Origin of the sequence: Streptomyces sp. V3I8 (assembly GCF_030817535.1) — a bacterium.
Lineage (GTDB): Bacteria > Actinomycetota > Actinomycetes > Streptomycetales > Streptomycetaceae > Streptomyces.
The window spans coordinates 6,506,638-6,562,886 of record NZ_JAUSZL010000002.1 but is presented as its reverse complement, the minus strand read 5'-3'; the positions used below and the strand labels follow the sequence as shown (position 1 = coordinate 6,562,886).

Sequence of the window (56,249 nt, the reverse complement as noted above, 5' to 3'; positions counted from 1 at the left end):
GCGGAACGGGAACGGGTCGTCGTCGTGAAGCGCGTGATCCGCAAGCGGGTCGGGGCCCCGGTCGCCGCCGAGTGCTACGTCGACAACAGCCCGCCGCCCCCGCCCCGTGAGGCCGTCGCCCCCGCCGGCATCCGTGACCGCGGCGCGGGCCGTCCCACCAAGCGCGACCGCCGCGAGCTGGAACGTCTGCGCGGATTCGGCTCGCCCGACGCCGACGGCCCGAAAGCTCCCTGAAAACCGCTCCGGGCTCCGGGCTCCGGGCCCGGCATCAGGGTCAGGACTGTCGGCGGCGGACGACCCTCACCAGCTCCGCGGCCTGTCCCCGCCGCGCCCAGGCGATCAGTGCGAGCGGCACGATCAGGATGAGCGGAGTCGCCGCGTACTCCCCGTCGAACACGGCGACCTGTGTGATGAAGGCGCCCACCATCAGCGCGCTCAGCGACACGGCCGCCACGGAGGCCAGGAGGGGGATCACCAGCGCTACGCCGCCGAGCAGTTCGAGGAGTCCGATGGTGTACATCCCCGCGCTGCCCCAGCCGATCGTGTCGAACGACTCGACGGCCGAGGGGTGCGCGACGAGCTTGGGCACCGCGCTCGCGCCCACGAAGAAGAGCGCGAGCAGCACCTGCAGCCCCTTCAGGGCGAGGCGTGCGCGACGGCCACGAGCGGTCGTGGACTCGGCGACGAGGGGAGCGGTGGTCTCGGACATGGGGGTCTCCTCCGTGAAGCGAAGCGGCTTGCGTTGCTGTCACAGAGGTAGACCGGGCCGCGCGACAGAACTCATCGCCCGACGAGGTGCTCTCACGCCTCCACCGGCACCGCCCGCACCCAGGTCCGGTCCTCCGTCAGGTACGTGTCGACCGCCAGCCCCGCCTCCGCCAGCGCCTCCTCGAACCGCTCCTCGGTGAGCGGCCGGGCGAGGAAGGTCTGCGTCCACGCGGCGTCCGGGAACTCGTACTCCGCCCGGACGGAGTTGACCCCGTCCCCGACCGGCTCGGCGGACACCATGCGTACCGTGAACCCGCTCGGGTCGACCCGTTCACGCGGCAGGTCGGTGTGGTAGTCCTCGCCCTCCCGCTGGATCAGCACACAGCCGCCGTCCGCGACATGGTTGCGGCACACGTCCAGCATGCCGCGCCGGACCCCGGTGTCGCCCGCGTGCACGAGGAACGACCCGAGCATCACCACGTCGAACCTCTCCCCCAGGTCGAGCGTCTCGATGGCGCCGCGTACCGTGCGCGCCCCGCGTACCCGTTCGAGCATCTCGGCGGACTCGTCCACGGCCGTCACCGTGAAGCCCCGTTCCAGGAGCGGGTGGGTCACCCGCCCCACACCGCAGCCCAGTTCGAGGATGTGCGCCCCGGCCGGCACGGCGGAAGCGATGATGTCCGGCTCGTCGCGGACGGGCAGCCGCGCGTACAGCTCCACCGCGCAGCCGTCCGGCGTGATGGCGCCGGGTCCCGTGCCTTCGTACCCCTCACGCATCTCGATCGTCATACCGGCCCAACGGCCCGCGACCGCCGCACCGTTCCCCGACCCGCCGACCCGTTCGTCGACGCACTCGTGCGGCACCGCCGGATCGAGCAGGACGTCGGGCAGCGCGACCGCGCCGGGAAGCGTCGCCTGCGCGCGGGGTCCGCCTCCGGCCGCCAGGTCCCTCAGCCATCCGGCGAGCCCGGCGTCCGCCGGCCGGCGCCCGGTGGACCGATGCTCAGAAGATGCTCAGGAGTCGAAGCGCGCCGCGGCCAGGTACTCGGGCTGCGGGTCCAGCGCCGCGGCCAGCCGGAAGTGTCGCTTGGCCTGGGCGGGCTGCCCGGAGCGCTCGTAGGTGCGGGCCAGCGCGAAGTGCGCGAAGGCGTTGTCCGGTTCGCGCTCCAGCACGATGGTGAACTCGAGCTCGGCGGGTCGCAGTTGCGCCGCCGCGAAGAAGGCACGCGCCCGCAGCAGCCGGGCCGCCGTGTTCTCCGGGTAGGCGGCGATGACGTTGTCGAGCAGCTTCACCGCGCCCCTGGGGTCCCGCGCGGCGAGCAGCTGCTCGGCGGCACGGAAGTCGATGACATGCGTCTCCGGAGTACGTCCGGCGAATCCGCTGGTCTCGGGCACGGCAAAATCCTTCCCTCGCTGGAGGGGATCAACGCCTCGGAGCCACCCGCTATTCCGAGGCCGCCCGCGCCCGCCGGGTCAGCTCCGCCCACACGTCCCGTACCCGCTGCCGCAGCGCCTCCAGGGGGACGTCGTTGTCGATCACGATGTCCGCGATCTCCAGGCGCCTTTCGCGGGTGGCCTGCGCGGCCATCCTGGCCCGCGCGTCCTCCTCGGTCATGCCGCGCAGCCGGACGAGCCGGTCGAGCTGGGTCCGCGGGCTCACGTCGACCACGATCACGAGGTCGTACAGTTTCGCGAGGCCGTTCTCCGCGAGCAGGGGCACGTCGTGCACCACGACGGAGTCCGCCGGGGCGGCCTCTTCGAGCGCGCGGGAGCGGGCACCCACCAGGGGGTGCACGATCGAGTTCAGCACGGCCAGCCTGTCGGCGTCCGAGAAGACGATGCCGCCGAGCTTCGGCCGGTCCAGCGTGCCGTCCGCGGTGAGCACGTCCTCGCCGAAGGCGTCGACGACCGCCGCCAGTCCGGGTGTGCCCGGTGCGACGACCTCCCGCGCGATCCTGTCGGCGTCGATCAGTACGGCACCGTGCCCCACGAGCAGCCCCGACACCTCGCTCTTGCCGGCCCCGATCCCACCGGTCAGCCCCACCTTCACCATGCCCAGCAGCATAGGCCCCGCGGCCGGGAGCGCCCCGTCGGGGGCGCGGGGAACTGCGCGCTCACCTCCACGCACCCGCGGCCGGTGAACAGCCCCTCCCGCGAAGCGGCACCGCTCGGCTCGCCCAAGAGAGCGGGCTAGGCATCACCCTCACGCTCGGCGAGGAACTTCTCGAACTCCATCCCGATCTCGTCCGCGGACGGGATGTCGACCGGTTCGGCGAGCATGTTCCCCCGCGTCTCGGCACCCGCGGCGGCATCGTACTGATGCTCGAGTCCCTGTACGAGCGCGACGAGTTCCTCGTCGCCCTCCTGGATCTGCCGGTCGATCTCGGTCTGCGTGCGGTGCGCCTCGGTGCGCAGCCCGTGCGCGATGCCCGGCAGCACGAGACCGGTCGCGGCCGTGATCGACTCCATGACCGTCAGCGCCGCGTCCGGGTACGGGGACCGGGCGATGTAGTGCGGTACGTGCGCGGCGACACCCAGGACGTCGTGTCCGGCCTGCATGAGGCGGTACTCGACCAACGACTCGGCGCTGCCCGGGACCTGCGCCTCGTCGAAGGGGCTGCGGTGGCCGGGGACGAGGTCCGTCCGGTTGCCGTGCGGGGTCAGGCCCACGGGCCTGGTGTGCGGGACGCCCATGGGGATGCCGTGGAAGTTCACGGACAGCCGTACGCCGAGGCGCTCCACGATCTGCTGGACGGCCGCGGCGAAGCGCTCCCACTCCACGTCCGGTTCGGGCCCGGAGAGCAGCAGGAAGGGCGCGCCGGTGGCGTCCTGGACGAGCCGCACGTCCAGCGTGGGCTCCTCGTAGTCCTCCCAGCGGTCCCGCTTGAACGTCAGCAGCGGGCGGCGGGCACGGTAGTCCACGAGCCGGTCGTGGTCGAAGCGGGCCACGACCTGGTGGGGCAGCGAGTCGAGCAGACGGTCGACGATCTGGTCGCCGGTCTCGCCCGCGTCGATGTACCCGTCGAAGTGGTAGAGCATGACAAGACCGGCCGACTCCTGGGCCAGCGCCACGTCCACGACGGCCAGGCCCTTCGGCTCCCATGCGTACAAACCCTGTGGATCAAGCACTGTGACCGCTCCTCCTCGTGTTCGTCATCGACAACACAGGTCAGGACACGGGCATTCCCGCTCACCACCGGATCACCGCCGAGTCACCGCGAAACGCATGGCGGACCCGTACGGCGGAACGCACCGCGGGCCCGCACCCAGGAAGGGTGCGGGCCCGCGGTTACCAGCTGCTACCGCTGGCGGTGAGCCGTCAGCTCTGGCCGCCGGCGAGCTTCTCGCGCAGAGCCGCCAGGGCCTCGTCCGACGCCAGGGCGCCGGAGTTGTCGTCCGACTCCGAGGAGTACGAACCGCCGCCACCGCCGCCACCGCTGGAGGCGGCCGGAGCCGCACCCGGGGTGGTGACACCCTCGGCCTCGGCCTGGGCGTCCGCCTCGCGGGACTTGATGACCTGAGCCTGGTGCTGCTCGAAGCGCGTCTGCGCCTCGGCGTACTGGTTCTCCCACACCTCGCGCTGGGACTCGTAGCCCTCGAGCCAGTCGTTGGTCTCGGGGTCGAAGCCCTCGGGGTAGATGTAGTTGCCCTGGTCGTCGTACGACGCGGCCATGCCGTACAGCGTCGGGTCGAACTCGACCGAGGCCGGGTCCGAACCGAAGGACTCGTTGGCCTGCTTCAGCGAGAGGCTGATGCGACGGCGCTCGAGGTCGATGTCGATGACCTTGACGAAGATCTCGTCGTTGACCTGGACGACCTGCTCCGGGATCTCCACGTGGCGCTCGGCCAGCTCGGAGATGTGGACCAGACCCTCGATGCCCTCGTCCACGCGGACGAACGCGCCGAACGGAACCAGCTTCGTGACCTTGCCGGGCACGACCTGGCCGATCTGGTGCGTGCGGGCGAACTGCTGCCACGGGTCTTCCTGCGTCGCCTTCAGCGACAGGGAGACACGCTCGCGGTCCATGTCGACGTCGAGGACCTCGACGGTGACTTCCTGGCCGACCTCGACAACCTCGGACGGGTGGTCGATGTGCTTCCAGGAGAGCTCCGAGACGTGCACCAGACCGTCGACGCCACCCAGGTCCACGAAGGCACCGAAGTTGACGATCGAGGAGACGACGCCGGAACGGACCTGACCCTTCTGGAGGGTGGTGAGGAACGTCTGGCGGACCTCGGACTGGGTCTGCTCCAGCCAGGCACGGCGGGACAGGACCACGTTGTTGCGGTTCTTGTCCAGCTCGATGATCTTGGCCTCGAGCTCCTTGCCCACGTAGGGCTGGAGGTCGCGGACACGGCGCATCTCGACGAGGGAGGCCGGCAGGAAGCCACGGAGGCCGATGTCGAGGATGAGTCCACCCTTGACGACCTCGATGACGGTGCCGGTGACGATGCCGTCCTCTTCCTTGATCTTCTCGATGGTGCCCCAGGCGCGCTCGTACTGGGCGCGCTTCTTCGAGAGGATCAGGCGGCCTTCCTTGTCCTCCTTCTGGAGAACAAGGGCTTCGATCTCGTCGCCGACCTTGACGACCTCGTTGGGGTCGACGTCGTGCTTGATCGAGAGCTCGCGGCTCGGGATGACACCTTCGGTCTTGTAACCGATGTCGAGCAGGACCTCGTCCCGGTCGACCTTCACGATGACGCCGTCGACGATGTCGCCGTCGTTGAAGTACTTGATCGTCTCGTCGATCGCGGCGAGGAAGGCTTCCTCGTTACCGATGTCGTTGACCGCTACCTGCGGCGTGGTAGAGGTGGTCTCGGTGCTGCTCGTCATGTGGGAAAGGGCTCCGGTACGGACAGTGAGTCGTAGGTACTGCTTACGCCGGGAGCCCGTTTCGCTCTGTAGAAGGCCGGACAGCCAAGGAAGCGCCAGATCCGGATGGTGTCCTGTCACGAACACCGCCGGTGGCGCCTCGACAACCGAGGGGTCATACATACAGATGCGAGCGCAGCCTGCTACGTCTGAGGAGCGCAGGCCCGCAGCGCAACTTGTAGCATACGGGGGCAGCCGAGCAGGGTCAATGCGCGAAGGCGCACACCCGGGGCGGATCCCCGCATACCCGGCACAGGACCCTCTCGGCGGCAGCCGCACATCGGGCAACGCCACGGGTCCACGAGCTCGTGCGGACCCGGCGGCGCCCCTTTCGTGACCGCCGCCGGGACGGTGCGCACGGAAGGGTCCGCAGATTAATACGAGGGAGCCGATCATCCAAGAGTCCGAACAGGCCAGGCCGCAGCGGTCCGCGCCGGAGCAGTCCGAGGAGTACGAGCCCGAGGCGACCCGGCGGGAGGCGGGGGGCTCCGAGAGCTCCCGGGCCAATCGTGGCTGGTGGGACCGGAACGCGGACGACTACCAGGTCGAGCACGGCACCTTCCTCGGCGACGACCGCTTCGTGTGGTGCCCGGAGGGCCTCGACGAGATCGAGGCCGAGCTGCTGGGCCCGCTGGAGGAGCTGAAGGGCAAGGACGTCCTGGAGATCGGCGCGGGGGCCGCCCAGTGCTCGCGCTGGCTGGCCGCCCAGGGGGCCCGTCCGGTCGCCCTGGACCTCTCGCACCGGCAGCTCCAGCACGCCCTGCGGATCGGCGCCGACAGCGTGCGGCTCGTGGAGGCGGACGCCACGGCGCTGCCCTTCGCGGACGGCTCCTTCGACCTGGCGTGCTCCGCGTACGGGGCGCTGCCGTTCGTCGCCGAACCGGTGCGGGTCATCGAGGAGGTGCACCGGGTGCTGCGGCCGGGCGGCCGGTTCGTCTTCTCCGTCACGCACCCGGTGCGCTGGGCCTTCCCCGACGAGCCGGGGCCCGAGGGGCTGAGCGTGGCCGCCTCCTACTTCGACCGCACGCCGTACGTCGAGCAGGACGAGGCGGGCGACGCGGTGTACGTCGAGCACCACAGGACGGTGGGCGACCGCGTCCGGGACGTCGTGGCCGGCGGCTTCCGCCTGGTCGACCTGGTCGAGCCGGAGTGGCCCGCCTGGAACACCCAGGAGTGGGGCGGCTGGTCGCCCCTGCGCGGAAACCTGATCCCGGGCACGGCGATCTTCGTGTGCGAGCGGAGCGGGACGGGGGCACCTTCGGCCGGAGGCCGGGGGAGAGACTGAGCGGGTGAGCCGTACCGAGCATGTGATCACGTGATCCGTCACGACGCCCTGGACCTGCTGCCCGTACGCGGTGCGCTGCCCCGGCTGGGCGACGCCCTGGAGGAGCACGGCGCCGCCGTGCTCGTCGCGCCGCCCGGCACGGGCAAGACGACCCTGGTGCCGCTGGTGCTCGCCGGGCTGGTCGGCGAGGGGCCCCCGCGCCGGGTCGTGGTGGCCGAGCCGCGGCGGATCGCGGCGCGGGCGGCCGCGCGGCGGATGGCGTGGCTGCTCGGCGAGAAGGCCGGGGAGAGCGTCGGGTACACCGTGCGCGGCGAGCGGGTCGTCGGGCCACGCACGCGCGTGGAGGTCGTCACGACCGGGGTGCTGCTGCAGCGGCTGCAGCGCGACCAGGAGCTGGCCGGTGTCGACGCGGTCGTGCTCGACGAGTGCCACGAGCGGCACCTGGACGCGGACACGGCGGCGGCGTTCCTGCTGGACGTGCGCGCCGCCCTGCGTCCCGAACTGCGACTGGTGGCCGCGTCGGCGACGACCGACGCCCAGGGGTGGGCACGGCTGCTCGGCGACGTGCCGGTGGTCGAGGCGGCGGGCGTCTCCCACCCGGTCGACGTGGTGTGGGCGCCTCCCCTGCGCCCGGTGCGGCCGCCCCACGGGATGCGGGTGGATCCGGTGCTGCTGACCCATGTGGCGTCGGTGGTGCGGCGGGCGCTGTCCGAGCGCGACGGGGACGTGCTGTGCTTCCTGCCCGGGGTCGGGGAGATCGCGCGGGTCGCCGGACAGCTCGGCGGGACCGGCGACGTCGAGGTGCTCCAGGTGCACGGCCGGGCGCCGGCGGCCGTGCAGGACGCGGTGCTGTCCGGCGGTACGCGGCGGCGGGTGGTCCTGGCGACGTCGGTGGCCGAGTCCTCGCTGACGGTCCCGGGAGTGCGGGTGGTCGTGGACTGCGGGCTGGCGCGCGAACCGCGGGTGGACCACGCGCGGGGTCTGAGCGCCCTCGCGACCGTACGGGCCTCGCAGGCGGCCGGACGGCAGCGGGCCGGGCGGGCGGGGCGCGAGGCCCCGGGTGCGGTGTACCGGTGCTGGACGGAGGCGGAGGACGTCCGGCTGGCGCGTTTCCCGGCTCCGGAGATCAAGGTGGCCGACCTGACGGCGTTCGCCCTGCAGGCGGCCTGCTGGGGTGATCCCGACGCCTCGGGGCTGGCGCTGCTGGACCCCCCGCCGTCAGGCGCCATGGCCGCCGCCCGGGAAGTCCTGGAGGCCGTCGGCGCGGTCGCCCCCGGCGGGCGGGCCACCGACCGGGGAGTGCGGATGTCGCGGCTCGGGCTGCATCCGCGGCTCGGGCGTGCGCTGCTGGACGCGGGGGCGGCCGTGGGGGCCGACCGGGCAGCGGAGGTGGTCGCCCTGCTGAGCGAGGAGCCGCCGCGGGAGTACGGGGACGACCTCGCGTCGGCGTTGCGGGGGGCCCGGCGCGGGGGTGACGCCTACGCCGGGCGGTGGCGGACGGAGGTGCGGCGGCTGCGGGCCGCGGGGCGGACCGCGGGACGGGCTGCGCCCGGCGCGTCGGAGGGGTCGGTGGACGGGCGCGGGTCCGTCGTGGCCGGGCCCGCGGTTCCCCGCGTCCCTGACGCGGTGGCGGCGCTCGGTGACGACCGGGTTGTGGGGCTCGTCGCCGCTCTCGCTTTTCCGGAGCGGGTCGCCCGGAAGCAGGGGGGGTCCTTCCTCATGGTGTCCGGGACCCGGGCCGAGGCCGGTGAGGGCAGTGGGCTGCGGGATGCCGAGTGGGTCGCCGTCGCGGTCGCCGACCGGCCGCTCGGGGCGGGGCACGCGCGCGTGCGGCTCGGGGCCGTCGTCGACGAGGGGATCGCGCGCGAGGCCGCGGGGGCCCTGTACGGCGAGGCCGACGAGGTCCGCTGGGACGGCGGGGACGTCGTGGCACGGCGGGTCCGGCGGCTGGGCGCCGTGGAGTTGACGGTACGGCCGCTGCGCACACCCGGCCCCGGCCTCGTACGGGCCGCGCTCCTCGACGGGCTGGCGCAGGAGGGGTTCGGCCTGCTGCGCTGGTCGCGGGAGGCCGGGGTGCTGCGGCAGCGGCTGGCCTTTCTGCACCACCGGGTCGGGTCCCCCTGGCCCGACGTGTCGGACGACGCGCTGCACGCGCGCGTGGACGAGTGGCTCGAACCGGAGCTGGGCCGCGCGCGACGGCGGGCCGACCTGGCGCGCATCGAGGCCGGCCAGGCGCTGAACCGGCTGCTGCCGTGGGCGTCCGGGGACGCGGCCCGGTTCGACGAGCTGGCGCCGGAGCGGATCGAGGTGCCGAGCGGGTCCCGGATCAGGATCGACTACGCGGATCCCGAGCGGCCGGTGCTCGCGGTGAAGCTCCAGGAGATGTTCGGGGCACAGGAGTCACCGGTGGTCGCCGGGGTGCCCGTGCAGGTGCACCTGCTGTCACCGGCGGGGCGTCCGGCCGCCGTCACCTCGGACCTCGCGTCGTTCTGGGGGGACGGCTACCGGGGCGTACGGGCGGAACTGCGCGGGCGGTACCCGAAGCATCCCTGGCCGGAGGACCCGGCGGCCGCGCGGCCGACCCGGCACACGAACGCGCGCCTCAGGCGCTGAGCGGCTCGGGCGCACGGGGCTCGGCGGGTGCCGGGTCGCCGGGCCGGCGGCCGCGGGCTTCCAGGTACAGGGACAGCGCCAGGAGTCCGACGCCGAGGACGAGGAAGCCCCAGGGCAGGTACGAGGTCATCATCAGCAGCAGGAGGCGCTGGGACCTGACCAGGTCGACCGTGTGCCGGATGTAGTCCTCGCGCATCTTCACGTGCCCGGAGAAGGCGGTCACCTTGTCGCGGTCGCCCAGGAGGGTGCCGCCGCGCAGCTCCTCCCGGTGGATCTCCTCCCCGTAGACGGGTGCGCCGGTGACGGGTTCGACCCAGAATTTGCGGACGGTGGTGTACCAGCGGGTCGTGCCCGTCTTCGCGACCGACTCCGCGGTGACGCCCTCGACGGGCAGGGTCTTCGGGAGGGGCACCTTCGTCCAGGGGACGGTCTGCTCGAAGTAGTAGACCTCCACGCCCCGGAAGTCCCGGGTGCCCTCGTAGTGGATGGGTGCGGTGAGGCGGGCCTGCGCGTCGAAGTACTCGTAGTCCCTCTTCTCCGTACGGAAGGGCCACTTGAACTCGATGCCCCCGCGCCTGACGGGGTCGCCGTCGACCGTCTCGCCGGTGGCGTGGACGGGTTCCTGGGTGTGCGCGTCGAAGATGTACCGCTCGGGGAAACTCGAGACCGTCTCGCCGTCGGGGCCCTGGACGTAGGAGAGGCCGTCCCAGACGACCACGTCGCGGTTCGCGCTGCGCTCGATCCTGCGGGACGCCTCGACGTCGCCCCTGAGGGTCTGCACGACGGTGATCCTGCCGACCTTCTCGGCGGTCATCGTGCCGTAGTCGAGGAGGGTCGCGTCGTCCGCCTCCAGGACCATGTCCTGGTACTGGCCGGCGGGGACCTTGGCCAGGCGGGGATAGGCGTACCAGCGCAGCAGCGGGGACAGGGCCGCGAAGAACACGGCGAGGGCGAGCAGGATCAGGCTGGCCTTGCGGCGCATCTCGACGGCCCTCCCTGTGCGTTGGGGCGTGCGTCACGGGTGTGCGTCATGCGGGTGCGGTCGCGCGGGTGCGTCACGGATGGCTGGGGACGGTGGTGAGCAGCGGTTCGGGTGACGTCTCGCCCTCGGGAGAGCCCAGGGCGGTGAGCGTGAGGACCAGCGCGACGGCCAGGGCGAGACCGGTCGCGGCGGCGATCAGGGCACGCATACGGGCCTCCCGACGGACGGAGCTGACACCTCGTCAGTTACGGCACCGTAGCAACGGGCGGGCGGGATGAGAACACGTCGCGCACACAACGGCGGCGCCCCCTCGCCGAAGGAGCGAGGGGGCGCCGCCGGTGCGTCCGCCGGGTTACGAGGCGGCCGCGGCCACCTTCAGCTCGACGGTCAGGGTCGCGCCGCCGGTCGTCGTGATGCGCAGCAGGTACGTGCCGGCCGCGCCGTCCGCGTACAGCTTGGGAAGCCGGAGCAGGCCGCCCTCACCGGTCTCGAGGCCCGCGAGGGTGCGTACCGCCTTGCCGTCCGCGTCCTCGAAGTACGGGCCCTTGTCGTTCTCGGTCGCGTCGTCCGCCGCCTTGACGAGCGTGGCCGTCGCGGCGACACCGGCCGCGGCGGCGCCCTTGTAGGTGGCCTTCACCTCGACCTGGTCCGCGAACGCGCCGCCCGGGACGCAGGTCAGCGCGGTGTCCGTGGTGCGGGTGAGTCCGTCGGCCTGGCGGGCGGTGACGGTCGCCGCGTAGTCGAGACCGGGGACGGTGCGGCCGACGACGGCCGCGCGGACCGTGAACCCGCCGGTCTTCTCGCCCGCCTGGAGCGCGGGCGCGGTCGCCACCCCGGAGCTGTTCGTGACGACGGTCGCGACACTCTCGCCGCCGGCGAAGGTCGTGCCGGTACCACCGGTGACGGTGAACCGGACGCGGACCTTCCCGACGGCCTTGCCGGCCTTCGTCTCGGCACGGGCGCTGATCTTCTCGGCGAAGGTGTCGCCCGCGGTCGCGGTGAGCTTGCCGGTGCCCGCGTCCTCCAGGTGGTCCACCGTCTCGGTGGGGGTGGGAGCCGGGGACGCCGGAGGCGTGGTGGGGGGCGGGGTGGTGGCGGGCGGAGTCGTGGCGGGCGGCTTCGGTTCGGGGCTCGTGGAGCCGCCGCCGCCCGGGGTGTGGCTGCTGGGCGGTGTCGAGGCCGGCGGGGTCTGCGGGGTCCGCGGGGTGGTGACCGTCCCGCCGTTGCCGGTGCCGGTGCTGCCGTCGCTGCGGCCGGAGGGCAGCGTGCCCGTGCCGTCCGGGACCTCGTGGGTGCCCTTGCGGTAGTACTCCACCCACGACAGGACCGTGTTCAGGTAGTCCGTCGAGTTGTTGTAGCTGAGGATGGCGCGCCGGAGGTCGCCGCTGTCGGACAGGTCCCAGCCGAACCGGCACAGGTAGTGCCCGGCCGCGAGGGCCGCGTCGTAGACGTTGTTCGGGTCCTTCCTGCCGTCACCGTTGCCGTCGCGGCCCGACCACTCCCAGGTGGAGGGGATGAACTGCATCGGGCCGACGGCGCGGTCGTGCGTGGTGTCGCCGTCGTACGCGCCGCCGTCGGTGTCGGTGATCCGCGCGAAGCCGATGCCGTTGAGAACCGGGCCGAGGATCGGACTGGTCGTGGTGCCGTTCGCGTCGACGCGGCCGCCGCGGGCGTGCCCGGACTCGACCTTGCCGATGGCCGCGAGGAGCTGCCAGGGGAGCTTGCACCCGGGCTTGGACCCGGCCAGCGACGCCTCGGCCTTCTTGTAGGCGTCCAGGACGGTCGCGGGTATGCCCGCCTCGGCATCGCCCGCGGCGCCGGGGCCGCCACTGCTCGCGCTCGGCAACGGCGTCGGGGTGTTGAGCGGCGGCAGGTCGGTGTAGTAGGGCGAGTTGCCGGTCGCGCTGTCGCCGGTCTTCGCGTCGGGCGAGGGCTGCGAGTTGGCGCTCTCTCTGCCCTGGGTGGTGTCCGTGACGCCCGGTGCCTGGGATGCGGACAGTGCCGCGACCGCGAGCGCGGCCACAGCGGTCGTCGCCGCTCCCTTGACGACCCGCCTGCCGAATTGCGCCGCCATTGCGTGAACCCCTCCCGTGGGCGATCGCCCGTTGCCCCGCGCCTTCTCCTGCTGTCCGGTGCCGTGCCGCCGTCCGGTGCCGTGCGGCCGCACTCCCCAGTACGACGACCCAGGCGACCCTACGACAACTTCCTCCGCCCCAACACCTGTTCGTACCCGGTCTTCACCGGTTGGCCATATCCCGTTTGTCCTGCCCGGGCCGCTCCCCGGCATGCCGGGGAGCCGGGAACCGTTTCTCCGCGCCGGACGTCAGGATCAAAGGATGACAGGACCGCCCGGCGAACAGCCGGAGTCGCCGGGTCCGGTCAACGCCGCTCAACACCGTTCAACGCCGTTCGCAGGGGGCCCCGTTGCCGTTCACCCTCAGCCATGCCGCGGCCGTCCTGCCCGCGGTGCGCGCGGACGGGTCCGGACGCGGCCGCCTGGTCCCGGCCGTGCTGGTCGCCGGTTCGTTCGCGCCCGACATGACCTATTACGCGGCGAGTGTACTGCCGCGGGCCATGGAGTTCGGAGGGTTCACGCACTCCCTCCCCGGGGTGTTCACGTTCGACGTCCTGGTCGCCTGGGCGCTCGTGGGCGCCTGGCTGGTGCTGCGCGAACCGCTGGTGGCGCTGCTGCCGCGGAGCCGGCAGGGACGGATCGGTGCCCTCCTGCGCTGCGGTGCGCCGCGCGCCCGCGTCCGCCCGGCGCTCGCCCTGTGGTGGTACGTGTCCGCGGTGCTGGGTGGGCTGACCCATGTCGGGTGGGACGCGTTCACGCACCCCGACCGGTGGGGGATGCGGATCTTCCCCGTCCTGGGGCAGGACGTCGCGGGGTCGCCTCTGTACTGGTACCTGCAGTACGGCGGTTCGGCGCTGTCGGCCGTCGTGATCGCCACGTTCCTGGTGGTGGCCCTGCGGCGGCAGCGGGACGCGGAGCCCCTGGGGGTGCCGGTCCTCCCGGCGCGCGACCGCTGGTCGGCGGGTGCGCTGATCGGGGTCTGCGCGGTGGCGGCGGCCGTGCAGCGGGCCACCCGCTGGTGGGACCACTGGGGGTCGCGGGCCGAGCCCTGGGAGCTGATTCCCACCGTGTGCTTCGGGGCGGGGGCGGGGCTGGCCGTCGGGTTCGCCGTGTACGCCGTGGCGGTCAGGGTGGGGCGTCCGGCTCCGGTCGGTCCCGGCCCGGCGGGGCCCCGTGCGGAGCCGAGCCGCACCGTTGCGCGGTGAGCTAGCGGACGGTGGGGCCGGGGCCCGGGGTGTGCGGGGCGTGGCAGGTGACGGAGTCGGTGGGGTCGTCGGGGAGGAAGCGGTGACTGGTGGCCGCTGTCCGTCCGGTCCGCTCAAGGGTGCCGGCCAGGATGCGTCCGGTCGCGCCGCGGGCCGGGAATCTGGGACTGGCGGCGGCCGGCGAGGTGGCGGGGACGGGGGCGGGGGCCCGGACGGGGCTCCGCGCGGGGAGCAGTGAGGTGAGAGTTGCGGTGAGTGCGGTGCGGCGGTGTCGTACGTACGGTACGTACCGCGTGCGCCGCGTGTTCCGTATGTGAGGACCCATGCCCGCATCCTCCGCGCGGGTCCCGCCGGGGGCTCCCGGTCGGGGGCCACGCGGGTGACGGGGCCACTTCTCCGGCTGCGGGCCGCGTGTGGCTCAGCGCGCAGTTCCCCGCGCCCCCGGGTAGGTGGGGCCGAGGCCGGTTCCATGGCTGCGGGCCGCCGGGGGCTGAGCGCGCAGTTCCCCGCGCCCCTGGGTAGGTGGGGCCGAGGCCGGTTCCATGGCTGCGGCCAGCCCCCGGCGGCCCGGTGGGGCTAGTGGGCCGCCGACTCCCAGTCCCTGCCCGCCCCCACCGAGACGTCCAGCGGGGCCCGGAGCCGCACGGCGCCGGCCATCTCCCGGCGGACCAGCTCCTCCACCCGCGCCCGCTCCCCCGGAGCGATCTCCAGGACGATTTCGTCGTGGACCTGGAGGAGCATCCGGGACGTGAGACCGGCCTCGCGCAGCGCCCGGTCCACGTGCAGCATCGCGATCTTGACGATGTCGGCCGCCGTGCCCTGGATCGGCGCGTTCAGCGCCATCCGCTCGGCCGCCTCCCGCCGCTGCCGGTTGTCGCTGTTGAGGTCGGGGAGGTAGCGGCGGCGCCCGAAGAGCGTCGCCGTGTAACCGGTGGCCCGTGCCTCGTCGACCGCCCGGCGCAGATAGTCCCGTACTCCTCCGAAGCGCTCGAAGTACGTGTCCATCAGGCCACGTGCCTCGCCCGCGTCGATGTTGAGCTGCTGGGACAGGCCGAAGGCCGACAGACCGTAGGCCAGCCCGTACGACATCGCCTTGATCTTGCGGCGCATCTCCGCGTCGACGGCGTCGCGCTCCACCGAGAACACCTGGGAGGCGACGGTGGTGTGCAGGTCCTCGCCGGAGGTGAAGGCCGCCAGCAGTCCTTCGTCCTCGGACAGATGGGCCATCACCCGCAGCTCGATCTGGCTGTAGTCGGCGGTCATGAGGGACTCGAAGCCCTCGCCGACCACGAAGCCGCGCCGGATCGCGCGGCCCTCCTCGGTGCGGACCGGGATGTTCTGCAGGTTCGGGTCCTGCGACGAGAGGCGGCCCGTCGCGGCCACCGTCTGGTGGAAGGTGGTGTGGATGCGGCCGTCCGCGGCGATCGTCTTGATCAGGCCCTCGACGGTGACCCGCAGCTTCGCCTGCTCGCGGTGGCGCAGCATGACGACGGGCAGTTCGTTGTCGGTCTGGGCGGCGAGCCAGGCCAGCGCGTCGGCGTCCGTCGTGTAGCCGGTCTTCGTCTTCTTCGTCTTCGGCAGGCCCAGCTCACCGAAGAGGACCTCCTGGAGCTGCTTGGGCGAGCCGAGGTTGAACTCGTGCCCGGCGGCCGCGTGCGCCTCCTTCACGGCCTGCTGGACGGCGCCGGCGAACATCTGCTCCATGGCCTCCAGGTGCGCCCTGTCCGCGGCGATGCCGTGCCGCTCCAGACGGGCGAGCAGCTCGGAGGTGGGCAGCTCCATGTCCTGGAGCAGGTCGGCCGCGCCGACCTCCCGCAGCCGCTCCCCGAAGGCTTCGCCCAGGTCGAGGATGGCGCGGGCCTGCACCATCAGCGCGTCGGCCTCGGCGCCCTCGTCCGCGCCGAAGGCGAGCTGCCCGTCGGCGGTCGCGGCGGGCGCCAGCTCCCGGCCGAGGTACTCCAGGGACAGCGCGTCCAGGTCGAAGGAGCGGCGCCCCGGCTTGACGAGGTAGGCGGCGAGGGCGGTGTCCATGGCGATGCCCCCGACCCGCCAGCCGTGCTCGGCGAAGACCCGCATGACGGCCTTGGCGTTGTGCAGCACCTTGGGGCTGCCGGCGTCGGCGATCCAGTGCGCGAACGCGTTCTCGTCGCCCTCGTCGAGCGTCGACGGGTCGAACCACGCGGCGGCCCCGTCGGCCGCGGCGAGCGCGATCTCGGCGACCGATCCGGTGCCCAGCGCCCAGGTGTCGACCGTGGCCACACCGAGGACCGTCGTGCCGTGCTCGGCGAGCCAGGGAGCCAGCTCACCCGCCTCGAGGACCGTGCCGTCCACGGCCACTCCCGCGGCGACCGGCGCGGCGTCCTCGGCCTCCTGCGTCCCGGGGTCGACGGCCAGCAGCCGCTCGCGCAGCGAGGGGTTGCGGATCTCCAGGGTGTCCAGGACCATCGCGACGGCCGTGCGGTCGTACGGGGCGCGCTCCAGGGCGGGGACCTCCTTGGGCAGCTCGACGTCGCGCACCATCTCGGTGAGGCGGCGGTTGAGCTGGACCGACTCCAGGTGGTCGCGGAAGTTCTGCCCGGCCTTGCCCTTGACCTCCTCGGCGCGCTCGACCAGTTCCGCGAACGAACCGAACTGGTTGATCCACTTCGCGGCGGTCTTCTCGCCGACGCCGGGGATGCCCGGCAGGTTGTCGGACGGGTCGCCGCGCAGGGCCGCGAAGTCGGGGTACTGGGCGGGCGTGAGGCCGTACTTCTCGAAGACCTTCTCGGGGGTGAACCGGGTCAGCTCGGAGACGCCCTTGGTGGGGTAGAGCACGGTGGTGTGCTCGGAGACCAGCTGGAAGGAGTCACGGTCACCGGTGACGATCAGTACGTCGAAGCCCTCGGCCTCGGCCTGCGTGGCGAGCGTGGCGATGATGTCGTCCGCCTCGAAGCCGTCGACGGCGAACCGCTCGGCGTGCATCGCGTCCAGCAGCTCGCCGATCAGCTCGACCTGGCCCTTGAACTCGTCCGGGGTCTTCGACCTGTTCGCCTTGTACTCCGGGAACTCCTCGGAGCGCCACGTCTTGCGGGAGACGTCGAACGCCACCGCGAAGTGCGTGGGCGCCTCGTCGCGCAGCGTGTTGGCGAGCATCGACGCGAAGCCGTAGATCGCGTTCGTCGGCTGGCCCGTCGCCGTCGTGAAGTTCTCCACGGGCAGCGCGAAGAACGCCCGGTAGGCCAGTGAGTGCCCGTCCATGAGCATCAGCCGCGGACGTGCCCGGCCGGAGGTCTTCTCGGTCTTCTTCGATCCTGTCTCTGCCACACCCCGATCCTGCCACGCCCCACCGACAGTCGGTCCCGCCCCGCCGTCCGCGGTCGGGTGCTCCCGTCCGCCGCCGGGCGGAGCGTCCGCGGTCGTTCCCCGTACCGGGGCACGATCGGTGCGGGTACCACGTGGGAGGATCGCGGACGTACCTCACACGTGTGCCCGAAGAGGAGGCCGAGATGGCCGGCAAGCCGCCCCAGAGTGATCCGGTCCAGGACGCGCCGCAGGTCGCCGAGCCGAAGCACGCCGCGGCCGGGCTGCCCGCCATCGGCCACACCCTGCGCATCGCCCAGCGGCAGATGGGTGTGAAGCGCACGGCGCTGACGCTGCTGCGGGTCAACCAGAAGGACGGCTTCGACTGCCCGGGCTGCGCCTGGCCCGAGCCGGAGCACCGGCACACGGCGGAGTTCTGCGAGAACGGCGCGAAGGCGGTCGCGGAGGAGGCCACCCTGCGCCGCGTGACCCCCGACTTCTTCGCCGCGCACCCGGTCGCCGACCTCGCGACCCGCAGCGGCTACTGGCTGGGCCAGCAGGGCCGCCTCACCCACCCCATGTACCTCGCCGAGGGCGCCGACCGCTACGAGCCGGTGTCCTGGGAGCGCGCCTTCGACATCGTCGCCGAGGAGCTCACCGCCCTCGCCTCCCCGGACGAGGCGCTGTTCTACACCTCGGGCCGCACCAGCAACGAGGCGGCGTTCCTCTACCAGCTGTTCGCCCGCGAGTTCGGCACGAACAACCTCCCCGACTGCTCCAACATGTGCCACGAGTCGTCGGGCTCGGCGCTGAACGAGACGATCGGCGTCGGCAAGGGCAGCGTCCTCCTGGACGACCTCTACCGGGCGGACCTGATCATCGTCGCCGGGCAGAATCCGGGCACCAACCACCCGCGCATGCTCTCCGCCCTGGAGAAGGCGAAGAGCAACGGCGCGCGGATCATCACGGTGAACCCGCTGCCCGAGGCGGGCATGGAGCGCTTCAAGAACCCGCAGACCCCGCAGGGCATGATCAAGGGCGCCGCCCTCACCGATCTGTTCCTGCAGATCCGCATCGGCGGCGACCAGGCCCTCTTCCGCCTCCTGAACAAACTGATCCTCGAGACCGAGGGTGCCGTCGACACGGCGTTCGTCGACGAGCACACCCACGGCTACGAGGAGTTCGCCGAGGCGGCCCGCGCCGCCGACTGGGAGGAGACGCTCACCGCCACGGGCCTCACGCGCGAGCTGATCGACGAGGCGCTCGGCATGGTCCTCGCCTCGAAGCGCACCATCGTGTGCTGGGCGATGGGCCTCACCCAGCACAAGCACTCGGTGCCGACGATCCGCGAGGTCGTCAACTTCCTGCTGCTGCGCGGCAACATAGGCCGTCCCGGCGCGGGCGTGTGCCCGGTGCGCGGTCACTCGAACGTGCAGGGCGACCGCACCATGGGCATCTTCGAGCGCCCCGCGCCGGCCTTCCTGGACGCCCTGGAGAAGGAGTTCGGCTTCGCCCCGCCGCGCGGGCACGGCCACGACGTCGTCCGGGCCATCCGCGCGATGCGCGACGACAGGGCCAAGGTCTTCTTCGCGATGGGCGGCAACTTCGTGTCGGCGTCCCCCGACACCGAGGTCACCGAGGCGGCCATGCGCCGTGCCCGCCTCACCGTGCACGTGTCGACGAAGCTCAACCGCTCGCACGTCGTCACGGGCGCGCGTGCCCTGATCCTGCCCACCCTGGGACGTACCGAGCGCGATCTCCAGGGCGGCGGCGAGCAGTTCGTGACCGTCGAGGACTCCATGGGCATGGTGCACGCCTCACGCGGCCGTCTGGAGCCCGCGAGCGGGCATCTGCTGTCCGAGCCGGCCATCGTGTGCCGGCTCGCGCGCCGGGTCCTCGGCGAGGGGTCCCGCACGCCCTGGGAGGAGTTCGAGAAGGACTACGCGACGGTCCGTGACCGCATCGCGCGCGTCGTCCCGGGCTTCGAGGACTTCAACGCCAAGGTGGCCGACCCGGCGGGCTTCGCCCTCCCCCACGCCCCGCGCGACGAGCGCCGCTTCCCGACGGCCACCGGCAAGGCCAACTTCACCGCCGCGCCCGTCGAGCACCCGAAGCTGCCCGAGGGCCGCCTGCTGCTGCAGACCCTGCGCTCGCACGACCAGTACAACACCACGATCTACGGCCTCGACGACCGCTACCGGGGCATCAGGAACGGTCGCCGGGTGGTGCTGGTCAACCCGGAGGACGCCCGCGGGCTGGGCCTCGCCGACGGCTCGTACGCCGACCTGGTCAGCGAGTGGAAGGACGGGGTGGAGCGCCGTGCGGCGGGTTTTCGGATCGTGCACTACCCGACGGCCCGGGGCTGCGCCGCCGCGTACTACCCGGAGACGAACGTCCTGGTGCCGCTGGACGCCACCGCCGACACCAGCAACACACCCGCCAGCAAGTCCGTCGTGGTCCGTCTGGAACAATCGGCGACCGACTGAGCGTTCGCTTAGAAGCGCCCCGCCGGGCGCACGACCGACGACGTGAGGAAACGGATCCATGGGCGAGCAGCACGACGTGAAGTTCCCGCAGGAGGTCATCGACGAGTACGCGGCGCTCGGCGTGGACCTGACCGCCATGTTCTCCGCCGGCCACCTCGGCACGCGCATGGGCGTGCGGATCGTCGAGGCCTCCGCGGACCGCGTCGTGGGCACCATGCCGGTGGAGGGCAACACCCAGCCGTACGGGCTCCTGCACGGCGGCGCCTCCGCCGTGCTGGCGGAGACCCTCGGCTCGGTCGGCGCCATGCTGCACGGCGGCAGCTCCAAGATCGCCGTCGGTGTCGACCTCAACTGCACCCACCACCGGGGCGCCCGCTCCGGCCTGGTCACCGCGGTGGCCACACCGCTGCACCGGGGCCGCTCGACCGCCACGTACGAGATCGTGATCAGTGACGAGGACGGCAGGCGGGTGTGCAGCGCGCGGCTGACGTGCCTGCTGCGCGACGTGGGCCCGAGCGACGCGCAGCGGGTCGGCGCCGCCGACTGAGCCGCCGGTGGCCGTTGCCCGCCCGGCGTTGATCCCGGGCGCCCGGCGGCCTAGCTTCGGGGGATGGGGACGGATGGAACCTTCTGGCGGGGGCCGGCACTGGGGCTGGCGCTCCTGAGCGGCGTACTGGCCGGTGGGATCACCGGGTGCGGCGGGTCCGGGGCGCCCGGCGGGGCGGCAGGGGCCTCGTGGCCGGATTCCGACGGGCCGGCGTCCTCCCCGGCGGCCACCGCGACCCCTCCCGGGGACGTGTGCGCGCGCCTCGTCGCGTACTGGTCGCGAAAGGCCCTGGACGACGGCACCTACGGGGACTACCAGTCCATGGGGCTGTCGAACAGGCAGTACGAGATCCTGACGGACGTCGTGGAGGCCGCCCGGACCGAGCGCGGGCGCAAGGGCGCCGAGGCCGCGGAACGGCTGATCGACCGCACCGCGCGCGAACGCTGCGCGGAGCGGTACCGCGACGGCAACCCGAGTGAAGGGCCGTGGAGTTGAGCGGAGTCGGTCCGGTCGAGCCGGGCGAGGGCACGCGCGCGTGGGACGCGGCCGAGCCGTCCCCGGGAACGGGCCGCCCGCCGCCGTACGAACGCCTGGTGGCGTTCTACGCCCGGCACCGCCGCGCCGTGCTCGCGTCCGCCGCCGCGGCCGTGCTCTGCGCGGGGGGCGGTTACCTCTTCGCGACCCGCCCGCACGCGGCGCCGCCGGACCCCGTGCCGTACCCGTCCCAGGTCATCGACATCCGCTACCTGGGCAAGGAGGGGGCGCCCGCGCACACGCCGGGCGGGAGCTTCACCTTCGCGATGCGGGTCACCGCCGGGCCCGGGCCCACGGTCACCGTCATGGGCATCTCGCAGCCCTATGCCGGCCTCTCCCTGACCTCCGTGCCCAAGCCGCCCTTCCGGACGAGGACGGGTTTCGGCCACAAGATCGTTGTCACTATGAATGTCACGGAATGCGCGAATACGCCGAAGAACGCCGGACTACCTTTCCTGGACGTAACTCTGCGTAATACGCGCGCAATAGAAGACCACAGTTACATCCTGGGCGAGCGCTATGCGCACGACTTCGCGGAAGCACTTCAAGTCGCCTGCAGCAACGACCTCCGGTCACTAGCAAAACGGTAGGACACTGCTGGAATCACCGCCGTACGATCTGCGGGTTCTCACTATGTGGACCGGACGAATCGGTCGTAATTCCGCCCATCCACCCACTGAGTACCGCTCTGCATTACCTCGTGTCATAACAAGAGCGTCACAGCCTTCGTCAGACTCTCCTCCACGTTCCCTCCACCCGCTTAGAGTCACGGCCAGTCACCGCGCCATCGGATTCGAAGAATTTTCGGCCCAGCGCTCGACTCGGCCCGTTCCACGAGGAACGGCCGTGCCAGGGAAAGGACTGCTGATCGTGCGTCAACGTTCGCTCATCGCCATCACCGCCGCGCTGGCGGCGGGAGCACTCACCCTCACCGCCTGTGGCTCACGCGACGACGACGGCGGCTCGGACTCCGGCAGCGACGGCACCACTGTCGTCATCGGTGTCGACGCCCCGCTGACCGGCGACCTCTCCGCGCTGGGCCTCGGCATCAAGAACTCCGTGGACCTCGCCGCCAAGACGGCCAACAAGGAGAAGACCGTCGAAGGCGTCACCTTCAAGGTCGAAGCCCTCGACGACCAGGCGCAGCCCTCCTCGGGCCAGCAGAACGCCACCAAGTTCGTCGCCGACAAGGACGTCCTCGGCGTCGTCGGCCCGCTGAACTCCTCCGTCGCCGAGTCCATGCAGAAGGTCTTCGACGACGCCAAGCTCACCGAGGTCTCGCCCGCCAACACCAACCCGGCCCTCACCCAGGGCACGAAGTGGAACGGCGGCGACAAGGTGCGCCCCTACAAGTCGTACTTCCGCACCGCGACCACGGACGCCATCCAGGGCCCGTTCGCCGCGCAGTACGTCTTCAACGACGCCAAGAAGAAGAAGGTCTATGTCATCGACGACAAGAAGACCTACGGCGCCGGCCTGGCCGCCACCTTCACCGAGGAGTTCAAGAAGCTCGGCGGCAAGGTCGTGGGGACCCAGCACATCGACCCCGAGACCAAGGACTTCTCCGCCGTCGCCACCCAGGTGAAGAGCTCCGGCGCCGACGTCGTCTACTACGGCGGCGAGTACCCGCAGGCCGGCCCCCTCAGCAAGCAGATCAAGGCCGCGGGCGCCAAGATCCCGCTCGTCGGCGGTGACGGCATCTACAGCGCCGACTTCATCAAGCTGGCCGGCGCCAGCGGCACCGGCGACCTCGCCACCTCGGTCGGCGCGCCCGTCGAGGACCTGCCCTCCGCCAAGGAGTTCGTCGCCAACTACAAGACGGCGGGCTACAAGGAGGCCTACGAGGCCTACGGCGGCTACTCCTACGACTCGGGCTGGGCCATCATCGAGGCCGTGAAGAAGGTCGTCGAGGACAACGACGGCAAGCTCCCGGACGACGCCCGCGCCAAGGTCACCGAGGCCATGCAGAACGTCACCTTCGACGGCGTGACCGGCAAGGTCTCCTTCGACGAGTACGGCGACGCCACCAACAAGCAGCTCACCGTCTACTCCGTCGAGGGCGGCGACTGGAAGGCCGTCAAGTCCGGCACCTACACCGGCTGACCCACACCCGCACCACCTCTTGAGCCGCGCGGGGCGCTGCAGGACAAGCGCCCCGCGCGGACCCACATCCGGTCACATCCCTCGACTATCCGAACGTCTCGGAGGACATGCGGTGAACGAACTGCCGCAGCAGCTGGTCAACGGCCTGCTACTGGGATCCATGTACGGGCTGGTCGCCATCGGCTACACGATGGTCTATGGCATCGTCCAGCTCATCAACTTCGCCCACGGCGAGATCTTCATGATCGGAGGCTTCGGCGCGCTCACGGTCTACCTGTACGTGCTGCCCGACGGCACCACCATGTGGATCGCACTGCCCCTGATGCTCCTCGGAGCCGTCATCACGGCGACCACCGTCGCCGTGGGAGCGGAACGGTTCGCCTACCGCCCGCTGCGCACCGCGCCACGCCTCGCCCCGCTCATCACCGCCATCGGCCTCTCCCTCGCCCTCCAGCAGGCCGTGTGGGCGTGGTACCCCGACGCGAAGCAGTCCATCAACTTCCCCGAGATCGAGGGCGGCCCCTTCAAGATCGGCGACGTCACCATCCAGACCGGTGACATCTTCCTCCTGATCGCCGCCCCCATCAGCATGGCGATCCTCGCGTTCTTCGTGATGAAGACCCGCACCGGACGCGGCATGCAGGCCACCGCGCAGGACCCGGACACCGCGAAGCTCATGGGCATCAACACCGACCGCATCATCGTGGTCGCCTTCGCCCTCGGCGCCGTCTTCGCCGCCGTCGGAGCCGTCGCCTACGGCCTCAAGTACGGCCAGGTCCAGTTCCGCATGGGCTTCATCCTCGGCCTCAAGGCCTTCACCGCGGCCGTCCTCGGCGGCATCGGCAACATCTACGGCGCCATGATCGGCGGCCTCGTCCTCGGCCTCGCCGAGACCCTCGCCACCGCCTACATCGCCGACGTCCCCGGCATGGAACAGCTCGGCGGCCAGTCCTGGGCCAACGTCTGGGCCTTCGTACTCCTCATCCTCGTGCTCCTCTTCAGGCCACAGGGCCTGCTCGGCGAGCGCGTCGCGGACAGGGCGTGAGACCTATGACCACACAGACCGACGCGCCCCAGACGCCCGCGAAGGAGCCCACGGGCTCCACCGCCGGACTCATCGGCATCCCGCCCCACATCGGACGCGCCCTCGCCACCGGCGGCGGCCTCCTCACCATCGTCTCCACCTTCCTCGCCTGGACCTGGACGGACGCCTTCCCCGGCGACCTCACCGTCTACGGCTACCCCGGCGGCCTGCAGGTCCTCGTCCTCATCGGCGGCCTCCTCACCACGCTCTTCGCCCTCTCCTCCTACGGAGTCAAGGGCCTGCGCTGGCTGACCCCCGCCGGCGCCGACAGCGCCGTCAAACTCGCCGCACTCGCCGCGTTCGCCACCGCCTGGTACACGGTCCTCGCAATCGCCTCCGAACTCGGCGGCCTCGCCAACCTCGAACCCGGCGGCTGGATCGCGGCCGTCGCCACCCTGGCGGCCCTGACCGGCGCACTCTCCCTGCCGTTCCAGCGCCCGGCGCCCGACCCGTCCGACCCGGACGACACCGGCTGGGAGCAGTTCCGCCACCGCCTGCGGCACACCGGCACCGTCGTCAAGACCGCCTTCGCCTCCGGCACCACCAGGGCCCCGGCCCACAAGCTCCCCGCGTACGCCGAAATCCTCGTCATCATCGCCGCACTCAGCCTCGGCCTGATCGTCTTCACTTACGGCATCGGCACCGAGTACGACGAACAGTTCATCGGCTTCCTCATCACCGCGGGCTTCGGCTTCGCCGCCGCGACCAAGGCCGGACTCGTCAACCGCGTCTCCGCCCTCACCGCCAAGCACCGCAACGTCACCATGCTCGGCGCGTTCCTCGCCGCCGCCGCATTCCCCTTCACCCAGTCCGACGACCAGTACGCGACCATCGGCGTCTACATCCTCATCTTCGCCACCGTCGCCCTCGGCCTCAACATCGTCGTCGGCCTCGCCGGCCTCCTCGACCTCGGATACGTCGCCTTCCTCGGCGTCGGTGCCTACACCGCGGCCATGGTCTCCGGCTCCCCCTCCTCCCCCTTCGACATCCACCTGCCGTTCTGGGCCGCCGCCCTCCTCGGAGCGGCCGTCGCCATGATCTTCGGCGTCATCATCGGCGCCCCGACCCTGCGGCTGCGCGGCGACTACCTCGCCATCGTCACCCTCGGCTTCGGCGAGATCTTCCGCATCACCGTCCTCAACATGGACGGCACCAGCGGACCCGACATCACCAACGGCTCTAACGGCATCTCCTCGATCCCGAACCTCAACATCCTCGGCTTCGACTTCGGCCAGGAACACAGCATCGCCGGCTTCACCATCGCGCGCTTCGCCAACTACTTCTTCCTGATGCTGCTCATCACGCTGATCGTCGTGGTCGTCTTCCGCCGCAGCGGTGACTCCCGCATCGGCCGCGCCTGGGTCGCCATCCGCGAGGACGAGACCGCCGCACTCGCCATGGGCATCAACGGCTTCCGCGTCAAACTCATCGCCTTCGCCCTCGGCGCCGCCCTCGCCGGCCTCGCCGGATCCGTCCAGGCACACGTCACCTACACCGTGACACCCGAGCAGTACCAGTTCGCCCACGTCGTACCCCCCAACTCGGCCTTCCTCCTCGCGGCGGTCGTCCTCGGCGGCATGGGCACCATCAGCGGACCCCTCGTCGGCGCCGCACTGCTCTACATCATCCCCGCCAAGCTCCAGTTCCTCGGCGACTACCAGCTCCTCGCCTTCGGCCTCGCGCTCGTCCTGCTGATGCGCTTCCGACCGGAAGGCCTCATCCCGAACCGGCGCCGCCAGCTCGAATTCCACGAGGAAGCCGAAGCGCCCACAGTCCTCAGCAAGGCAGGGGCCTGACCACGATGACAACCGACACCACCACCCAGGGCACCCGTCCCGGCGCCACCCCCGGCGAGACCGTCCTCGACGCACGCGGCGTCACCATGCGCTTCGGCGGCCTCACCGCCGTGAAGAACGTCGACCTCACCGTCAACAGCGGCGAGATCGTGGGACTCATCGGCCCCAACGGCGCCGGCAAGACGACCTTCTTCAACTGCCTCACCGGGCTCTACATCCCCACCGAGGGAGAAGTCCGCTACAAGGGCACCGTCCTGCCGTCCCAGTCCTTCAAGGTCACCGCCGCCGGCGTCGCCCGCACCTTCCAGAACATCCGCCTGTTCTCCAACATGACCGTCCTGGAGAACGTGCTCGTCGGCCGCCACACCCGCACCAAAGAAGGACTCTGGTCCGCACTCCTGCGCGGCCCCGGCTTCAAGAAGGCCGAAAGGGAGTCCGAGGCACGCGCCATGGAACTCCTCGAGTTCATCGGCCTCGCCGCCAAGCGCGACCACCTCGCCAGGAACCTCCCCTACGGCGAACAGCGCAAGCTCGAGATCGCCCGCGCCCTCGCCAGCGAACCCGGACTCCTCCTCCTCGACGAGCCCACCGCCGGCATGAACCCGCAGGAAACCCGCGCCACCGAAGAACTCGTCTTCGCCATCCGCGACATGGGCATCGCCGTACTCGTCATCGAGCACGACATGCGCTTCATCTTCAACCTCTGCGACCGCGTCGCCGTACTCGTCCAGGGCGAAAAACTCGTCGAGGGCGACAGCGCCACCGTCCAGGGCGACGAACGCGTGGTCGCCGCCTACCTCGGCGAACCCTACGAAGAAGCACCCGGCCAGGCCGAGGTCGCGGAGGTCGAAGCAGCCGAAGCACAGGCCGACGCCGCGCCCCGCAAGGAGACCGACCGATGACAGCACTGCTCGAAGTCGAGGACCTCCGGGTCGCCTACGGCAAGATCGAAGCCGTCAAGGGCATCTCCTTCAAGGTCGACGCCGGTCAGGTCGTCACCCTCATCGGCACCAACGGCGCCGGCAAGACCACCACCCTGCGCACCCTCTCCGGCCTCCTCAAGCCCGTCGGCGGCCAGATCAAGTTCCAGGGCAAGTCGCTCAAGAAGACCCCCGCCCACGAGATCGTCGCCCTCGGACTCGCGCACTCCCCCGAGGGGCGGCACATCTTCCCCCGCATGACGATCGAGGACAACCTCCGCCTCGGCGCCTTCCTCCGCAACGACCGGGCCGGCATCGAGAAGGACATCCAGCGCGCCTACGACCTCTTCGCCATCCTCGGAGAACGCCGCAAGCAGGCCGCCGGCACCCTCTCCGGCGGCGAGCAGCAGATGCTCGCCATGGGGCGCGCCCTGATGTCCCAGCCGAAACTGCTCATGCTCGACGAGCCCTCCATGGGCCTCTCGCCGATCATGATGCAGAAGATCATGGCGACCATCGCGGAACTGAAGTCCCAGGGCACGACGATCCTCCTCGTCGAGCAGAACGCCCAGGCGGCGCTCTCCCTCGCCGACCAGGGACACGTCATGGAGGTCGGGTCCATCGTGCTCTCCGGCACCGGCCGCGACCTCCTCACCGACGAGTCCGTCCGCAAGGCGTACCTCGGCGAGGACTGAGCCCCGCGGCCCGCTCCCCGCTCGTCACACGACCGAGGCCCGCACCCGATCACTCGGGGTGCGGGCCTCAGCCGTACGACGGGAGCTCCCGGTCAGCCGTTCTTCGCGGCCTTCTTCTCGTCCGCGTCCTGGATGACCGCCTCGGCCACCTGCTGCATCGACATCCGGCGGTCCATCGACGTCTTCTGGATCCAGCGGAACGCCGCCGGCTCCGTCAGGCCGTACTCCGTCTGCAGCACCGACTTCGCCCGGTCCACCAGCTTGCGCGTCTCCAGGCGCTGGGTGAGATCCTCGATCTCCTTCTCCAGCGCCTTCAGCTCCGTGAACCGCGAGACGGCCATCTCGATCGCCGGGACCACGTCGCTCTTGCTGAACGGCTTCACCAGGTACGCCATCGCGCCGGCGTCCCTCGCCCGCTCGACCAGGTCGCGCTGCGAGAACGCGGTCAGCATCAGCACCGGGGCGATGGACTCCTCCGCAATCTTCTCGGCCGCGGAGATGCCGTCCAGCTTCGGCATCTTCACGTCGAGGATGACCAGGTCGGGCCGGTGCTCCCGCGCCAGCTCGACGGCCTCCTCGCCGTCCCCGGCCTCCCCCACGACCGAGTACCCCTCTTCCTCGAGCATCTCCTTGAGGTCGAGACGGATCAGCGCCTCGTCCTCGGCGATGACGACACGGGTCGTCAGCGGAGGCACGTGCGACTTGTCGTCGTCGGGCGCGTCTACGGGCTGGGGCGACTCGGGGGTGGTCACGGTTGCTCCTTGTTCCAGGGCAGGCAAGTACTGCTCCCAAGAGCGTACCTAGCTACGGTATGGTGGTCAGGCGGCGGGTCGAGGTAAACCTTCGATTCACCGGGCCCCGGTAGCCCAATTGGCAGCAGGCAATGGATTCAAAACCCATACAGTGTCGGTTCGAGTCCGACTCGGGGCACTTTTCCTTGGTTTGCAAGGTCACCAAAATAAAGCGGATGTTCCCGTTCTCGTGAACATCCGCTTTTTGCTGTGTGCGGAGACGATCAGCTCCGCACAGTGGCCACATGTACGACATGAGCACACGCGAGCGGGCGCTCGCCCTGGTCGGCCAGGGCCGCAGCCTGAACTCCGTCAGTAAAGAGACCGGCGTCTCGCGAGCGTTCTTACGCTCATGGCAAACCCGTATCGAGCCGCTCAAGCGCGCCGGTGAACCATGTCCCCGGTGCCAGGGTGCGCCGGGCCCACCCGGGGATCCGGCGGCGTACGCGTATCTCCTCGGCCTCTATCTCGGCGACGGCTGCATCAACGCGCACCGCCGAGGCGTGTACGTCCTGCGCATCATGTGCGACAACGCCTGGCCGGGTCTCATCGACGCCTGCGAAGCAGGCATTCGCTCCGCGCGTCCGGACAACAGCGTGTCCCGTGTGAAGAAGGACGGCTGCGTCGCGGTCACCGCCGCCAGCAAGCACTGGCCCTGTTTCTTCCCCCAGCACGGTCCGGGCAAGAAGCACGAGCGCACCATCGCTCTGGAGCCCTGGCAACAGGAGATCGTTCACACCCGCTCGTGGGACTTCATCCGTGGGCTCGTCCACTCCGACGGGTGCCGGATCACCAACTGGACCACCCGTCTCGTCAAGGGCGAGCGCAAGCTCTACGAATATCCCCGGTATTTCTTCACCAATACGTCGAGTGACATCAGTCGGCTTTTCACCGACGCCCTCGACAGGGTCGGCGTGGAATGGAGACAGGCGAACCGGCGCAACATCTCCATCGCCCGTAAAGCCTCCGTCGCCCTCATGGACGTCCACGTCGGGGCCAAGTACTGAACCCCCGCGCCTACTTCGGGCTGTCGTCCTCTCCGATGTGGTGGACCCGGACCAGGTTCGTCGAGCCGGAGACCCCGGGCGGGGAGCCGGCCGTGATGACCACGACGTCGCCCTTTCGGCAGTGGCCGTGCGCCAGGAGCAGTTCGTCGACCTGGTCGACCATCGCGTCCGTGGAGTCGACGTGCGGGCCGAGCAGGGTCTCGACGCCCCAGGTCAGGTTGAGCTGGGCGCGGGTCGCCTCGTCCGGGGTGAAGGCCAGGAGCGGGATGGGTGAGCGGTAGCGGGAGAGGCGGCGGACCGTGTCGCCGCTCTGCGTGAAGGCGACCAGGAACTTCGCGCCGAGGAAGTCGCCCATCTCGGCGGCGGCGCGGGCGACGGCGCCGCCCTGGGTGCGGGGCTTGTTCTGTTCGGTGAGGGGCGGGAGGCCCTTCGCCAGGACGTCCTCCTCGGCGGCCTCGACGATGCGGGCCATCGTGCGGACCGTCTCGACGGGGTATTTGCCGACGCTGGTCTCGCCGGAGAGCATCACGGCGTCCGTGCCGTCGATCACCGCGTTGGCGACGTCCGAGGCCTCGGCGCGGGTGGGGCGCGAGTTGTCGATCATGGAGTCGAGCATCTGGGTGGCGACGATGACCGGTTTGGCGTTGCGCCGGGCCAGTGTGATCGCGCGCTTCTGGACGATCGGGACCTGTTCGAGGGGCATCTCGACGCCGAGGTCGCCGCGGGCGACCATGATGCCGTCGAAGGCGGCGACGATGCCGTCGATGGTGTCGACGGCCTGCGGTTTCTCGATCTTGGCGATGACGGGGAGGCGGCGGCCTTCTTCGTCCATGATGCGGTGGACGTCGTCGATGTCGCGTCCGCTGCGGACGAAGGAGAGGGCGATGACGTCGCATCCGGTGCGCAGGGCCCAGCGGAGGTCGGCTTCGTCCTTGCCGGAGAGGGCGGGGACGGAGACGGCGACGCCGGGGAGGTTGAGGCCCTTGTTGTCGGAGACCATGCCGCCCTCGATGACGGTGGTGCGGACGCGGGGGCCGTCGACGGAGGTGACTTCGAGGCAGACCTTGCCGTCGTCGACAAGGATGCGTTCGCCGGTGGTGACGTCGGCGGCGAGGCCGGAGTAGGTGGTGCCGCAGGTCTGGCGGTCGCCCTGGGCGCCTTCCTCGACGGTGATGGTGAAGGTGTCGCCGCGTTCGAGGAGTACGGGGCCTTCGGTGAAGCGGCCGAGCCGGATCTTCGGGCCTTGAAGGTCGGCGAGGATGCCGACGTTGCGGCCGGTTTCGTCGGCAGCCTTGCGCACACGTCGGTGGCGCTCCTCGTGCTCGGCGTAGCCGCCGTGGCTGAGGTTGAGGCGGGCCACGTCCATTCCGGCGTCGACCAGTGCCTTGATCTGGTCGTACGAGTCGGTGGCGGGTCCGAGGGTGCAGACGATTTTGGCTCGGCGCATGGTACGAGGGTAGGCCTTACCAGTGGGTAGGGAATTGGCACTGCGTGACTACTCAACGAGCTCCGGGTGAAGGGGAATTGACAAGGGTTGAACTGTGCACGGCGGCGCTCCGGTGAGCATGGCGAAGGTTTGCCGGAGGCGGCTAGAGCGCGGGTGGTGCCATGGTGAAGCGGGCGTTGACCTGTGCGTACACGTGCTGTCGTTCGGGTTCGAGGTCGAGGATCTGGGGTTCTTCGGGGGCGGCGTCGAAGCCTTTGGTGCGCAGGGAGCGGGAGTGGGGCTCCATGCCGTAGGGCTGGGCGTTCTCGGCTCCGATGTCGGCGAGTTCGACGAGGGCGGTGAGGGTGGTGCCGAGGGCCTCGGCGTATTCGCGGGCTCGCTGGACGGCTTCGCGTACGGCGTGCTGCCGGGCTTCGCGGTGGGCGGGTGAGTCGGGGCGCAGGGTCCACCAGGGGCCGTCGACGCGGGTGAGGTCGAGGTCGGCGAGGCGGGTGGTGAGTTCGCCGAGGGCGGTGAAGTCGGTGAGGTCGGCGGTGATGTGGACGCTGCCCTGGTAGGAGCGGACGCGTTCGCCGCGGCCGTGTTTGGTGAGTTCGGGGCTGAGGGAGAAGGTGCCGGTCTCGAGTTTCTCGACGGCGTCCGTGTAGGTCCTCAGGAGGTCGAGGGCGGTGGTGTTGCGGCGGGTGAGGTCGGCGAGGGTCTCGCGGCGGTCGGTGCCGCGGGCCTGGACGGTGATGCCGATGCGGGCGATCTCGGGGTCGACCTCGAGGTGTGCTTCGCCGCGGACGGCGAGCCGGGGGGTGTCGGGGGTGCCGTAGGGGGTGGGGGTCATGTCCCCCACTCTTGCACCGGGGGCGTCCGGGGTCAGTGGGGTGGGGGCGCCGGTGTCCGGAGGTCATCAGATCGAAACCTGCGGGGGGTGTCGCCGTATGGCGTGATCGGGTCAGAATCTACGCGCGTCCGTTGACATCTACGCGCGTCGTCGACCGTTCCTCCGAGGAGAAGCCCGCCATGCCGTTGAACCGCCGGAAGTTCCTGAAGAAGTCCGCCGTGACCGGGGCGGGGGTCGCCCTGGCCGGTACGGCCGCGGCGCCGGGTGCGCAGGCCGCGGTGGCGACGGGGCACGGGAAGCCGAAGCCGAAGCGGTACTCGCTGACGGTGCTGGGCACGACGGACCTGCACGGCCATGTCTTCAACTGGGACTATTTCAAGGACGCGGAGTACCAGGACGCGGCGGGCAACGCGCAGGGTCTGGCGCGTATCTCGACGCTGGTGAACGCGGTGCGCGAGGAGAAGGGCCGCGAGAACACGCTGCTGCTGGACGCGGGTGACACGATCCAGGGCACGCCGCTGACGTACTACTACGCGAAGGTCGATCCGATCACCGCCAAGGGCGGTCCCGTGCACCCGATGGCGCAGGCGATGAACGCGATCGGGTACGACGCGGTGGCGCTGGGCAACCACGAGTTCAACTACGGGATCGAGACGCTGCGGAAGTTCGAGCAGCAGTGCCGTTTTCCGCTGCTGGGCGCCAACGCGCTGGACGCGAAGACGCTGAAGCCGGCTTTCCCGCCGTACTTCATCAAGAAGTTCCACGTGAAGGGTGCTCCGCCGGTCAAGGTGGCGGTGCTGGGTCTGACGAACCCGGGGATCGCGATCTGGGACAAGGCGTACGTGCAGGGCAAGCTGGTCTTCCCGGGTCTTGAGGAGCAGGCGGCGAAGTGGGTGCCGAAGCTGCGGTCGATGGGCGCGGACGTGGTGGTCGTGTCGGCGCACTCGGGTTCGTCGGGTACGTCGTCGTACGGTGACCAGTTGCCGTACGTGGAGAATTCGGCGGCGCTGGTGGCGCAGCAGGTGCCGGGGATCGACGCGATCCTGGTCGGGCACGCGCATGTGGAGATTCCCGAGCTGAAGGTGACGAACGCGAGGACGGGGCGGACGGTCGTCCTGTCGGAGCCGCTGGCGTACGCGGAGCGGCTGTCGCTGTTCGACTTCGAGCTGGTCTTCGAGAAGGGCCGGTGGACGGTCGAGTCGGTGGCGGCGTCGGTCCGCAACTCGAACTCGGTGGCGGACGACCCGAAGATCACGAAGTTGTTGAAGGACGAGCACGCCGTGGTCGTGGCGTACGTCAACCAGGTGGTCGGTACGGCGACGCAGACGCTGACGACGGTGGACGCGCGCTACAAGGACGCGCCGATCATCGACCTGATCAACAAGGTGCAGGAGGACGTGGTCAGGGCGGCGCTGGCGGGTACGGAGTACGCGTCGCTGCCGGTGCTGTCGCAGGCGTCACCGTTCTCGCGGACGTCGGAGATCCCGGCGGGGGACGTGACGATCCGGGATCTGTCGGGTCTGTACGTGTACGACAACACGCTGGTCGCGAAGTTGATGACGGGTGCGCAGGTGCGGGCGTACCTGGAGTTCTCGGCGGAGTACTTCGTGCGGACGGCGGCCGGTGCGGTGGTCGACGTGGAGAAGCTGACGAACGCGGGCAACCGGCCGGACTACAACTACGACTACGTGTCGGGGGTCTCGTACGACATCGACATCGCGCAGCCGGCGGGGTCGCGGATCAAGAACCTCTCCTACGACGGTGCGGCGCTGGACGACGCGCGGCAGTTCGTGTTCGCGGTGAACAACTACCGGGCGAACGGTGGGGGTGCCTTCCCGCACGTGGCGTCGGCGAAGGAGCTGTGGGCGGAGTCGACGGAGATCCGTACGCGGATCGCGGAGTGGGTGACGGCGAAGGGTTCGCTGGACCCGGCGCAGTTCGCGTCGGTGGACTGGAAGCTGACGCGTGAGGGCACGCCTGTCTTCTAGTCGTGTGCGTGCGGGGGTGTGGGGTCACCGGTGGCCGGCTGATGTTCAGTCGGCCACCAGTGGTGTGAGGGACCTCGGTCGTCTGGCGGACGGGATGCGGGGCTGGGGGGCGAGTCCGAAGGTGGTGAAGGCGGTGCGGCCGGGCAGGGGGTAGGGGTCCTTGCCGGTCAGGGAGTTGAGGATGTTCGCGCTGCGCCAGGCGGTGAGGCCGAGGTCGGGGGCGCCGACGCCGTGGGTGTGGCTCTCGGCGTTCTGGACGTGGACGGCGCCGGCGACGGCGGGGTCGAGGACGAGGCGGTGCTGTGCGTCGATCCGGGGGCGGCCGGAGGCGTCGCGGCGCAGGTAGGGGTCGAGGCCGGCGAGGATGCGGTCGAGGGGGCGTTCGCGGTAGCCGGTGGCGAGGACGACGGCGTCGGTGGTGAGCCGGGACCTGCTGCCCTGTTCGACGTGTTCGAGGTGCAGTTCGATCCTGGTGGTGGCGATGCGCCCCGCGGTGCGGACGAGGACGCCGGGGGTGAGGACGGTGTCGGGCCAGCCGCCGTGGAGGGTGCGGCGGTAGAGCTCGTCGTGGATGGCGGTGATGGTGTCGCCGTCGATGCCCTTGTGGAGCTGCCACTGGGCGGGGACGAGCCGGTCGCGTACGGACTCGGGCAGGGCGTGGAAGTAGTGCGTGTAGTCGGGGGTGAAGTGTTCGAGGCCGAGTTTGGAGTACTCCATGGGGGCGAAGGCCTCGGTGCGGGCGAGCCAGTGGATCTTCTCCCGGCCCACGGGGCGGTTCTTGAGGAGGTCGAGGTAGACCTCGGCGCCGGACTGTCCTGAGCCGATGACGGTGATGTGCTCGGCGCTCAGGAGCCGTTCGCGGTGCTGGAGGTAGTCGGCGGCGTGCAGGACGGGCACGCCGGGGGCCTCGACGAGGGGTCTGAGCGGTTCGGGGATGTGGGGGGCGGTGCCGATGCCGAGGGCGATGTTCCTGGTGTGGGTGCGGCCGAGGGCTTCCGCTTCGCCGTCGCTGTCGAGCTGGGTGAAGTCGACTTCGAACACGTCGCGTTCGTGGTTCCAGCGGACGGCGTCGACCTGGTGGCCGAAGTGGAGTCCGGGGAGGCTGTCGCTGACCCAGCGGCAGTAGGCGGCGTACTCGGCGCGGTGGATGTGGAAGCGCTCGGCGAAGTAGAAGGGGAAGAGGCGTTCGCGGGTCTTGAGGTAGTTGAGGAAGGTCCAGGGGCTGGCGGGGTCGGCGAGGGTCACCAGGTCGGCGAGGAAGGGGACCTGGAGGGTGGTGCCCTCGATGAGGAGGCCGGGGTGCCAGTCGAAGGCGGGGCGCTGTTCGTAGAAGACGGTGTCGAGTTCGGTGAGGGGGTGGGCGAGGGCGGCGAGGGAGAGGTTGCTGGGGCCGATGCCGATGCCGACGAGGTCGCGGGGTGCTTCGGGTTCGCGGCGGGCGGGGGGTGCGGCGGGGGTGGGGGGTGGCGTCGGCCTCATCGTGCGGTGTGTCCTTCCACGGTTGCGAGTTCCACGAGGTGCAGGAGTGCGGCGAGGTCGCCGGGTCCGGTGTGCGGGTCGAGCAGGGTGGCTTTGAGCCAGAGGCGGCCGTCGGGGCGGGCGCGGCCGAGGACGGCGCGGCCTTCGGTGAGGAGGGTGCGGCGGACGGCGGCGACCGTGTCGTCGGTGGCGCCGGTGGGCCGGAACAGGACGGTGCTGATGGTGGGGTGGTCGTAGAGGTCGAGGTGCGGGTGGTGGTCGATGAGTTCGGCGAGTTCGGCCGCGCGGGCGCAGACCTGGTCGACGAGTGCGCCGAGTCCTCGGCGGCCGAGGGCCTTGAGGGTGACGGCGATCTTGAGGATGTCGGGGCGGCGGCTGGTGCGCAGGGAGCGGCCGAGGAGGTCGGGCAGGCCGGCTTCGGTGTCGTCGTCGGCGTTGAGGTAGTCGGCGTGGTGGCCGAGTGCGGTGAGATCGTCGCGGTCGCGGACGGCGAGGATGCCTGCGGCTACCGGCTGCCAGCCGAGTTTGTGCAGGTCGAGGGTGACGGTGTGGGCGCGGGCGAGGCCGTCGAGGCGGGGGCGGTGGCGGTCGCTGAGGAGGAGGCCTCCGCCGTAGGCGGCGTCGATGTGCAGGCGCGCGCCGTGGAGTTCGCAGAGGTCGGCGATCTCGGGGAGCGGGTCGATGAGGCCCGCGTCGGTGGTGCCGGCGGTGGCTGCGACGAGGAGGCTGCCGGGTGGGCCGGTGAGGGCGGTGAGGGCCTGGTCCAGGGCGGCGATGTCCATGGTGCCGGCGGGGGCGGGCACGGTGACCGGTTCGGGGAGGCCCAGGAGCCAGGTGGCGCGGTGCAGGGAGTGATGGGCGCCCTCGGCCTGGACGAGTTGGACGTGGCCGTGCTTCTCGCGGGCGAGGAGGAGGGCGAGCTGGTTGGACTCGGTGCCGCCGGTGGTGACGAGGGCGTCGGGGGTGACCGGGGCCTGGGCGGCCGGGGCCCGGAGGGCCGGGGTGGTGTCGCCGTCGGGGGGATAGACCTCGTGGGCGAGGGCCCGGGTGACGAGGGCTTCCAGTTCGGATGCGGCGGGGGCCTGGTCCCAGGAGTCGAGGGACGGGTTGAGGACGGAGGCGGCGAGGTCCGCCGCGGCGGCGACGGCCAGGGGCGGGCAGTGGAGGTGGGCCGTGCACAGGGGGTGGGCGGGGTCCGCGGCGCCCGCGGCGAGGGCGTGCACGAGGGTGTGCAGGGCGTGTTCGTCGCCGTCGTCCGGGAGGGGGTCGCCGAGGGCTTCGCGGAGGCGGGCGGCGACTTCCGCGGGGCCGCCGGCGGGGAGGGGGCCGCCCCGGGCGGCCGCGCCTGCGCCGAGCGCGTCGAGCACGGTGTCGAGCAGCGGTCGCAGGGTGTCCTGGCCGTGGGGGCCTGAGGCGAGCGGGCTCATTCTGTTCTCCGGCGGGGCGCTGCGCTGCGGGGTGTGGGGCACGGGCATGGGGCGTGGGCATGACGCCTGGGCGTAGGCGTGGTTTCAGGTTGTCGCGTTTCGCGCGCCGCGCCGGGGGGTTCACCGATCTGCACCCGAAAGAGGTACGTGGTGTTTGGCAAAGGCGTTGCGGGTCGGACGCCGGGTGCGGGCCGGTGGGGGTCGATCGCGCGGTTCCCCGCGCCCCTGAAGGCAGGGATGCGCCCGTGCCCGCGCACGCCAAAGCCCCGCTCCCCGTGGTGGGGGCGGGGCTCGGGGCGTTGTCCGACTAGCGCGTGCGGACCCGCAGGGCGCGGGCCAGGTCGTCGAGTTGGTCGGTCAGTTTGCGGCGGAGGGCGGGGGTCGGGTCGCGGTCGGCGAGGCAGCGTTCGCCCAGGGACAGGGTCTCCTGGGTGATGGCGTACGAGGGGAACGCCCAGCGGCCGGCGGCCTCGGCGATGGCGGGGCCCCGGCGGGCGGCGAGGGCGACGGCGTCCTCGAAGTAGCGCGGCACGTAGTCGCGTACCAGATCGGCCTGTTCGGGCTGCCAGAAGCCGCGGGCGGTGGCCGTGAAGAGGTAGTTGGACAGGTCGTCGCCGGTGAACATCGCCTCCCAGGCGGCCTGCTTGGCGGCCGGGTCGGGCAGCGCGGCGCGGCAGCGGGCGGCGCCCTCCTGGCCGGTGGCGCTGGGGTCCTGGACGAGTTCGGCCTCGATGACGGCGTCGTCGACGGCGCCGAGGACGGCGAGCCGGCCGAGGATACGCCAGCGCAGTTCGGGGTCGAGTTCGGGTCCGCCGGGGACGGTGCCCTCGGAGATCCAGGCGCTGATGATGTCGGGCCGGGCGGCGACGTCGATGAGGTGGCGTACGGCGACGAGGCGCAGCCCGGGGTTGTCGCCGTCCTCGGTGCGGCGGATCAGGTCGCGGCACAGGGAGGTGAGGGTGGCGAGGGCGGTGGGCCGCTCGTGCGCGGGCAGGTACCGGTCGGCGACCTGGGTGGCGGCGAAGGTGAGGACGCCCTGGACGACGGCGAGGTCGGTCTCCTCGGGGAGGTGGGCCCGGGCGGTCTCCAGGTAGGTGGCGGGGGCGAGGTCGCCGTCGCGGACCATGTCGCGCAGGGTGTTCCACAGGACGGCACGGGTGAGGGCGTCGGGGATGCCGGAGATGCCGCGCAGGGCGGTTTCCCCGGACACGTCGTCGAGGCGGATCTTGGCGTAGGTGAGGTCGAGGTCGTTGGGGACGACGAGGGCGGGCCGGGTGCCGGGGCGGGGCCGGGCGGACGTGGACGGGTTCTGCGGGAGGTCCGTCTCGTACCGTTCGCGCAGGACGAGCGCGCGGCCGTCGTTCAGGTCGCGGTCGTAGACGCCGATGGTGACGCGGTGGGGGCGGCTGCCCTCCCGGTCGACGGTGAGGGCCCATTGGCCCGGTTCGGCGGTGACGGTCGCGGTGAGGGTGTCGACGCCGGTGGTGCGCAGCCAGGCGTCGGCCCAGGCGTGGACGTCGCGTTCGGTGCCGGCGGCGAGGGACTCGATGAAGTCGGCGAGGGTGGCGTTGCCGAATTTGTGGCGGGCGAAGTGGGTGTTGATGCCGATGAGGAAGTCCTTCTCGCCGAGCCAGGCGACGAGTTGGCGCAGGGCCGAGGCGCCCTTGGCGTAGGAGATGCCGTCGAAGTTGAGGAGGGCGGAGGCGGTGTCGGGGACGGCCTCGGGGTCGGGGGCGACGGGGTGGGTGGAGGGTCGCTGGTCGGCGTCGTAGCCCCAGGCCTTGCGGACGATGCCGAAGTCGGTCCAGGTGTCGGTGAAGCGGGTGGCCTCGGTGAGGGTCTGGTAGCCCATGTACTCGGCGAAGGACTCGTTCAGCCAGATGTCGTCCCACCAGCGCAGGGTGACGAGGTCGCCGAACCACATGTGGGCCATCTCGTGGGCGATGACCATGGCGCGGGTCTGGCGTTCGGTGTCGGTGACGGCGGAGCGGTAGACGAACTCGTCGCGGAAGGTGACGAGGCCGGGGTTCTCCATGGCGCCGGCGTTGAATTCGGGTACGAACGCCTGGTCGTAGGAGTCGAAGGGGTAGGGCTCCTCGAACTTCTCGTGGTAGCGGTCGAAGCAGGCGCGGGTGATGTCGAGGATCTCGTCGGCGTCGGCGTCCAGATGAGGGGCCAGGGAGCGGCGGCAGTGGATGCCGAAGGGCAGGCCGCGGTGTTCGGTGCGCACGGAGTGCCAGGGTCCGGCGGCGACGGCGACGAGGTAGGTGGAGATCGGCGGGGTGGGTGCGGCCTGCCACGTTCCGTCGCCGTCGTGGGCGGTGACGGTGTTGGTGAGGACGGTCCAGTTGTCGGGTGCCGTCACGGAGAGTTCGAAGACGGACTTGAGGTCGGGCTGGTCGAAGGCGGCGAAGACGCGCTGCACGTCGTCCATGAACAGCTGCGTGTAGAGGTAGGTCTCGCCGTCGGTGGGATCGGTGAAGCGGTGCATGCCCTCGCCGGTGCGGGAGTAGCGCATGGCGGCGTCGACGCGCAGTTCGTGGGGGCCCGCGGCGAGACCGGTGAGGGGCAGCCGGTTCTCGTGGAGCGTCGCCGGGTCGAGGGGGTGTCCGTCGAGGGTGGCGGAGCGCAGCTCGGCGGGCTTGAGCTCGACGAAGGTGTCCCCGCCGGCGAGGTCCCCGCGTACCGTGAAGGCGATGGTGGTGAGGGAGTCGAAGGTGTCGTCGCCGCGCGTCAGGTCGAGTTCGATCCGGTAGCGGTGGACGTCGAGGAGTGTGGCACGGGTCTGCGCTTCGTCGCGCGTCAGTACGGACATGGGTGCCATGCTGCCTGATGGGCGGAGCCCGGCACAGGGGCGGCCCGGTCCGCCGGCCGCGCGCCCCCGGCCCCGTACGCCCCCGGCGGGACGACGGGAACGACCACTGGGGCGACCGGGGGGATGTGGGGCTCAGCGGTCGCTGGGTTCGTAGCCCTTCACGAGGGCCCGTAACGCGCGGATCTCCCTCTCCAGGGACTGGTGGCGCTGGTGGGAGTCGTACAGGTAGCGGACCTTGGTGCGCAGGATCCAGGGGTCTATGGGTTTGGTGACGAGGTCGGCGACGCCGAGCCGGAAGGCCGTGGAGGCCAGTTCGGTGTCCGTGCCGAAGCCGGTGACGAGGATGACCGGGATGAGCTGGGTCTGTTCCACGCCGCGCATGTAGCGGACGACGTCGAGACCGCCGACTCCGGGCATGTGTACGTCCAGGACGAGCAGGCCGACCCGGCCGCGCAGGACTTCCTTCAGCGCGTCGTCGCCGGTGGTCGCCCGCGTCAGCTGGTAGCCGAGGGGGGCCAGGGCGCTTTCCAGCGCGTACAGCGTGTCCTTGTGGTCGTCGACTATGAGGATCTTGGCGTCCGGCGGCATGGAGCGAAGTCCCCTCGCTTGGAAGAACAGCTTATGTCCGATCAGGACGGCGGGGAGCACTTGGCGCAGGATGCCTCAATCCGGTCCGCGCGCCGGGGGGACGGGTCGTTTCAGGGCCCGGCAATTGGGGCGTTCCGGTGTGCGGGAGGGGTCATTGCCGGGGGCCGGCGTCCTCCGCGATGCGCTCGTGATGGCGGATGACCTCGGCGATGATGAAGTTCAGCAGCTTCTCCGCGAAGGCCGGGTCGAGGTTGGCGTTTTCGGCCAGTCGGCGGAGTCTGGCGATCTGCTGGGCCTCGCGGGAGGGGTCGGCGGGCGGCAGTTGGTGGGCGGCCTTGAGGTGTCCGACCTGCTGGGTGCACTTGAAGCGCTCGGCGACCATGTGGACGACGGCGGCGTCGATGTTGTCGATGCTCTCGCGCAGCCGGGCGAGTTCGGCGCGGACGTCCGAGGCGACCGCGCCCGTGTTGTCGGTGTTGCTGGTGGTCATGGGCGCCAACCCTACGGCGTGCCTCGGGCGCTGTGCAGCCGTTCGGTCGTCGGTGGGTGGCCGGGGTCGGGGACCAGATCGCTCCGGCCGCGGGGACGGTGCGGTCCCGCTGCCCGCGGAAGCGCACGGGCGCGGTGCCGGCACGGCGGGTGAACAGGCAAGAGGAGCGGGCGGGTCGTCGTGGGCGACGTGCCGGGCGACGGCGGCGACGGGGAGTCCGGTGACGGCGGGGAGCTCCTTGGCGCGGCCGAGGCGGACACCCGGGGGGCAGTCCTTGGGGCTGCGGCCGGCACCGCGGCGGACGGCGGTGCGCAGAGCGGCGGGGGGCAGGGCGGCGGTGTGCAGGGCGGCGGGGGCCATGCCGTGCCGGGCGGCGTGGTCGGCGACGCTCAGGGGTTCGCAGGCGCCGCGGGCGAGGGTGAGGGTCTGGAGGAGCTGGAGTACCTGGAGGACCCGTGCGCCGTCGGGGGCGGTGGCGGCGCGGGCCCGGCGCAGGGCGACGAGGAGTTCGTGGCCGGCGGCGCCGGTCCCGGCCTCCAGGAGGGGGTTGCCGTGGCGGGCGTCGTGGACGATGCGTCCGGAGCCGACGCGGGCCGCGCCGGCGTCGGCGGCGCCCCCGCGGCTGATCACCCCGACGCCCTGAGACAGTCCTCCGGGGCGCGGGGAACCGCGCGACCGGCCACGACACGCCCGCGGACGAAGAAGGACGGGCGCCCCCGGCCGAAACCGGCGAACACCCGCCCCCCTCCACCACCGGGCCGGACGGCTAGAGCGCCGCCGCAGCCCGGGCTATCGCGTCGGCGAACGTCGACACCTCGGTGTAGACCCCGGGCGTCAGGGGCCGGGCACACCCGTCGCCCCAGCTGACGATCCCCACCTGGATCCACTTACCGGCGTCGTCCTTGCGGAACATGGGCCCGCCGGAGTCCCCCTGGCAGGTGTCCACCCCGCCCCGCGGAATTCCCGCGCAGATCTCCTGCCCGGCGATCAGCCGGGCGCCGTAGTGCCGCTTGCACTTCGGGTCGGAGACGAACGGCACCTTGGCCTTCAGCAACTTCGTGGAACCGGTGTTCGCGTTCTCCGCGGTGTCACCCCACCCGGCGATGGTGAACGTCCCCCTGTTGTAGCGGGTGCTCGTGGCGATCTTCAGCGTCGGCAGGTCGATGGGCTGGGCGAGCTTGATCAGCGCCCAGTCCTTGCCGCTGCCGTTGTAGCCCGGCGCCTGGACGACCTTGGTGGACTTCACCTTGATCGCGCCGGCGGCACCGAGGTCGGAGACCCCGGCGGTCGCGGTGATCCGGGTCGTGCTGCCGGACCCGCCCACGCAGTGCGCGGCGGTCAGGACGACGTCCTTCTTGTAGAGCGAGCCGCCGCAGCCCATGGACAAGCTGACCATGAACGGGAACTCACCCTGCGCGGCGGGCGCGCCGCCGACCACCGGAGTGGGCGCGGCGTGCGCGGCGACAGGCTGGAGACTGGCGGTCGCGAGGGCGACGGCGGCGACGGCCGCGGCCCGCCGGAAGGCGGGTCTGCGGAGCAGAGCGAGCGTGCTGTGGGTCAACAGGTTCCCTTTCATGAGGAGTTGTGCGGAAAGGTCTGGCGTGCCGAAAGGCACGCGGAAGGGTGCACAGAAGTATGAAGATCGTGCGACGTGTGGGGCAAGGGCGGATGTCACGCACCCGGCGGGGAACCCGACCCGCGAGAATCCGCTCGCGTCCCCTTAAGGTGGAACGGGGTTCTGGACCTCTCTGGGGGTGCGGGCGTGACGAACGGCGGTCCGGTCGAGCACGGCTACCCGCACCTGGAGACGGTGCGGGCGGCGGTCACCGCGCTGTACAAGCGGCTTTCGTACGACACCATCCACGCGTTCGCCTCCAGTGTGGCCCCCGTCGACGTGGCGTTCCGCGACACGGACGACCTGCATCTGGGGACCCAGCGGGTGGCCCGCGAGCTGGTGCGGCACTTCCGGCTGCCGGACGCCCGCATGATCGTGGGTTTCCGGGAGATGGAGTTCGCGGCGAACGTCGAGCTCGCCGCGGGCCCGGAGTACTTCATCGAGCTGAACGACCGCTTCCGTACCCACCGCCGTGACATCGGGGCCGCGCTGGCCCACGAGGTCATGCACGTCTACCTGCACCGCCTCGGCCTGTCCTTCCCCGGCACCCGGGACAACGAGATCCTCACCGACACGGCGACGACGTACCTGGGCGCGGGCTGGCTGCTGCTCGACGCGTACCGGGAGGACGCGTCGTCCTCGCAGAAGCTCGGCTATCTGACGCCTGAGGAGTTCGGGTACGTGCTGGCCAAGCGGTCCCTGGCGTTCGGGGAGGACCCGGCCGTCTGGTTCACGAGCGCGCAGGCGTACACCGCGTACACGAAGGGCCTGGCGCGGGCCCGCGAGGACGAACGGCAGCCGCCGTTGACGGCGGCCGGGTGGGCGGGGCGCCGCCGGTACGCGAAGGACCGCCGCCACGCGCAGGAGCGTACGCACGCCGTCGCGCGGGCGGGCACCGGCGGCACCGCGTACGCGTTCACGCCGGACGGGCGGGGGCCGTTGCGGGTCTCGTTCCCCTGTCCGACCTGTCATCAGCGCATCCGGGTGCAGGTCCGGGGACGGGTCCGGGCGCGATGTGGCCTGTGCCGGACGGTGCTGGAGTGCGACACCTAGGGCCGGTTCCCGGACAGGGGCACCGGCAACCGCCCGTGCCTCCGTCCCCGCCCCCGTGCCTCCGTCCCCGCCCCCGCACCCGCCGCCCCGCACCCGGCGGGTGCGGTGGCGCTAGCGCGCCCCGTGGACCGCGGTCGGAGGCAGCGCCTCCGCGAGGAGCCGCAGGGCCGTGTCGCCCGCCTCGGCGGGGGTCCACCGGGAACCCTTGTCGGCCGTGGGTCCCGGGCGCCAGCCGTCCATGACCGCGATCCGGCCGCCTTCGGCCTCGAAGACCCGGCCGGTGACCCCCGCGCTCGCGGCGGAACCGAGCCAGACGACGAGGGGGGACACGTTCTCGGGGGCCATTGCGTCGAAGCCGCCGTCCGGTGCCGCCATGGCCTGCGCGAAGGCGGTCTCGGTCATCCGGGTCCGGGCGGCCGGCGCGATGGCGTTGACCTGCACCCCGTAACGCCCCGTCTCGGCGGCGGCCACCAGGGTGAGCCCGATGACGCCGGCCTTGGCCGCGCTGTAGTTGCCCTGCCCGACCGACCCCGAAAGGCCCGCTCCGGAGCTGGTGTTGACGACCCGGGCCTGCGGTACGCGCCCCGCCCCGGCCTCGGCCCGCCAGTGTGCGGTGGCGTGCTTCAGCGGCAGGAAGTGGCCCTTCAGGTGGACGCGCACGACGGCGTCCCAGTCGTCCTCGTCGAGGTTCACGAGCATGCGGTCGCGCAGGAAACCGGCGTTGTTCACGAGGGTGTCGAGCCGTCCGAAGGCGTCGAGCGCCGTGTGGACGAGGGAGGCGGCGCCCTCGGTGGTCGCGACGTCCCCGGTGTGCGCGACGGCCTCGCCGCCCGCCGCCCGGATCTCCGCCACGACCTGCCGGGCCGCGCTGTCGGCATCCTCCGGCGATCCGTCGAGCCCGACCCCCAGGTCGTTGACGACGACCCGCGCCCCCTCGGCCGCGAAGGCGAGCGCGTGGGCCCGTCCGAGGCCGCGCCCCGCCCCCGTGACGACCACCACCCGCCCGTCGCAGATGCCCGCGCCGGAGCCGGAACCGGAGTCGGAACCGGAACCGAAGCCGGAGCCGGAGCCGGTGTCCGCACTCGTGCCTGAGGTCATGTCACTGCTCCTTGTCGGCGGTGGCCGCGTCCAGAAAGGCGGGCCGCTCGCCGCCGCCGTGGACGAGGAGGCTCGCGCCGGTGATGTACGCGGCGGCGTCCGACGCGAGGAAGACGGCCGCCCCGCCGACGTCCGCAGGCACGGCGAGCCGCCCCAGCGGGACGGTGCGGGAGACGGCCTCGACGCCGTCCTCGTCCCCGTAGTGGAGGGGGGACAGCTCGGTGCGGACCATTCCGGCCACCAGTGTGTTGACCCGCACGTCCGGCGCCCACTCCACGGCCATCGAGCGCGCCAGGTTCTCCAGTCCGGCCTTGGCCGCCCCGTAGGCGGCGGTGCCGGGCGAGGGACGGGTCCCGCTGACACTGCCGATCATCACGATGGAACCGCGGGCGCGCCGCAGCCGGTCGTACGCCGCCAGGGAGGCGGTCAGGGGCGTGACGAGATTGAGGTCGATCACACGGGCGTGCCGTTCGGCCTCCGTCCCGGTGAGCAGCCGGTACGGGGTGCCGCCCGCGTTGTTGACCAGGACGTCGAGCCGGGGCAGCCGTCCGAAGAACGCGCGGACGGCCGGTGGATCGCGCAGGTCGAGGGGGACGAACGCGCACCCGCCGAGCGGTGTCCGCGAAGGGTGGCGCGCGCAGACCACGACCTCGTCCCCCGCTTCGGCGAACGCCCGGGCGATCCCGGCGCCGACGCCTCTGGTCCCGCCCGTGACCACGACGAGCCGCTTGTCCACAGGGCCTCCCGCCCGTCGGCATTCGCTGTTACCTTCAGATCGGATCGCACCTAACAAACGTTTGGTGGAAACGTAAGGGAAAGGTAGCTGATGTGCCCATGGGTGTCTCCACCTCGTCCCCGGAAAAAGGGATTTCCGTCGTGACGGTCGACTTCCCGCCGGTGAACGCGCTGCCGGTGCACGGCTGGTTCGAGCTGGCCGACACCGTGCGCGCGGCCGGGCGCGACACCGCGGTCCGCTGTGTGGTGCTGGCCGCCGAGGGCCGGGGGTTCAACGCGGGCGTGGACATCAAGGAGATACAGGTGAAGGGCGAGAGCGCCCTGCTCGGCGCCAACCGCGGCTGCGCGGAGGCCTTCGCCGCCGTGTACGAGTGCGAGGTGCCGGTGGTGGCGGAGGTGCACGGCTTCTGCCTGGGCGGCGGCATAGGCCTGGCGGGCAACGCGGACGCGATCGTGGCCAGCGAGGACGCCACCTTCGGGCTGCCGGAGCTGGACCGGGGCGCGCTGGGCGCGGCCACGCACCTGTCCCGGCTGGTGCCCCAGCACCTGATGCGCGCGCTGTACTACACGTCGCGCACGGCGACCGCGGCCGAGCTGCACGGGCACGGCTCGGTGTGGCGGGTCGTGGCGCGCGACCGGCTGCGCCGCGCCGCGCTGGAGCTGGCCCGTGAGATCGCGGGCAAGGACGGCCGGCTGATCCGGCTCGCGAAGGCCGCGATCAACGGCATCGACCCCGTCGACGTGCGCCGCAGTTACCGCTTCGAGCAGGGCTTCACGTTCGAGGCGGGTCTCGACGGCACGGGCGACCGGCTCCGCGGCGCGTTCGGAGGCGAATCCGGCAGGGAGAGGGAGGGGCGGGCGGATGGGTGACAAGACGATGACCGCCGACGAGGCCGTCGCCCGGCTGGAGAGCGGGATGACCCTCGGCATCGGGGGCTGGGGCTCCCGCCGCAAGCCGATGGCCCTCGTGCGGGCGCTGCTGCGCTCACCGGTCACCGATCTCACGGTCGTCTCGTACGGCGGCCCGGACGTCGGCATGCTGGCGGCGGCCGGGCGGATCCGGAAACTGGTCGCCCCTTTCGCGACGCTCGACTCCATCGCGCTGGAGCCGCATTTCCGGGCGGCCCGTGAGAGCGGCCGCCTCGAACTGGCGGAGATCGACGAGGCGATGTTCATGTGGGGGCTGCGGGCGGCCGCCCACCGCCTTCCCTTCCTGCCGGTGCGGGCCGGCATCGGCTCCGACGTGATGCGGGTCAACCCCGGCCTGCGTACGGTCACCTCGCCGTACCCGGACGGGTCGACGGGATCGTACGAGACCTTCGTCGCGATGCCCGCCCTGCGGCTGGACGCGGCGCTGGTGCATGTGAACCGCGCCGACCGCGCGGGCAACGGCCAGTACCTGGGGCCCGACCCGTACTTCGACGACCTGTTCTGCGAGGCGGCCGGGACGGCGTACGTGTCGTGCGAGCGGATCGTCGACACGGCGGAGCTGACGAAGGCGGCGCCCCCGCAGACGCTGCTGATCAAGCGGCTCCATGTCGGTGGCGTGGTGGAGGCGCCGGACGGGGCGCACTTCACGTCGTGCGCGCCCGACCACGAGCGGGACGAGGCCTTCCAGCGGCTCTACGCGTCGCTGCCCTGGGCCGAGTTCGCCGAGCGGTTCCTCACCGGCGACGAACAGGCCTACCGGACCGCGGTGCGGGCCTGGCACGAGGACGCGCGGGCCCGGCACGAGGAGCGGCGATGAGCGCGGTGCCGCACGCGTCCTCCGGCGGTGCCCGGCGGCCCGCCACCCGCGCCGAGTACTGCGTGATCGCCTGCGCCGAGGCGTGGCGGGGCGACGGTGAGGTGCTGGCCAGCCCGATGGGCCTGATCCCGTCCGTCGGGGCCCGCCTCGCGCGGAGCACCTTCGCGCCCGACCTGCTGCTGACCGACGGGGAGGCGATGCTGATCGGCGCCGACGGCGCGCCGGAGGGCTGGCTGCCGTACCGGCAGCATCTGGCGCTGGTGACGGGCGGGCGCCGGCACGTGATGATGGGCGCGAGCCAGATCGACCGTTTCGGCAACCAGAACATCTCGTGCGTGGGCGACTGGCGGCGGCCCGTACGGCAGTTGCTGGGAGTGCGGGGCGGCCCCGTCAACACGCTGAACAACCCGGTCAGTTACTGGATACCGAGGCACTCGGCGCGGGTCTTCGTCGAGAAGGTCGACCTGATCGGCGGGGTGGGGTACGACAGCGCCGCCGCGGCCGGTCCCACGGCGACCCGTTTCCACCGCCTCCCGCGGGTGGTCTCGAACCTGGGGGTGTTCGACTTCGCGACCCCGGACCACTCGATGCGGCTCGCCTCGCTGCATCCGGGAGTGACGGTCGAGGAGGTCGTCGCGGCCACGGGCTTCGGCCTGGTCCTCCCGGACGAGGTGGCGTACACCCGTGAGCCGTCCCCGGCGGAGCTGGAGTCGATCCGCGAGGTCCTCGACCCGGGGAACCTGCGCGAGCGCGAGGTCGGGACCTGATGGAGGAGGTGCCGCGGAAGCCGCCGCACAGGCCTGCGGAGAAACCGCTGGAGACCGCGCTGACCAGGCTCACCGGCGTCCGGTACCCGATCGTGCAGACCGGGATGGGCTGGGTCGCGGGCCCGCGCCTGGTCTCCGCGACGGCGAACGCGGGCGCGCTGGGCATCCTCGCCTCCGCGACGATGACACCCGGCCGCCTGAGAGCGGCGGTCCGCGAGGTGAAGGCCCGTACACAGGCGCCGTTCGGGGTGAACCTGCGCGCGGACGCGGGCGACGCCCGGGACCGGGTACGGATCATCGTGGAGGAGGGTGTGCGGGTCGCCTCCTTCGCGCTGGCGCCCTCCCGCGAGCTGATCGCCGAGCTGAAGGACGCGGGTGTGGTGGTCGTCCCCTCGGTCGGAGCCCGTCGGCATGCCGAGAAGGTCGCGGCGTGGGGCGCGGACGCGGTGCTCGTGCAGGGCGGCGAGGGCGGCGGCCACACCGGCGAGGTGGCGACGACCGTGCTCCTCCCGCAGGTCGTGGACGCCGTGGACATCCCCGTCGTCGCGGCGGGCGGCTTCTTCGACGGCCGGGGCCTGGTCGCGGCGCTGGCGTACGGCGCGGCGGGCGTCGCCATGGGCACCCGCTTCCTGCTGACCTCGGACTCGACGGTGCCGGACGCGGTGAAGGCCCGCTATCTCGCGGCCACGGTGCGGGACGTCACGGTGACGACGGCCGTGGACGGCCTGCCGCACCGCATGCTCCGTACGGACCTGGTCGCGTCCATGGAGCAGGCGGGCCGTACGCGGGCGCTGGCCCGGGCGGTGCGCCGGGCGGCCGGTTTCCGCAGACTCTCGGGCCTGACCTGGTCCCGGATGATCCGCGACGGCATGGCACTGCGGCACGGCAGGGACCTGACCTGGAGCCAGACCCTGCTGGCCGCCAACACTCCGATGCTGTTGCGCGCCGCGATGGTGGAGGGCCGTGCGGACCTGGGGGTGATGGCTTCGGGCCAGGTGGCAGGCGTGATCGAGGACCTGCCGTCCTGCGCGGAACTGGTGGACAGGACCATGAGGGAGGCGAACGAGACACTGCGCGCCCTTCTGGGCCCCGGCCCGCCATGAGCGTCCCTGCGTGAGCGCCCCTGAAGGGGCGCGGGGAACTGCGCGCCGAGCCCCCACCGGGCCCGCACCCGGCACACCACCTGAAGCCGCCCGCCGACGGGCACCCGGCCTAGAGCCGCTCGATGACGGTCACGTTGGCCTGCCCCCCGCCCTCGCACATCGTCTGCAGTCCGAACCGCCCCCCGGTCCGTTCCAGTTCGTGCAGCAACGTCGTCATCAGTCTGACGCCCGTGGCACCCAGGGGATGCCCCAGCGCGATCGCGCCCCCGTTGGCGTTGACCCGCTCGGGATCCGCCCCGGTCTCCTTCAGCCACGCCAGTACGACGGGCGCGAACGCCTCGTTGATCTCCACGAGGTCGATCTCCGCCATGGACATCCCGGCCTTCTTCAGGGCGTACGCGGTGGCCGGGATCGGCGCCGACAGCATCCGTATCGGATCCTCACCGCGCACGGACAGATGGTGGATCCGCGCCCGGGGTGTCAGCCCGTGCTCGCGGACGGCCCGGGCCGAGGCGAGCAGCAGCGCGGCGGCCCCGTCGGACACCTGGGAGGAGCACGCGGCGGTGACGGTGCCGCCTTCGAGCACCGGTCGCAGGGCGGCCATCTTCTCCAGGGAGGTGTCCCGTCGCGGCCCTTCGTCGACCGTGACGTCACCGAGCGGCACGACTTCCCGCTCGAAGCGCCCCTCGTCGACGGCGCGGACGGCCCGCCGGTGGGACAGCAGGGCGAACTCCTCCTGGTCGCGCCGGCTGATCCCCCACTTCGCGGCGATCAGCTCGGCGCCGTGGAACTGGCTGACGGGCCGGTCGCCGTACCGGGCCCGCCACCCCGCGCTGCCCGCGAACGGCCCCTCGGTCAGCCCGAGCGGTTCGGTGGCCCGCCGGGAGGCGAAGGCGATGGGGACCTGGGTCATGTTCTGGACCCCGCCCGCGACCACCAGGTCCTGGGTGCCGGAGAGCACGCCCTGCGCGGCGAAGTGCACGGCCTGCTGCGAGGAGCCGCACTGCCGGTCGACCGTCACCCCGGGCACCTCCTCGGGCAGTCCGGCCGCCAGCCAGGACGTCCGTGCGATGTCGCCGGCCTGCGGGCCGACGGTGTCCAGGCACCCGAAGACGACGTCCTCGACGGCGGCCGGATCGATCCCGGAGCGCGCGACGAGGGCCGTCAGCACATGTGCGCCCAGGTCGGCCGGATGGACCCCGCCCAGACCTCCCCCGCGACGCCCCACGGGGGTACGGACCGCTTCGACGATGTAGGCCTCGGCCATGACGGCTCCCCTGCTCGACTGTCCCTACGGCTGTTTCTCCGGTGCCCGCTGTTCCCGTACGGCGATCCCGTCCAGCACCATCGACAGGTACTGCCGGGCGATCTCGTCCGGGCTGTGCTGTCCGCCGGGCCGGTACCAGGACGCGGCGACCCACACGGTGTCGCGCACGAACCGGTAGGTGAGCCGGATGTCGAGGTCGTCCCGGAAGACCTCGCCCGTCACGCCCCGCTCCAGCGTGGACAGCCACGCCTCCTCGAACCTGCGCTGCGACTCGGCGAGGAACGCGAAGCGCTCCTGTGCGACGAGCCGCCTGGACTCCTTCTGGTAGATCGCGACGGCCGAGCGGTGCCGGTCGATCTCCCGGAACGACTCGGTGACCAGGGCCTCCAGCGTCTCGCGCGGGCCCAGTCCGGCGTCCAGGACGGTGTCGTAGCCGTCCCAGAGCTCGTCCAGGAAGGTCCGCAGGATCTCCTCCAGCATCGATTCCTTGGAGTCGAAGTGGTAGTAGAGGCTGCCGGCGAGCATGCCCGCGTGGTCGGCGATCTTGCGTACGGTGGTGGCGTTGTAGCCCTGTTCGGCGAAGACCTCGGCGGCCGTGCCGAGAATTTCACGCCGCCGCACGGGCGAGGCGGTCACCTGGGGCTTCTTCTTGGTAGGCACGGCCCCATTGTGGTCCGGGAGGCAGGGACACCGGCTCCGCCCCCCGGCCTGCCGGAGCGCTCACGCATGCTGGCTGCTCACGGAGACGACCTCACCCGTCAGGTAGGAGGAGTATCCCGACGCCAGGAACACGATCGCGTTGGCCACCTCCCACGGCTCGGCGTACCGCCCGAACGCCTCGCGGGCCGTCAGCTCCTCCAGCAGTCCGGGAGTGGTCACCTTCACCAGGTGCGGATGCATGGCGAGGCTGGGCGCCACGGCGTTGACCCGCACGCCGAACGCGGCCGCCTCCATCGCCGCGCACCGGGTCAGTGCCATCACCCCGGCCTTCGCCGCCGCGTAGTGCGCCTGGCCGGCCTGGGCGCGCCAGCCGACGACGGAGGCGTTGTTGACGATCACCCCTCCGCGACCGCCCCCGTGACCGCCGCCGTGGCCGCTGCCGTGGCCGCCGGCACGGAAGGCCTCGCGAAAGGCCCGCAGAGCCGCCCGCGTGCACCGGAAGGTGCCGTTCAACGTCACGTCGAGCACGGCCGACCACTGCTCGTCGGTCATGTCGACGAGGTCCGAGGTCCCGCCCAGACCGGCGTTGTTGACCACGATGTCGAGCCGCCCGTGCAGCCGCAGGGCCGCGCCGAACAGCGCCCGCACCTGGGCCTCGTCGGTGACGTCACAGGCGTGGACCGCGACACCCTCGAACTCCAGGGCCAGCGCGGCCCCGTACTCCTTCAGCCGCCGCTCGTGCGCGTCGCTGATCAGTACGCGCGCGCCCTCCTCGAGGAAGCGGCGGGCCGTGGCACCGCCGATACCGGCGCCCGCGGCGGCCGTGACGACGGCGGTACGCCCCTTCAGCAGTCCGTGTCCGGGCACGTACTCCGGGCCCTCGACGTCTGTCATGGGCCCACGCTAACCTACCAAACACTTGTTAGGGAAGGTTGTCCGTCCTTGATCCGTACGCTCCGAGAGCTCCTGGGAAGGCAGGCGACCGTGGACCTCACCCACTCCCCCGCCGACGAGGCGTTCCGTGCCGAGGCCCGGACCTGGCTCGGCGCGCACGTGCCGGCCCGGCCGCTGCCCTCCCTGGAGACCGCGGAGGGCTTCGCGGCCCATCGCGCCTGGGAGGCCGAACTCGGCGCGGACCGCTGGTCGGTGGTGTCCTGGCCGGCCGCGTACGGCGGACGGGACTGCGGGCTGGTCCGGTGGCTGCTCTTCGAGGAGGAGTACTACGCGGCGGGCGCCCCGGGCCGGGTCGGCCAGAACGGCGTCAGCCTCCTCGCGCCGACCCTCCTCGTCCACGGCACCGAGGAGCAGCGCGTACGGATCCTGCCCCCGATGGCCCGCGGCGAGGTCGTCTGGGCGCAGGCCTGGTCCGAGCCGGAGGCCGGGTCCGACCTCGCCTCGCTCAGGTCCAGGGCGGTGCGTACGGACGGCGGCTGGCTGCTGAGCGGGCAGAAGACGTGGTCGTCGCGGGCCGCGTTCGCCGACCGGGCGTTCGGCCTGTTCCGCAGCGAGCCGGACATGCCGAAGCCCCATCAGGGCCTCACCTACCTGATGTTCGACCTGCGGGCGCCGGGCGTGACCGTCCGCCCGATCGGCCGGCTGGACGGGAAGCCGGCCTTCGCCGAGATCTTCCTGGACGAGGTGTTCGTGCCGGACGAGGACGTGATCGGCGGGCCCGGCCGGGGCTGGCGGATCGCGATGTCGACGGCGGGTGACGAACGCGGCCTCACCCTCCGTTCCCCCGGCCGCTTCCTCGCGTCGGCGGACCGGCTGGCCGCGCTCTGGCACGGGCGCGGGCGGGACCCGTTCACCCGGGACCGGGTGGCCGACGCGGTGATCGGCGCCCGTGCCTACCAGTTGTTCACGTACGCGGCGGCGTCCCGGTTCCTCGACGGGGAGGCCCTGGGTCCGGAGTCCAGCCTGAACAAGGTCTTCTGGTCCGAGTACGACGTGGCGCTGCACGAGACGGCACTCGATCTGCTGGGCGCGGACGGGGAGCCGGCGGACGGCGACTGGGCCGAGGGGTACCTCTTCTCCCTGGCGGGGCCCATCTACGCGGGCACGAATGAGATCCAGCGCGACATCATCGCCGAGCGGCTTCTCGGCCTGCCGAGGGGGCGCCGCTGATGCGCTTCCTCCTGGACGCCGAGCAGACCGCCTTCGCGCGTTCCCTGGACGCCCTGCTGACGGCGGCGGACACGCCCGCGGTCGTACGGTCCTGGGGCGCCGGGGACCCGGCCGCCGGGCGGGCGCTGTGGTCGCGGCTCGCCGACGCGGGGGTGTTCGCGCTGGCGGTGCCCGAGGCGTACGAGGGGCTCGGACGGCGGCCCGTCGAACTGGCCGTCGCCTTCGTGGAGCTGGGCAGGCACGCGGTACCGGGGCCGCTGGCGGAGACGGTGGCGGCGGCCGTGCTGCTCACCGGGCCGGGCCCCGCGAAGCGGTTCCTGCCGGGGCTGGCCGCCGGACGGACGATCGCGACGGTGGCCCTGCCGGGCGGGGGGCCGTACGTCCTGGACACCGACGCGTCGGACATGGAACTGACGGTGACCGGCACCGGATCCGCCGCGGAGACCGGGACCGGCACCGGATCCGCCGGTGCGGAGCTGCGGGTGACGCAGGCGTCCGGGTCCCCGCCCGCCTCCCGCGTGCGCCGCTCCCTGGACGCCGCCCGGCGCCTCTCCCTCCCCCGGGCCGGGGGCGAACTCCTCGACGCCGGGCCGCAGGTCGCCGCGGGGGCCGCCGAGGCCCTTCGCTGGGCGCGGCTCACGACCGCCGCGCAGGCCCTCGGGGTGGGGCTCGCGCTGCTCGACAGGACCGTGGCGTACGTCAAGCGGCGCAGCCAGTTCGGTGTGCCCGTCGGCTCGTTCCAGGCGGTCAGGCACCGGCTGGCCGACGCGAAGATCGCGCTGGAGTTCGCGCGCCCGCTGCTCTTCGGCGCCGCGCTGTCGATGGATCCGGCCGACATCGCCGCCGCCAAGGTCACGGCCTGCGAGGCGGCGTACGCCACCGCCCGTACGGCCCTGCAGCTGCACGGCGCGATCGGCTACACCGCGGAGTACGACCTCTCCCTGTGGCTGACCAGGGCGCGGGCGCTGCGCTCGGCCTGGGGCGGCCCGGGCGAGTGCCGGGCGGCGGTGCTCGGCACGGACGCCCTCAGTGGTGGTGCTCGTCGCTGCTCGTGAGCTCGCGGTACTCGGCGGCGGTCGGCTTCGGGACGTGCGCGTTCTGCCCGTACAGGGCGCGGGCGAGGCGCGCCCGCAACCGGCGCGTGGCCCGGACCTTCCGCTCGACGCCGTTCGCGTCGACGAGCGGACCCACGTCGTAGGGCGGGGGCTGTTCGTGCTGGGTGAGGGTGAACCGCTGGGCCCGGCCGAGGGGTTCGTGCACCTCGACGTACTCGCCGTGCGGCAGCCGCCTGATGATGCCGGACTCCCTGCCGTGCAGCACCTTGTCCCGGTCGCGGCGCTGGAGCCCCAGGCAGACGCGTCTCGTCACGACGAAGGCGAGCACCGGCACCACGAGGACCGCGATCCGCACGAACCAGGTGATCGAGTTGATCGACAGGTGCAGGTGGGTGGCGACGATGTCGTTGCCGCCGCCGATCAGCAGCACCCCGTACAGGCTCAGCCAGGCCACGCCGAGCGCGGTGCGGGTGGGGACGTTGCGGGGCCGGTCCAGGATGTGGTGCTCGCGCTTGTCGCCGGTGATCCACGCCTCGACGAACGGGTAGACGCCGATCGCCAGCAGGATCAGCGGGAAGAGCGCGAAGGGGATGAAGACGCCCAACTGGAGGGTGTGACCCCAGGCGTTGATCTCCCAGCTCGGCATCACCCGGATCAGTCCCTCGGAGAAACCGAGGTACCAGTCGGGCTGGGCGCCGGTGGTGACGAGGTCCGCCCGGTAGGGGCCGAACGCCCACACGGGGTTGATGGTGGCGATCGCGCCCATCACCGACAGCACACCGAAGACGAGGAAGAAGAAGCCGCCGGCCTTGGCCATGTAGACCGGCATGAACGGCATGCCGACGACGGACTTCTGGTCGCGGCCGGGGCCGGGGTACTGGGTGTGCTTGTGGTAGAAGACCAGGATCAGATGGGCGACGACCAGGCCGAGCATGATGCCGGGCAGCAGCAGGATGTGCACCGGGAAGAGGCGGGAGATGATGTCGTGCCCCGGGAACTCCCCGCCGAAGAGGAAGAAGGAGAGGTACGTGCCCACGAGCGGCACGGCCAGGATCGCGCCCTGGGAGAAGCGGATGCCGGTGCCGGAGAGCAGGTCGTCGGGGAGCGAGTAGCCGGTCAGGCCGGTGAGGATGCCGAGGAACAGCAGGAGCCAGCCGAAGGCCCAGTTCAGCTCGCGCGGTTTGCGGAACGCGCCGGTGAAGAACACGCGCATCATGTGCACGAGCATCCCGGCGACGAAGACGAGGGCCGCCCAGTGGTGGATCTGGCGGATGAGGAGGCCGCCGCGCACGTCGAAGCTGATGTCGAGGGTGGACTCGTACGCCCTGGTCATGACGATGCCGTTGAGCGGCTCGTACGAGCCGTTGTAGACGACCTCCACGCCGCTGGGCTCGAAGAAGAGGGTGAGGTAGACGCCGGTGAGGATGAGGATGAGGAAGCTGTAGAGGCAGACCTCGCCGAGCATGAAGGACCAGTGGTCCGGGAACACCTTGCGCATCTGGGTCTTGGCGAGGGAGTAGATGCCGAGGCGTCCGTCGGCCCAGTCCGCCACCCGTTCCCCGCTGCCCGCCCGTGCGCTCCGCGCGTCCATAGGTGGCCCTCCCCCGGGCTCGGCTCCGTTCAGAGTGACACGGGCGCCCACGAACCCAAAGGGGTTGTCCGGCCGATGTTCGACCGATCCCGGTGGGGGCAACCCCCACCGGCCCGCAGCTCACGGCCCCGAGCCCGGCCGTCCCGTCCCGTCCCAGGGACGCGGGGAACTGCGCGACCGGCCCCCACCGGCCGGCACGTCAGGAGTCGGCCCCGGCCGCCCGGCCCCTCAGGGCCGCGGGGACCGGCGCATCCGCCACCGCGGCCAGCGCGAGCACCCGCCTCCGCCCCTCCTCGTCCATCAGCTCGACCAGCGGAAGCACCAGCTCCCACAGGCCCTCCTTGTCCACGCCCCGCGCCAGCGCCTCCAGGTCGGCGTCGGACAACGCCCCCGCGACCCGCGCCACGATCCGCCGGGCGGTCGGCGGCAGCACCCGCACCACGGGCAGGAAGTCCCCCCACAGCCCGGTGGCCACCACCCCCCGGACCAGGCCGTCCAGCACCGCGGGGTCCCGCAGCGCGGGCAACGCGGCCACGGTCCGCCGCTCGTCCTCGCCCAGCAGCGACACGATCGGCAGCAGCGACTCCCACAGGTCCTGCTCGGCGGTGACCCGTACCAGCGAGTCGAGCCGCGCCTTCGGCTGCGCCGCGGTCAGCGAGGCGATCCGCGCCCGCTGCTCCCCCGCCATGCCGGCGACGGCCAGCGCCTCCGGCCACAGACCGTGGTCGGCGGCGGCCGCGATGACCGCGCGCACCCGCTCGTCGTCCAGCAGGGCGACGATGTGTCCGAGCCGCTCGGGATGGTCGATGACGAACCCCGTACGCAGCAGAGTCGTCTCCCCGAGCCGCGGCAGGACGTTCCGGAGCGCCGAGTCCCGCAGGTGCCCGACGAACCGCCCCATCGTGAGGTGGTCGCCGCGCTCGGCGAGGACGAGGGCGACGCGTACGACGATGTCGTCGTCCAGCAGGCCCATGATCGCGGCGATCCGGCGCGGGTCGACGTGGTGGCAGCAGCGGGCCGTGAAGTCGGCCGGGAGCCGGTCGATGATGTCGGCCGCGCGGCCCGGTTCGAGGCGCCCGGCGAGCGCGGCGGCGAGCCGCGGGCCCAGTGCCTTCTGCGCGATGCCCGCGGCGACCCCGGCGGGCAGCAGCCGCGTCAGGCCTGCGATGCGGTCGTACAGCCCGCGGTCCTCGTCGAAGAGCGCGGCGACGGCCCGCTCGCGGAAGAGGCGTACGTCGTCGGCGGGCAGCCCTTCGAGGAACGCCAGCCGCCGCGGCTCGACGTCGAGCAACCGGGCGATCTTCAGCGTCTCGGCCCTGCCCCGCAGGATGCCGCCGCGCGTCGTGCCGCCACGTGCTGCGCCACCACGCGTCGTGTCGTCACGCG

General features: G+C 71.8%; 48 protein-coding genes, 1 tRNA gene and 1 pseudogene (2 of these 50 only partly in view). 23 read left to right on the top strand and 27 right to left on the bottom strand.

Going from position 1 to position 56,249, the window contains the following annotated elements; all coding sequences use genetic code 11:
• On the top strand, positions 1-234 hold the final stretch of the coding sequence (locus QFZ75_RS28930) for an RNA-binding S4 domain-containing protein (protein WP_307541514.1). The gene continues 267 nt to the left of window position 1, outside the view; the window shows 234 of its 501 coding nt (coding positions 268-501); its start codon lies off the left edge, out of view; its stop codon occupies positions 232-234.
• Positions 235-274: 40 nt separating this feature from the next.
• On the opposite strand, the gene QFZ75_RS28925 is transcribed toward QFZ75_RS28930, so the two are convergent.
• The 6 genes from QFZ75_RS28925 to rpsA all read right to left on the bottom strand — a co-directional run bounded on the left by QFZ75_RS28925 (position 275) and on the right by rpsA (position 5,542).
• On the bottom strand, positions 275-709 hold the full coding sequence (locus tag QFZ75_RS28925) for a DoxX family protein (protein ID WP_307541512.1): 435 nt from the start codon (positions 707-709) through the stop codon (positions 275-277).
• Between the two features lie 92 nt (positions 710-801).
• Positions 802-1,485, bottom strand: coding sequence for a bifunctional 2-polyprenyl-6-hydroxyphenol methylase/3-demethylubiquinol 3-O-methyltransferase UbiG (locus tag QFZ75_RS28920; protein ID WP_307544872.1), 684 nt, complete (start codon positions 1,483-1,485; stop codon positions 802-804).
• Between the two features lie 237 nt (positions 1,486-1,722).
• Positions 1,723-2,103: a tetratricopeptide repeat protein gene (locus tag QFZ75_RS28915; protein WP_107017579.1), complete on the bottom strand. Its 381-nt coding sequence runs from the start codon at positions 2,101-2,103 to the stop codon at positions 1,723-1,725.
• 49 nt (positions 2,104-2,152) lie between these two features.
• Positions 2,153-2,761, bottom strand: coding sequence for a dephospho-CoA kinase (gene coaE, locus QFZ75_RS28910; RefSeq protein WP_307541509.1), 609 nt, complete (start codon positions 2,759-2,761; stop codon positions 2,153-2,155).
• A gap of 137 nt (positions 2,762-2,898) precedes the next feature.
• Positions 2,899-3,837: a PAC2 family protein gene (locus QFZ75_RS28905; protein ID WP_307541507.1), complete on the bottom strand. Its 939-nt coding sequence runs from the start codon at positions 3,835-3,837 to the stop codon at positions 2,899-2,901.
• 190 nt (positions 3,838-4,027) lie between these two features.
• Complete coding sequence (rpsA, locus tag QFZ75_RS28900) at positions 4,028-5,542, bottom strand: 30S ribosomal protein S1 (protein ID WP_307541505.1); 1,515 nt, start codon at positions 5,540-5,542, stop codon at positions 4,028-4,030.
• A gap of 412 nt (positions 5,543-5,954) precedes the next feature.
• On the opposite strand from rpsA, the gene QFZ75_RS28895 reads away from it, so the two are divergent.
• Both QFZ75_RS28895 and hrpB read left to right on the top strand, forming a co-directional pair.
• A complete protein-coding gene (locus QFZ75_RS28895) occupies positions 5,955-6,866 on the top strand; it encodes a class I SAM-dependent methyltransferase (protein ID WP_373466065.1) in 912 nt (303 codons plus the stop codon).
• Between the two features lie 30 nt (positions 6,867-6,896).
• Positions 6,897-9,479 carry an ATP-dependent helicase HrpB gene (hrpB, locus tag QFZ75_RS28890; protein WP_307541503.1) on the top strand — a complete coding sequence of 861 codons (2,583 nt, stop codon included), beginning with the start codon at positions 6,897-6,899 and terminating at the stop codon, positions 9,477-9,479.
• Here the strand turns inward: hrpB and QFZ75_RS28885 are convergent.
• The 3 genes from QFZ75_RS28885 to QFZ75_RS28875 form a co-directional block, all read right to left on the bottom strand.
• On the bottom strand, positions 9,469-10,461 hold the full coding sequence (locus QFZ75_RS28885) for a DUF3068 domain-containing protein (protein ID WP_307541501.1): 993 nt from the start codon (positions 10,459-10,461) through the stop codon (positions 9,469-9,471). The genes hrpB and QFZ75_RS28885 overlap by 11 nt on opposite strands.
• Before the next feature lie 73 nt (positions 10,462-10,534).
• Positions 10,535-10,669, bottom strand: coding sequence for an SPW_0924 family protein (locus QFZ75_RS28880; RefSeq protein ID WP_307541499.1), 135 nt, complete (start codon positions 10,667-10,669; stop codon positions 10,535-10,537).
• Positions 10,670-10,813: 144 nt separating this feature from the next.
• Entirely contained in the window at positions 10,814-12,535 is a 1,722-nt protein-coding gene (locus tag QFZ75_RS28875) for a lytic transglycosylase domain-containing protein (protein WP_307541498.1), read from the bottom strand.
• 350 nt (positions 12,536-12,885) lie between these two features.
• On the opposite strand from QFZ75_RS28875, the gene QFZ75_RS28870 reads away from it, so the two are divergent.
• Entirely contained in the window at positions 12,886-13,740 is an 855-nt protein-coding gene (locus QFZ75_RS28870; protein WP_307541496.1) for a DUF4184 family protein, read from the top strand.
• Between the two features lies 1 nt (position 13,741).
• Here the strand turns inward: QFZ75_RS28870 and QFZ75_RS28865 are convergent, their stop codons facing one another.
• Both QFZ75_RS28865 and polA read right to left on the bottom strand, forming a co-directional pair.
• Positions 13,742-14,065, bottom strand: a complete 324-nt coding sequence (locus tag QFZ75_RS28865) for a hypothetical protein (RefSeq protein WP_307541494.1) — start codon at positions 14,063-14,065, stop codon at positions 13,742-13,744.
• A 251-nt stretch (positions 14,066-14,316) separates the two neighbouring features.
• Entirely contained in the window at positions 14,317-17,043 is a 2,727-nt protein-coding gene (gene polA / locus QFZ75_RS28860) for a DNA polymerase I (RefSeq protein WP_307541492.1), read from the bottom strand.
• 182 nt (positions 17,044-17,225) lie between these two features.
• Between polA and QFZ75_RS28855 the strand changes: the two genes are divergently transcribed.
• The 9 genes from QFZ75_RS28855 (at position 17,226) to QFZ75_RS28815 (ending at position 27,184) form a co-directional block, all read left to right on the top strand.
• Entirely contained in the window at positions 17,226-19,505 is a 2,280-nt protein-coding gene (locus QFZ75_RS28855) for an FdhF/YdeP family oxidoreductase (protein ID WP_307544867.1), read from the top strand.
• Positions 19,506-19,563: 58 nt separating this feature from the next.
• Positions 19,564-20,052, top strand: a complete 489-nt coding sequence (locus QFZ75_RS28850; RefSeq protein WP_307541490.1) for a PaaI family thioesterase — start codon at positions 19,564-19,566, stop codon at positions 20,050-20,052.
• 63 nt (positions 20,053-20,115) lie between these two features.
• On the top strand, positions 20,116-20,547 hold the full coding sequence (locus QFZ75_RS28845) for a hypothetical protein (protein ID WP_307541489.1): 432 nt from the start codon (positions 20,116-20,118) through the stop codon (positions 20,545-20,547).
• A 98-nt stretch (positions 20,548-20,645) separates the two neighbouring features.
• Complete coding sequence (locus tag QFZ75_RS28840; protein ID WP_307541487.1) at positions 20,646-21,176, top strand: Tat pathway signal sequence domain protein; 531 nt, start codon at positions 20,646-20,648, stop codon at positions 21,174-21,176.
• Between the two features lie 280 nt (positions 21,177-21,456).
• Positions 21,457-22,689 (top strand): branched-chain amino acid ABC transporter substrate-binding protein, encoded by a 1,233-nt coding sequence (locus QFZ75_RS28835; protein ID WP_307544865.1) that lies wholly within the window; start codon positions 21,457-21,459, stop codon positions 22,687-22,689.
• 112 nt (positions 22,690-22,801) lie between these two features.
• Entirely contained in the window at positions 22,802-23,734 is a 933-nt protein-coding gene (locus tag QFZ75_RS28830) for a branched-chain amino acid ABC transporter permease (protein WP_307541485.1), read from the top strand.
• A gap of 5 nt (positions 23,735-23,739) precedes the next feature.
• Entirely contained in the window at positions 23,740-25,569 is a 1,830-nt protein-coding gene (locus QFZ75_RS28825) for a branched-chain amino acid ABC transporter permease (protein ID WP_307541483.1), read from the top strand.
• Between the two features lie 5 nt (positions 25,570-25,574).
• Positions 25,575-26,471, top strand: a complete 897-nt coding sequence (locus QFZ75_RS28820) for an ABC transporter ATP-binding protein (protein ID WP_307541480.1) — start codon at positions 25,575-25,577, stop codon at positions 26,469-26,471.
• Entirely contained in the window at positions 26,468-27,184 is a 717-nt protein-coding gene (locus QFZ75_RS28815; protein WP_307541479.1) for an ABC transporter ATP-binding protein, read from the top strand. The genes QFZ75_RS28820 and QFZ75_RS28815 overlap by 4 nt, the downstream gene beginning before the upstream one ends.
• 92 nt (positions 27,185-27,276) lie before the next feature.
• Here QFZ75_RS28815 and QFZ75_RS28810 read toward each other — a convergent pair whose 3' ends face one another.
• On the bottom strand, positions 27,277-27,936 hold the full coding sequence (locus tag QFZ75_RS28810) for an ANTAR domain-containing response regulator (protein WP_307541478.1): 660 nt from the start codon (positions 27,934-27,936) through the stop codon (positions 27,277-27,279).
• A gap of 103 nt (positions 27,937-28,039) precedes the next feature.
• Here QFZ75_RS28810 and QFZ75_RS28805 point away from each other — a divergent pair.
• Positions 28,040-28,114 (top strand) — tRNA-Leu (locus tag QFZ75_RS28805).
• A gap of 106 nt (positions 28,115-28,220) precedes the next feature.
• Entirely contained in the window at positions 28,221-28,982 is a 762-nt protein-coding gene (locus QFZ75_RS28800; RefSeq protein WP_307541477.1) for a transcriptional regulator, read from the top strand.
• Between the two features lie 10 nt (positions 28,983-28,992).
• Here the strand turns inward: QFZ75_RS28800 and pyk are convergent, their stop codons facing one another.
• The gene (gene pyk, locus QFZ75_RS28795; protein WP_307541476.1) at positions 28,993-30,429 is read right to left on the bottom strand and encodes a pyruvate kinase; all 1,437 of its coding nucleotides are present in this window, start codon (positions 30,427-30,429) and stop codon (positions 28,993-28,995) included.
• A 142-nt stretch (positions 30,430-30,571) separates the two neighbouring features.
• The gene (locus tag QFZ75_RS28790) at positions 30,572-31,261 is read right to left on the bottom strand and encodes an SIMPL domain-containing protein (protein ID WP_307541475.1); all 690 of its coding nucleotides are present in this window, start codon (positions 31,259-31,261) and stop codon (positions 30,572-30,574) included.
• 179 nt (positions 31,262-31,440) lie between these two features.
• Between QFZ75_RS28790 and QFZ75_RS28785 the strand changes: the two genes are divergently transcribed.
• On the top strand, positions 31,441-33,249 hold the full coding sequence (locus QFZ75_RS28785; protein WP_307544863.1) for a bifunctional UDP-sugar hydrolase/5'-nucleotidase: 1,809 nt from the start codon (positions 31,441-31,443) through the stop codon (positions 33,247-33,249).
• A 45-nt stretch (positions 33,250-33,294) separates the two neighbouring features.
• Here QFZ75_RS28785 and QFZ75_RS28780 read toward each other — a convergent pair whose 3' ends face one another.
• The 6 genes and pseudogenes from QFZ75_RS28780 to QFZ75_RS28755 all read right to left on the bottom strand — a co-directional run bounded on the left by QFZ75_RS28780 (position 33,295) and on the right by QFZ75_RS28755 (position 41,624).
• On the bottom strand, positions 33,295-34,728 hold the full coding sequence (locus tag QFZ75_RS28780) for a lysine N(6)-hydroxylase/L-ornithine N(5)-oxygenase family protein (protein ID WP_307541473.1): 1,434 nt from the start codon (positions 34,726-34,728) through the stop codon (positions 33,295-33,297).
• Complete coding sequence (locus QFZ75_RS28775) at positions 34,725-36,203, bottom strand: aspartate aminotransferase family protein (RefSeq protein WP_373465959.1); 1,479 nt, start codon at positions 36,201-36,203, stop codon at positions 34,725-34,727. Before QFZ75_RS28775 ends, QFZ75_RS28780 begins: the two co-directional genes overlap by 4 nt.
• 259 nt (positions 36,204-36,462) lie before the next feature.
• Entirely contained in the window at positions 36,463-38,979 is a 2,517-nt protein-coding gene (gene pepN / locus QFZ75_RS28770; RefSeq protein ID WP_307541471.1) for an aminopeptidase N, read from the bottom strand.
• A 138-nt stretch (positions 38,980-39,117) separates the two neighbouring features.
• Positions 39,118-39,558, bottom strand: a pseudogene (locus tag QFZ75_RS28765) (two-component system response regulator); the annotation flags it as partial.
• A 151-nt stretch (positions 39,559-39,709) separates the two neighbouring features.
• On the bottom strand, positions 39,710-40,048 hold the full coding sequence (locus QFZ75_RS28760; protein ID WP_307544860.1) for a chorismate mutase: 339 nt from the start codon (positions 40,046-40,048) through the stop codon (positions 39,710-39,712).
• A 766-nt stretch (positions 40,049-40,814) separates the two neighbouring features.
• Positions 40,815-41,624, bottom strand: a complete 810-nt coding sequence (locus tag QFZ75_RS28755) for a trypsin-like serine protease (protein ID WP_307541469.1) — start codon at positions 41,622-41,624, stop codon at positions 40,815-40,817.
• A gap of 186 nt (positions 41,625-41,810) precedes the next feature.
• Between QFZ75_RS28755 and QFZ75_RS28750 the strand changes: the two genes are divergently transcribed.
• Positions 41,811-42,716 carry a hypothetical protein gene (locus tag QFZ75_RS28750; protein ID WP_307541467.1) on the top strand — a complete coding sequence of 302 codons (906 nt, stop codon included), beginning with the start codon at positions 41,811-41,813 and terminating at the stop codon, positions 42,714-42,716.
• 111 nt (positions 42,717-42,827) lie between these two features.
• On the opposite strand, the gene QFZ75_RS28745 is transcribed toward QFZ75_RS28750, so the two are convergent.
• Together QFZ75_RS28745 and QFZ75_RS28740 are read right to left on the bottom strand one after the other, a co-directional pair.
• Positions 42,828-43,814: an SDR family oxidoreductase gene (locus QFZ75_RS28745; RefSeq protein WP_307541466.1), complete on the bottom strand. Its 987-nt coding sequence runs from the start codon at positions 43,812-43,814 to the stop codon at positions 42,828-42,830.
• Position 43,815: 1 nt separating this feature from the next.
• Complete coding sequence (locus QFZ75_RS28740) at positions 43,816-44,550, bottom strand: SDR family oxidoreductase (RefSeq protein ID WP_307541464.1); 735 nt, start codon at positions 44,548-44,550, stop codon at positions 43,816-43,818.
• Between the two features lie 98 nt (positions 44,551-44,648).
• Between QFZ75_RS28740 and QFZ75_RS28735 the strand changes: the two genes are divergently transcribed.
• Genes QFZ75_RS28735 through QFZ75_RS28720 form a run of 4 tightly spaced genes read left to right on the top strand, consistent with a single transcriptional unit; the run spans position 44,649 to position 48,166 of the window.
• Positions 44,649-45,419 carry an enoyl-CoA hydratase family protein gene (locus tag QFZ75_RS28735; protein WP_307541463.1) on the top strand — a complete coding sequence of 257 codons (771 nt, stop codon included), beginning with the start codon at positions 44,649-44,651 and terminating at the stop codon, positions 45,417-45,419.
• Positions 45,412-46,296 (top strand): CoA transferase subunit A, encoded by an 885-nt coding sequence (locus QFZ75_RS28730; RefSeq protein ID WP_307541461.1) that lies wholly within the window; start codon positions 45,412-45,414, stop codon positions 46,294-46,296. Before QFZ75_RS28735 ends, QFZ75_RS28730 begins: the two co-directional genes overlap by 8 nt.
• The gene (locus QFZ75_RS28725; protein ID WP_307541459.1) at positions 46,293-47,063 is read left to right on the top strand and encodes a CoA-transferase subunit beta; all 771 of its coding nucleotides are present in this window, start codon (positions 46,293-46,295) and stop codon (positions 47,061-47,063) included. Before QFZ75_RS28730 ends, QFZ75_RS28725 begins: the two co-directional genes overlap by 4 nt.
• Positions 47,063-48,166 carry a nitronate monooxygenase family protein gene (locus QFZ75_RS28720; protein WP_307541457.1) on the top strand — a complete coding sequence of 368 codons (1,104 nt, stop codon included), beginning with the start codon at positions 47,063-47,065 and terminating at the stop codon, positions 48,164-48,166. Before QFZ75_RS28725 ends, QFZ75_RS28720 begins: the two co-directional genes overlap by 1 nt.
• Before the next feature lie 109 nt (positions 48,167-48,275).
• Here the strand turns inward: QFZ75_RS28720 and QFZ75_RS28715 are convergent, their stop codons facing one another.
• From QFZ75_RS28715 to QFZ75_RS28705, 3 genes are read right to left on the bottom strand one after another with little or no spacing between them, the layout of a single operon-like run.
• Positions 48,276-49,433: an acetyl-CoA C-acetyltransferase gene (locus tag QFZ75_RS28715; protein ID WP_307541455.1), complete on the bottom strand. Its 1,158-nt coding sequence runs from the start codon at positions 49,431-49,433 to the stop codon at positions 48,276-48,278.
• 24 nt (positions 49,434-49,457) lie between these two features.
• Positions 49,458-50,093 carry a TetR/AcrR family transcriptional regulator gene (locus tag QFZ75_RS28710; RefSeq protein ID WP_307541453.1) on the bottom strand — a complete coding sequence of 212 codons (636 nt, stop codon included), beginning with the start codon at positions 50,091-50,093 and terminating at the stop codon, positions 49,458-49,460.
• A 60-nt stretch (positions 50,094-50,153) separates the two neighbouring features.
• Positions 50,154-50,987 carry an SDR family oxidoreductase gene (locus QFZ75_RS28705; RefSeq protein WP_307541451.1) on the bottom strand — a complete coding sequence of 278 codons (834 nt, stop codon included), beginning with the start codon at positions 50,985-50,987 and terminating at the stop codon, positions 50,154-50,156.
• Between the two features lie 90 nt (positions 50,988-51,077).
• On the opposite strand from QFZ75_RS28705, the gene QFZ75_RS28700 reads away from it, so the two are divergent.
• Complete coding sequence (locus QFZ75_RS28700) at positions 51,078-52,217, top strand: acyl-CoA dehydrogenase family protein (protein ID WP_307544858.1); 1,140 nt, start codon at positions 51,078-51,080, stop codon at positions 52,215-52,217.
• On the top strand, positions 52,217-53,272 hold the full coding sequence (locus QFZ75_RS28695; protein ID WP_307541449.1) for an acyl-CoA dehydrogenase family protein: 1,056 nt from the start codon (positions 52,217-52,219) through the stop codon (positions 53,270-53,272). The genes QFZ75_RS28700 and QFZ75_RS28695 overlap by 1 nt, the downstream gene beginning before the upstream one ends.
• Here the strand turns inward: QFZ75_RS28695 and QFZ75_RS28690 are convergent.
• Both QFZ75_RS28690 and QFZ75_RS28685 read right to left on the bottom strand, forming a co-directional pair.
• Positions 53,244-54,863 carry a cytochrome bc complex cytochrome b subunit gene (locus QFZ75_RS28690; protein ID WP_307541446.1) on the bottom strand — a complete coding sequence of 540 codons (1,620 nt, stop codon included), beginning with the start codon at positions 54,861-54,863 and terminating at the stop codon, positions 53,244-53,246. The two genes, QFZ75_RS28695 and QFZ75_RS28690, sit on opposite strands and share 29 nt — an antisense overlap.
• A gap of 199 nt (positions 54,864-55,062) precedes the next feature.
• Positions 55,063-56,249: the 3' portion of a hypothetical protein gene (locus QFZ75_RS28685; protein WP_307541445.1), read on the bottom strand. The gene runs 40 nt beyond the window's last position; only the last 1,187 of its 1,227 coding nucleotides appear in the window; its start codon lies off the right edge, out of view; its stop codon occupies positions 55,063-55,065.

What these genes read in the sequence shown, in the direction of transcription:
- QFZ75_RS28875 (WP_307541498.1), bottom strand. Translation starts at nt 12,535, where the DNA reads ATGGCGGCGCAATTCGGCAGGCGGGTCGTCAAGGGAGCGGCGACGACC.
- QFZ75_RS28920 (WP_307544872.1), bottom strand. Translation starts at nt 1,485, where the DNA reads ATGCGTGAGGGGTACGAAGGCACGGGACCCGGCGCCATCACGCCGGAC.
- QFZ75_RS28735 (WP_307541463.1), top strand. Translation starts at nt 44,649, where the DNA reads ATGGGTGTCTCCACCTCGTCCCCGGAAAAAGGGATTTCCGTCGTGACG.
- QFZ75_RS28720 (WP_307541457.1), top strand. Translation starts at nt 47,063, where the DNA reads ATGGAGGAGGTGCCGCGGAAGCCGCCGCACAGGCCTGCGGAGAAACCG.
- QFZ75_RS28800 (WP_307541477.1), top strand. Translation starts at nt 28,221, where the DNA reads ATGTACGACATGAGCACACGCGAGCGGGCGCTCGCCCTGGTCGGCCAG.
- QFZ75_RS28745 (WP_307541466.1), bottom strand. Translation starts at nt 43,814, where the DNA reads ATGACCTCAGGCACGAGTGCGGACACCGGCTCCGGCTCCGGCTTCGGT.
- QFZ75_RS28690 (WP_307541446.1), bottom strand. Translation starts at nt 54,863, where the DNA reads ATGGACGCGCGGAGCGCACGGGCGGGCAGCGGGGAACGGGTGGCGGAC.
- rpsA (WP_307541505.1), bottom strand. Translation starts at nt 5,542, where the DNA reads ATGACGAGCAGCACCGAGACCACCTCTACCACGCCGCAGGTAGCGGTC.
- pyk (WP_307541476.1), bottom strand. Translation starts at nt 30,429, where the DNA reads ATGCGCCGAGCCAAAATCGTCTGCACCCTCGGACCCGCCACCGACTCG.
- QFZ75_RS28705 (WP_307541451.1), bottom strand. Translation starts at nt 50,987, where the DNA reads ATGACAGACGTCGAGGGCCCGGAGTACGTGCCCGGACACGGACTGCTG.
- QFZ75_RS28845 (WP_307541489.1), top strand. Translation starts at nt 20,116, where the DNA reads ATGGGGACGGATGGAACCTTCTGGCGGGGGCCGGCACTGGGGCTGGCG.
- coaE (WP_307541509.1), bottom strand. Translation starts at nt 2,761, where the DNA reads ATGGTGAAGGTGGGGCTGACCGGTGGGATCGGGGCCGGCAAGAGCGAG.
- QFZ75_RS28755 (WP_307541469.1), bottom strand. Translation starts at nt 41,624, where the DNA reads ATGAAAGGGAACCTGTTGACCCACAGCACGCTCGCTCTGCTCCGCAGA.
- QFZ75_RS28730 (WP_307541461.1), top strand. Translation starts at nt 45,412, where the DNA reads ATGGGTGACAAGACGATGACCGCCGACGAGGCCGTCGCCCGGCTGGAG.
- QFZ75_RS28790 (WP_307541475.1), bottom strand. Translation starts at nt 31,261, where the DNA reads ATGACCCCCACCCCCTACGGCACCCCCGACACCCCCCGGCTCGCCGTC.
- QFZ75_RS28850 (WP_307541490.1), top strand. Translation starts at nt 19,564, where the DNA reads ATGGGCGAGCAGCACGACGTGAAGTTCCCGCAGGAGGTCATCGACGAG.
- QFZ75_RS28855 (WP_307544867.1), top strand. Translation starts at nt 17,226, where the DNA reads ATGGCCGGCAAGCCGCCCCAGAGTGATCCGGTCCAGGACGCGCCGCAG.
- pepN (WP_307541471.1), bottom strand. Translation starts at nt 38,979, where the DNA reads ATGGCACCCATGTCCGTACTGACGCGCGACGAAGCGCAGACCCGTGCC.
- QFZ75_RS28715 (WP_307541455.1), bottom strand. Translation starts at nt 49,433, where the DNA reads ATGGCCGAGGCCTACATCGTCGAAGCGGTCCGTACCCCCGTGGGGCGT.
- QFZ75_RS28695 (WP_307541449.1), top strand. Translation starts at nt 52,217, where the DNA reads ATGCGCTTCCTCCTGGACGCCGAGCAGACCGCCTTCGCGCGTTCCCTG.
- QFZ75_RS28760 (WP_307544860.1), bottom strand. Translation starts at nt 40,048, where the DNA reads ATGACCACCAGCAACACCGACAACACGGGCGCGGTCGCCTCGGACGTC.
- QFZ75_RS28725 (WP_307541459.1), top strand. Translation starts at nt 46,293, where the DNA reads ATGAGCGCGGTGCCGCACGCGTCCTCCGGCGGTGCCCGGCGGCCCGCC.
- QFZ75_RS28865 (WP_307541494.1), bottom strand. Translation starts at nt 14,065, where the DNA reads ATGGGTCCTCACATACGGAACACGCGGCGCACGCGGTACGTACCGTAC.
- QFZ75_RS28780 (WP_307541473.1), bottom strand. Translation starts at nt 34,728, where the DNA reads ATGAGGCCGACGCCACCCCCCACCCCCGCCGCACCCCCCGCCCGCCGC.
- QFZ75_RS28815 (WP_307541479.1), top strand. Translation starts at nt 26,468, where the DNA reads ATGACAGCACTGCTCGAAGTCGAGGACCTCCGGGTCGCCTACGGCAAG.
- QFZ75_RS28775 (WP_373465959.1), bottom strand. Translation starts at nt 36,203, where the DNA reads ATGCCCGTGCCCCACACCCCGCAGCGCAGCGCCCCGCCGGAGAACAGA.
- QFZ75_RS28885 (WP_307541501.1), bottom strand. Translation starts at nt 10,461, where the DNA reads ATGCGCCGCAAGGCCAGCCTGATCCTGCTCGCCCTCGCCGTGTTCTTC.
- QFZ75_RS28880 (WP_307541499.1), bottom strand. Translation starts at nt 10,669, where the DNA reads ATGCGTGCCCTGATCGCCGCCGCGACCGGTCTCGCCCTGGCCGTCGCG.
- QFZ75_RS28825 (WP_307541483.1), top strand. Translation starts at nt 23,740, where the DNA reads ATGACCACACAGACCGACGCGCCCCAGACGCCCGCGAAGGAGCCCACG.
- QFZ75_RS28820 (WP_307541480.1), top strand. Translation starts at nt 25,575, where the DNA reads ATGACAACCGACACCACCACCCAGGGCACCCGTCCCGGCGCCACCCCC.
- QFZ75_RS28925 (WP_307541512.1), bottom strand. Translation starts at nt 709, where the DNA reads ATGTCCGAGACCACCGCTCCCCTCGTCGCCGAGTCCACGACCGCTCGT.
- QFZ75_RS28785 (WP_307544863.1), top strand. Translation starts at nt 31,441, where the DNA reads ATGCCGTTGAACCGCCGGAAGTTCCTGAAGAAGTCCGCCGTGACCGGG.